Origin of the sequence: Micromonospora rosaria (assembly GCF_001567585.1) — a bacterium.
Lineage (GTDB): Bacteria > Actinomycetota > Actinomycetes > Mycobacteriales > Micromonosporaceae > Micromonospora > Micromonospora rosaria.
Genome location: NZ_LRQV01000012.1, coordinates 1 through 56526 on the forward strand (window position 1 = coordinate 1; position 56526 = coordinate 56526).

Annotated in this window: 52 protein-coding genes, 1 tRNA gene and 2 pseudogenes (1 of these 55 only partly in view); 23 read left to right on the forward strand and 32 right to left on the reverse strand. The window is 72.6% G+C overall.

The features are described from left to right. The 3 genes and pseudogenes from AWW66_RS34240 to AWW66_RS05795 all read left to right on the forward strand — a co-directional run. Positions 1-609 (forward strand): annotated as a pseudogene (locus AWW66_RS34240) (hypothetical protein); the annotation flags it as partial. A gap of 199 nt (positions 610-808) precedes the next feature. Further along, on the forward strand, positions 809-2713 hold the full coding sequence (locus AWW66_RS05790; protein WP_067360805.1) for a DEAD/DEAH box helicase: 1905 nt from the start codon (positions 809-811) through the stop codon (positions 2711-2713). 145 nt (positions 2714-2858) lie between these two features. Next, positions 2859-3479 (forward strand): putative glycolipid-binding domain-containing protein, encoded by a 621-nt coding sequence (locus AWW66_RS05795; protein ID WP_067360808.1) that lies wholly within the window; start codon positions 2859-2861, stop codon positions 3477-3479. Between the two features lie 147 nt (positions 3480-3626). On the opposite strand, the gene cds1 is transcribed toward AWW66_RS05795, so the two are convergent. Both cds1 and AWW66_RS05805 read right to left on the reverse strand, forming a co-directional pair. Continuing rightward, positions 3627-4718, reverse strand: coding sequence for an L-cysteine desulfhydrase Cds1 (cds1, locus tag AWW66_RS05800; RefSeq protein WP_067360810.1), 1092 nt, complete (start codon positions 4716-4718; stop codon positions 3627-3629). A 68-nt stretch (positions 4719-4786) separates the two neighbouring features. Next, positions 4787-5245, reverse strand: a complete 459-nt coding sequence (locus AWW66_RS05805) for an Lrp/AsnC family transcriptional regulator (RefSeq protein ID WP_067360813.1) — start codon at positions 5243-5245, stop codon at positions 4787-4789. Between the two features lie 269 nt (positions 5246-5514). Between AWW66_RS05805 and AWW66_RS05810 the strand changes: the two genes are divergently transcribed. Further along, positions 5515-5781, forward strand: a complete 267-nt coding sequence (locus tag AWW66_RS05810) for a BldC family transcriptional regulator (RefSeq protein WP_067360817.1) — start codon at positions 5515-5517, stop codon at positions 5779-5781. A gap of 171 nt (positions 5782-5952) precedes the next feature. On the opposite strand, the gene AWW66_RS05815 is transcribed toward AWW66_RS05810, so the two are convergent. Beyond that, positions 5953-6582, reverse strand: coding sequence for a UbiX family flavin prenyltransferase (locus AWW66_RS05815; protein WP_067360820.1), 630 nt, complete (start codon positions 6580-6582; stop codon positions 5953-5955). A 162-nt stretch (positions 6583-6744) separates the two neighbouring features. Between AWW66_RS05815 and AWW66_RS05820 the strand changes: the two genes are divergently transcribed. Continuing rightward, positions 6745-7743 (forward strand): terpene synthase family protein, encoded by a 999-nt coding sequence (locus AWW66_RS05820; RefSeq protein ID WP_067360823.1) that lies wholly within the window; start codon positions 6745-6747, stop codon positions 7741-7743. Positions 7744-7840: 97 nt separating this feature from the next. Here AWW66_RS05820 and mqnP read toward each other — a convergent pair whose 3' ends face one another. The 3 genes from mqnP to AWW66_RS05835 all read right to left on the reverse strand — a co-directional run bounded on the left by mqnP (position 7841) and on the right by AWW66_RS05835 (position 10699). Next, a complete protein-coding gene (mqnP, locus tag AWW66_RS05825; protein WP_067360831.1) occupies positions 7841-8743 on the reverse strand; it encodes a menaquinone biosynthesis prenyltransferase MqnP in 903 nt (300 codons plus the stop codon). Further along, positions 8743-10203: a menaquinone biosynthesis decarboxylase gene (locus AWW66_RS05830; RefSeq protein WP_067360834.1), complete on the reverse strand. Its 1461-nt coding sequence runs from the start codon at positions 10201-10203 to the stop codon at positions 8743-8745. Before AWW66_RS05830 ends, mqnP begins: the two co-directional genes overlap by 1 nt. A gap of 163 nt (positions 10204-10366) precedes the next feature. Then, positions 10367-10699 (reverse strand): hypothetical protein, encoded by a 333-nt coding sequence (locus AWW66_RS05835; protein WP_245647939.1) that lies wholly within the window; start codon positions 10697-10699, stop codon positions 10367-10369. A 389-nt stretch (positions 10700-11088) separates the two neighbouring features. Here AWW66_RS05835 and AWW66_RS05840 point away from each other — a divergent pair, with 389 nt between their 5' ends. After that, positions 11089-11310 carry a helix-turn-helix transcriptional regulator gene (locus AWW66_RS05840; RefSeq protein ID WP_067360837.1) on the forward strand — a complete coding sequence of 74 codons (222 nt, stop codon included), beginning with the start codon at positions 11089-11091 and terminating at the stop codon, positions 11308-11310. A 35-nt stretch (positions 11311-11345) separates the two neighbouring features. Next, positions 11346-11654, forward strand: a complete 309-nt coding sequence (locus AWW66_RS05845; protein ID WP_067360839.1) for a hypothetical protein — start codon at positions 11346-11348, stop codon at positions 11652-11654. A gap of 13 nt (positions 11655-11667) precedes the next feature. Here AWW66_RS05845 and ccsB read toward each other — a convergent pair whose 3' ends face one another. From ccsB to hemL, 6 genes are read right to left on the reverse strand one after another with little or no spacing between them, the layout of a single operon-like run. Then, a complete protein-coding gene (gene ccsB, locus AWW66_RS05850; RefSeq protein ID WP_067360842.1) occupies positions 11668-12708 on the reverse strand; it encodes a c-type cytochrome biogenesis protein CcsB in 1041 nt (346 codons plus the stop codon). After that, the gene (gene resB / locus AWW66_RS05855; RefSeq protein ID WP_067360844.1) at positions 12708-14387 is read right to left on the reverse strand and encodes a cytochrome c biogenesis protein ResB; all 1680 of its coding nucleotides are present in this window, start codon (positions 14385-14387) and stop codon (positions 12708-12710) included. Before resB ends, ccsB begins: the two co-directional genes overlap by 1 nt. Further along, positions 14387-15325: a cytochrome c biogenesis CcdA family protein gene (locus AWW66_RS05860; protein ID WP_067360847.1), complete on the reverse strand. Its 939-nt coding sequence runs from the start codon at positions 15323-15325 to the stop codon at positions 14387-14389. Before AWW66_RS05860 ends, resB begins: the two co-directional genes overlap by 1 nt. Beyond that, positions 15325-15903 carry a TlpA family protein disulfide reductase gene (locus AWW66_RS05865; RefSeq protein WP_067360850.1) on the reverse strand — a complete coding sequence of 193 codons (579 nt, stop codon included), beginning with the start codon at positions 15901-15903 and terminating at the stop codon, positions 15325-15327. The genes AWW66_RS05860 and AWW66_RS05865 overlap by 1 nt, the downstream gene beginning before the upstream one ends. Beyond that, positions 15903-16550 (reverse strand): histidine phosphatase family protein, encoded by a 648-nt coding sequence (locus AWW66_RS05870; protein ID WP_067360853.1) that lies wholly within the window; start codon positions 16548-16550, stop codon positions 15903-15905. The genes AWW66_RS05865 and AWW66_RS05870 overlap by 1 nt, the downstream gene beginning before the upstream one ends. A 5-nt stretch (positions 16551-16555) precedes the next feature. After that, the gene (hemL, locus tag AWW66_RS05875; protein ID WP_067360855.1) at positions 16556-17893 is read right to left on the reverse strand and encodes a glutamate-1-semialdehyde 2,1-aminomutase; all 1338 of its coding nucleotides are present in this window, start codon (positions 17891-17893) and stop codon (positions 16556-16558) included. A gap of 248 nt (positions 17894-18141) precedes the next feature. Between hemL and AWW66_RS05880 the strand changes: the two genes are divergently transcribed. Continuing rightward, on the forward strand, positions 18142-18477 hold the full coding sequence (locus tag AWW66_RS05880) for an STAS domain-containing protein (RefSeq protein WP_067360858.1): 336 nt from the start codon (positions 18142-18144) through the stop codon (positions 18475-18477). Between the two features lie 32 nt (positions 18478-18509). Here the strand turns inward: AWW66_RS05880 and AWW66_RS05885 are convergent, their stop codons facing one another. Continuing rightward, positions 18510-19064, reverse strand: coding sequence for a response regulator (locus tag AWW66_RS05885; protein WP_067360861.1), 555 nt, complete (start codon positions 19062-19064; stop codon positions 18510-18512). Then, a complete protein-coding gene (locus AWW66_RS05890) occupies positions 19061-23428 on the reverse strand; it encodes a hybrid sensor histidine kinase/response regulator (protein ID WP_067360864.1) in 4368 nt (1455 codons plus the stop codon). The genes AWW66_RS05885 and AWW66_RS05890 overlap by 4 nt, the downstream gene beginning before the upstream one ends. 259 nt (positions 23429-23687) lie before the next feature. On the opposite strand from AWW66_RS05890, the gene AWW66_RS05895 reads away from it, so the two are divergent. Then, complete coding sequence (locus AWW66_RS05895; RefSeq protein ID WP_067360867.1) at positions 23688-25775, forward strand: SpoIIE family protein phosphatase; 2088 nt, start codon at positions 23688-23690, stop codon at positions 25773-25775. 24 nt (positions 25776-25799) lie between these two features. On the opposite strand, the gene AWW66_RS05900 is transcribed toward AWW66_RS05895, so the two are convergent. Beyond that, complete coding sequence (locus tag AWW66_RS05900) at positions 25800-27134, reverse strand: FAD-binding oxidoreductase (protein ID WP_245647941.1); 1335 nt, start codon at positions 27132-27134, stop codon at positions 25800-25802. A gap of 270 nt (positions 27135-27404) precedes the next feature. Here AWW66_RS05900 and AWW66_RS05905 point away from each other — a divergent pair, with 270 nt between their 5' ends. Beyond that, a complete protein-coding gene (locus AWW66_RS05905; protein ID WP_067360873.1) occupies positions 27405-29498 on the forward strand; it encodes a S9 family peptidase in 2094 nt (697 codons plus the stop codon). Positions 29499-29651: 153 nt separating this feature from the next. On the opposite strand, the pseudogene AWW66_RS05910 reads toward AWW66_RS05905, so the two are convergent. Then, a pseudogene (locus AWW66_RS05910) lies at positions 29652-30587 on the reverse strand (threonine ammonia-lyase); the annotation flags it as partial. Positions 30588-30631: 44 nt separating this feature from the next. After that, positions 30632-31990 (reverse strand): glycosyltransferase family 2 protein, encoded by a 1359-nt coding sequence (locus tag AWW66_RS05915; RefSeq protein ID WP_067360876.1) that lies wholly within the window; start codon positions 31988-31990, stop codon positions 30632-30634. A 286-nt stretch (positions 31991-32276) separates the two neighbouring features. Between AWW66_RS05915 and AWW66_RS05920 the strand changes: the two genes are divergently transcribed. Continuing rightward, positions 32277-32828 carry an RNA polymerase sigma factor gene (locus AWW66_RS05920; protein ID WP_245647942.1) on the forward strand — a complete coding sequence of 184 codons (552 nt, stop codon included), beginning with the start codon at positions 32277-32279 and terminating at the stop codon, positions 32826-32828. Next, a complete protein-coding gene (locus tag AWW66_RS05925) occupies positions 32825-33868 on the forward strand; it encodes a CU044_5270 family protein (RefSeq protein ID WP_067360879.1) in 1044 nt (347 codons plus the stop codon). The genes AWW66_RS05920 and AWW66_RS05925 overlap by 4 nt, the downstream gene beginning before the upstream one ends. A gap of 67 nt (positions 33869-33935) precedes the next feature. On the opposite strand, the gene AWW66_RS05930 is transcribed toward AWW66_RS05925, so the two are convergent. From AWW66_RS05930 to AWW66_RS05960, 7 genes are all read right to left on the reverse strand, one after another. After that, positions 33936-34532 carry a TIGR03086 family metal-binding protein gene (locus tag AWW66_RS05930; protein ID WP_067360882.1) on the reverse strand — a complete coding sequence of 199 codons (597 nt, stop codon included), beginning with the start codon at positions 34530-34532 and terminating at the stop codon, positions 33936-33938. A gap of 107 nt (positions 34533-34639) precedes the next feature. After that, positions 34640-36181: a SpoIIE family protein phosphatase gene (locus tag AWW66_RS05935; protein WP_067360999.1), complete on the reverse strand. Its 1542-nt coding sequence runs from the start codon at positions 36179-36181 to the stop codon at positions 34640-34642. Between the two features lie 2 nt (positions 36182-36183). Next, positions 36184-37542 carry an ATP-binding protein gene (locus tag AWW66_RS05940; RefSeq protein ID WP_083978253.1) on the reverse strand — a complete coding sequence of 453 codons (1359 nt, stop codon included), beginning with the start codon at positions 37540-37542 and terminating at the stop codon, positions 36184-36186. Continuing rightward, complete coding sequence (locus AWW66_RS05945) at positions 37539-38552, reverse strand: SpoIIE family protein phosphatase (RefSeq protein ID WP_067361002.1); 1014 nt, start codon at positions 38550-38552, stop codon at positions 37539-37541. The genes AWW66_RS05940 and AWW66_RS05945 overlap by 4 nt, the downstream gene beginning before the upstream one ends. After that, positions 38549-38968, reverse strand: coding sequence for an ATP-binding protein (locus tag AWW66_RS05950; RefSeq protein ID WP_067360885.1), 420 nt, complete (start codon positions 38966-38968; stop codon positions 38549-38551). Before AWW66_RS05950 ends, AWW66_RS05945 begins: the two co-directional genes overlap by 4 nt. Next, on the reverse strand, positions 38965-39399 hold the full coding sequence (locus AWW66_RS05955; protein ID WP_067360888.1) for an STAS domain-containing protein: 435 nt from the start codon (positions 39397-39399) through the stop codon (positions 38965-38967). The genes AWW66_RS05950 and AWW66_RS05955 overlap by 4 nt, the downstream gene beginning before the upstream one ends. Further along, on the reverse strand, positions 39399-40256 hold the full coding sequence (locus AWW66_RS05960; protein ID WP_067360891.1) for an STAS domain-containing protein: 858 nt from the start codon (positions 40254-40256) through the stop codon (positions 39399-39401). The genes AWW66_RS05955 and AWW66_RS05960 overlap by 1 nt, the downstream gene beginning before the upstream one ends. A 159-nt stretch (positions 40257-40415) precedes the next feature. Between AWW66_RS05960 and AWW66_RS05965 the strand changes: the two genes are divergently transcribed. Further along, positions 40416-40775: an STAS domain-containing protein gene (locus AWW66_RS05965; protein WP_067360894.1), complete on the forward strand. Its 360-nt coding sequence runs from the start codon at positions 40416-40418 to the stop codon at positions 40773-40775. Between the two features lie 10 nt (positions 40776-40785). Here AWW66_RS05965 and AWW66_RS05970 read toward each other — a convergent pair whose 3' ends face one another. Then, positions 40786-42054 carry an MFS transporter gene (locus AWW66_RS05970; RefSeq protein WP_067360897.1) on the reverse strand — a complete coding sequence of 423 codons (1269 nt, stop codon included), beginning with the start codon at positions 42052-42054 and terminating at the stop codon, positions 40786-40788. A 50-nt stretch (positions 42055-42104) separates the two neighbouring features. Here AWW66_RS05970 and AWW66_RS05975 point away from each other — a divergent pair, with 50 nt between their 5' ends. The 4 genes from AWW66_RS05975 to AWW66_RS05990 all read left to right on the forward strand — a co-directional run bounded on the left by AWW66_RS05975 (position 42105) and on the right by AWW66_RS05990 (position 44094). Next, positions 42105-42803 (forward strand): FadR/GntR family transcriptional regulator, encoded by a 699-nt coding sequence (locus AWW66_RS05975; RefSeq protein WP_067360900.1) that lies wholly within the window; start codon positions 42105-42107, stop codon positions 42801-42803. A gap of 40 nt (positions 42804-42843) precedes the next feature. Next, positions 42844-43326 (forward strand): large conductance mechanosensitive channel protein MscL, encoded by a 483-nt coding sequence (mscL, locus tag AWW66_RS05980; protein WP_067360903.1) that lies wholly within the window; start codon positions 42844-42846, stop codon positions 43324-43326. A gap of 79 nt (positions 43327-43405) precedes the next feature. Then, positions 43406-43687 (forward strand): hypothetical protein, encoded by a 282-nt coding sequence (locus AWW66_RS05985; RefSeq protein ID WP_067360906.1) that lies wholly within the window; start codon positions 43406-43408, stop codon positions 43685-43687. A gap of 29 nt (positions 43688-43716) precedes the next feature. Further along, the gene (locus AWW66_RS05990; RefSeq protein ID WP_067360909.1) at positions 43717-44094 is read left to right on the forward strand and encodes a hypothetical protein; all 378 of its coding nucleotides are present in this window, start codon (positions 43717-43719) and stop codon (positions 44092-44094) included. On the opposite strand, the gene AWW66_RS05995 is transcribed toward AWW66_RS05990, so the two are convergent. Beyond that, positions 44057-45415, reverse strand: a complete 1359-nt coding sequence (locus tag AWW66_RS05995) for a benzoate/H(+) symporter BenE family transporter (RefSeq protein WP_083978261.1) — start codon at positions 45413-45415, stop codon at positions 44057-44059. The genes AWW66_RS05990 and AWW66_RS05995 overlap by 38 nt on opposite strands. 61 nt (positions 45416-45476) lie before the next feature. Here AWW66_RS05995 and AWW66_RS06000 point away from each other — a divergent pair, with 61 nt between their 5' ends. Together AWW66_RS06000 and AWW66_RS06005 are read left to right on the forward strand one after the other, a co-directional pair. Beyond that, complete coding sequence (locus AWW66_RS06000) at positions 45477-46070, forward strand: helix-turn-helix domain-containing protein (RefSeq protein WP_067360912.1); 594 nt, start codon at positions 45477-45479, stop codon at positions 46068-46070. A gap of 35 nt (positions 46071-46105) precedes the next feature. After that, entirely contained in the window at positions 46106-46825 is a 720-nt protein-coding gene (locus AWW66_RS06005; protein WP_067360915.1) for a PP2C family protein-serine/threonine phosphatase, read from the forward strand. Between the two features lie 49 nt (positions 46826-46874). Here the strand turns inward: AWW66_RS06005 and AWW66_RS06010 are convergent, their stop codons facing one another. Together AWW66_RS06010 and AWW66_RS32430 are read right to left on the reverse strand one after the other, a co-directional pair. Then, positions 46875-47456 carry an NADPH-dependent FMN reductase gene (locus tag AWW66_RS06010; RefSeq protein ID WP_067360919.1) on the reverse strand — a complete coding sequence of 194 codons (582 nt, stop codon included), beginning with the start codon at positions 47454-47456 and terminating at the stop codon, positions 46875-46877. Between the two features lie 144 nt (positions 47457-47600). Further along, entirely contained in the window at positions 47601-49226 is a 1626-nt protein-coding gene (locus AWW66_RS32430; RefSeq protein WP_083978254.1) for a cellulase family glycosylhydrolase, read from the reverse strand. A gap of 308 nt (positions 49227-49534) precedes the next feature. On the opposite strand from AWW66_RS32430, the gene AWW66_RS06020 reads away from it, so the two are divergent. The 4 genes from AWW66_RS06020 (at position 49535) to AWW66_RS06035 (ending at position 52314) form a co-directional block, all read left to right on the forward strand. Then, positions 49535-49607, forward strand: a tRNA-Lys gene (locus AWW66_RS06020). A gap of 57 nt (positions 49608-49664) precedes the next feature. Continuing rightward, on the forward strand, positions 49665-50936 hold the full coding sequence (locus AWW66_RS06025; protein ID WP_157527192.1) for a hypothetical protein: 1272 nt from the start codon (positions 49665-49667) through the stop codon (positions 50934-50936). A gap of 10 nt (positions 50937-50946) precedes the next feature. Beyond that, positions 50947-51807 (forward strand): hypothetical protein, encoded by an 861-nt coding sequence (locus tag AWW66_RS06030; protein WP_067360921.1) that lies wholly within the window; start codon positions 50947-50949, stop codon positions 51805-51807. 141 nt (positions 51808-51948) lie between these two features. Beyond that, positions 51949-52314 carry a hypothetical protein gene (locus AWW66_RS06035; protein ID WP_067360925.1) on the forward strand — a complete coding sequence of 122 codons (366 nt, stop codon included), beginning with the start codon at positions 51949-51951 and terminating at the stop codon, positions 52312-52314. 61 nt (positions 52315-52375) lie between these two features. On the opposite strand, the gene AWW66_RS06040 is transcribed toward AWW66_RS06035, so the two are convergent. The 4 genes in view from AWW66_RS06040 to AWW66_RS06055 are tightly spaced (at most 57 nt apart) and all read right to left on the reverse strand, a layout consistent with a single transcriptional unit that may run on beyond the window. Continuing rightward, the gene (locus AWW66_RS06040) at positions 52376-53365 is read right to left on the reverse strand and encodes a zinc-dependent alcohol dehydrogenase family protein (RefSeq protein ID WP_067360928.1); all 990 of its coding nucleotides are present in this window, start codon (positions 53363-53365) and stop codon (positions 52376-52378) included. After that, the gene (locus tag AWW66_RS06045) at positions 53362-54192 is read right to left on the reverse strand and encodes a carbohydrate ABC transporter permease (RefSeq protein WP_067360932.1); all 831 of its coding nucleotides are present in this window, start codon (positions 54190-54192) and stop codon (positions 53362-53364) included. Before AWW66_RS06045 ends, AWW66_RS06040 begins: the two co-directional genes overlap by 4 nt. Further along, entirely contained in the window at positions 54189-55121 is a 933-nt protein-coding gene (locus AWW66_RS06050) for a carbohydrate ABC transporter permease (protein ID WP_067360935.1), read from the reverse strand. Before AWW66_RS06050 ends, AWW66_RS06045 begins: the two co-directional genes overlap by 4 nt. A gap of 57 nt (positions 55122-55178) precedes the next feature. After that, positions 55179-56526 carry the 3' portion of an ABC transporter substrate-binding protein gene (locus tag AWW66_RS06055; RefSeq protein WP_067360938.1) on the reverse strand. 20 nt of this gene lie beyond the right edge of the window, so the window shows 1348 of its 1368 coding nt (coding positions 21-1368); its start codon lies beyond the right edge, outside the window — the gene reads right to left on this strand; it ends in the stop codon at positions 55179-55181.

Sequence of the window (56526 nt, forward strand, 5' to 3'; positions counted from 1 at the left end):
ACCACCCCGATCCCGGCCACCCCGATCCCGGCCACCCCGACCTCCGCCGCCCCGACCTCCGGCGCTCCCACTTCCGGCGCTCCCACTTCCGGAGCTTCGACCTTCGGTGCTTCGACCTTCGGTGTTCCGGCCTCCGGTGCTCCGACCTCCGGCGCCGGAACCTTCGGCCCCCTGGGCTTCGGCACCCCGGTCACCGGCGCGGCCAGCATCCCGCCGCCCACCCCGGTCACCGGCCCGGCGGCCTCCTTCACCGGCCCGACCGCAGCCGACGGACCGGCGGGGAACCCCGCCTGGTCGGCGTCGCCCGGTGCCGGCGGCCGGTACGACGGCGGGCCGGACCTGGCCACCGCCGCGTACGGCAGCGTCACCGACGGGCCCGGGTTCAACACGGTCGCGTTCCCGGTGGGCAACCCGGTGGAGAACTCCGGCTCGCTGACCGGGCACATCCTCTCCCAGGGCTGGTCCGACCCGCCGAACCAGCGGTCCCGCAACACCCGGGTGGTGGTCGTGCTGACCGTCTCCCTCGCCCTGCTGGTCGGGGTCAGCGTGCTGGTGTTCCTGCTCGCCAGCGACCTGATGAGCGGGCTCTTCGACGGCCTGCTGGGCTGACCGGGGGCGCGGTCGGGTGGTGAGTCCGCCCACTACCGCCCGACGGCCCCGTGGCACATCCGCGACACCGCCGTACACTTGTCGTGATCACTGACCCGGCGCGCCCGTGCGCGCCCCTGGGCGATCTTGCTGGCGAACCGGCGGCGCTGTCAGCCGCAGCGGGCCATCGCGAAGATGCGCCCCGCTCGAAAGGCATTACTTGACCACCTTTGCTGATCCCAGCACGCTCCCGTCCGCCTTCGACCGCCCGGCGACCCCGGACGACAGCACCGACTTCGCCGCCCTGGGGCTGCCGCAGCCGTTGGTCCGGGCCCTGGCCCGGCAGGACATCACCACCCCGTTCGAGATCCAGCGGGCCACCCTGCCGGACGCCCTCGCCGGCCGGGACGTCCTCGGCCGGGGGCAGACCGGCTCCGGCAAGACCCTCGCCTTCGGCCTGCCGGTGCTCGCCCGGGTCGCCGCCGGGGAGCGGGCCCGGCCACTGCATCCCCGGGCCCTCGTGCTGGTCCCCACCCGGGAACTCGCCATGCAGGTCAACGACGCCCTGGTACCGCTCGGCAAGGCGGTCGGGGTGTTCCTCAAGACCGCCGTCGGCGGGGTGCCGTACGACCGGCAGATCGACGCGCTGCGGCGCGGCGTGGAGGTCGTCGTGGCCACCCCGGGCCGGCTCGCCGACCTGATCGCCCGGCAGGTCTGCCGCCTGGACGACGTCGAGGTGACCGTCCTCGACGAGGCCGACCAGATGGCCGACATGGGCTTCCTGCCCGAGGTCACCGACCTGCTGGCGAAGACCCCGGCCACGGCCCAGCGCCTGCTCTTCTCGGCCACCCTGGACGGCGACGTCGACGCCCTGGTCCAGCGGTTCATGACCGACCCGGTGACGCACTCCACCGCCCCGCCCACCGCGACCGTGTCCACCATGGACCACCACATGCTGCTCATCCCGCCGCACGACAAGTTCGCGGTGGCCGCGTCGATCGCCGCCCGGGACGGCCGGACCATGGTCTTCGCCCGTACCCAGCTCGGCGTCGACCGGCTGGTCGAGCAGCTCGCGGCGGTCGGCGTACGGGCCGGCGGGCTGCACGGCGGCAAGACCCAGCGGATGCGTACCCGCACCCTGGCCGAGTTCCGCGAGGGCCGGATGAACGTCCTGGTCGCCACCGACGTGGCCGCCCGGGGCATCCACGTGGACGGGGTCTCGCTGGTCCTGCACGTCGACCCGCCGAAGGACCCGAAGGACTACCTGCACCGGGCCGGGCGGACCGCCCGCGCCGGCGAGTCGGGCGCGGTGGCCACCCTGGTCCTGCCGAAGCAGCGTCGGACCACCCTCGCCATGCTGGAGAAGGCCGGGGTCGCCCCGGAGCAGACCAAGGTACGGGCGGGTGACCCGGCGCTGGCCGAGCTGATCGGTGCCCGCGAGCCGAGCGGCGTACCGGTGCGCGACGAGCCCTCGCCCCGCCGGCCCGGCGGCCGGCGCTTCGGCGACCCGGCCGGCGGCCGACGTCACGGCGAGTCGGGCGGTCGTCGCTACGGCGGCCCGGAGGACCGGCCCGGCCGGCAGTACGACGGCCCCGGCCAACGCGGCCACGGCCACCAGGGCCCCGGCCAGGACGGCCGGCACGAGTACCGCTCGGGGGACCGGCCGGGACGGCGGTTCGACGACCGGGGTGCCGGCGACCGGCCGTGGCGCGACCGTACCCCGGTGGACCGCCCCCGCGACGAGCGCCGCCACGGCGACGCACCCCAGGGCGAGCGCCGCTACGGCGACGCGTCCCACGGGGAACGGCGCTACGGCGACGCACCCCAGCGTGAGCGCCGCTACGGCGACGCGCCCCAGGGTGAGCGCCGCTACGGGGCCCACGGGGAGCGCCACGTCGGCGACCGGCCGCAGGGCGAACGGCGTTACGGCGACCGGCCCCGGGAGGAGCGCCGCTTCACCGACCGTCCGCAGGGCGAGCGGCGCTACGGCGACCGGGCCGAGCGGGCGGGCGACCCCCGGGGCGAGCGGCGGAGCGGCTTCCGGCCGGAGGGCCGTGGCCGGGACGACCGGCCCCGTGACGACCGGCGCGGCTTCGGCGGGCGACCGCCGGCCCGTACCCACTGACACCGGCCAGCGCACGACCGGCCGACTCCCGGGCCGCCCCAGGGTGGGCGCCCGGGGGCGGCCCGACGCCGTCGCGGAGACGCCTCCGCGACGGCGTTCGCGCATCACCTGCCGGCGGCGGCCGGGTGGCGTAACGTCCGGAACCATGGCGACGTCGCTCTTCTGGCGCCGGACGGACACCGCCGGCGCCGAGCACGCCCTCGTCGGCGACGACCAGGGCCTGGCCGCGCGTGGCACCCAACTGGCCGTGGACCCGATCCCCTACACCTGCCGGTACACGCTCACCACCGGCGCCGACTGGGGCACCGAACGGGTCGAGGTGGAGACGCAGGGCGCGGACTGGCTGCGCAGCCTGCGGCTGGACCGGTCCGCCGACGGGTGGCGGGTGACCACCCACGAGGAGGGCGACCTCGACCGGATCCTCGCCGCCGCCGGTCACCCGACCGCCGGCCTGCCCGGCACCGACGACCCGGATCGGCTGGCCGACGCGGTCGACGTCGACCTGGGTGGGTCGGCGCTCTTCAACATCCTGCCGGTACGCCGGCTCGGGCTGACCGACGCCCCGGCCGGCACCGAGCACCGGATCACGGTCGCCTGGGTACTCGTGCCGGGCCTGCTGGTGATCCCCGCCGAGCAGGTCTACACCGCCGTCGGTCCGGGGCGGGTCCGGTTCGCCAGCGAGTCCTTCACCGCCGACCTGGACGTCGACCCGGCCGGCTACGTCCTGCGCTACCCCGGCCTGGCCGAACGCGCCACCACCGACTGAGCCCGACTCCCGCCCCCGGCCGCCCCCGGCCGCCCTCGGTCGTGCCGCCGCCCCGCCCCGCCCCGCCGCGCCGCCCCGCGCCGCTGCCGGGGGTGTGTGAGAAGGGTTCCCTTCTCGACCGTATGCGTTAAGAAGGGGCCCTTCCTTTCACGCCGGCCAGGTGCCGGTGTGCAGGAAGCGGTCGACGGTGGCCAGGTGCGGGGCAAGGTCGAGGCCCTGGGCGGCCACCCAGTCGTCGGCGTAGTAGCTGTCCGCGTACCGGTCGCCGGCGTCGCAGATCAGGGTCACCACCGAGCCGGTACGCCCGGCGGCCAGCATCTCGGCGATCAGCCCGAAGGCGCCCCAGAGGTTGGTACCGGTCGAGCCGCCCACCCGCCGGCCGAGGACGGTCGAACCGGCGCGCATCGCCGCCAGCGAGGCCGCGTCGGGGACCTGGACCATCCGGTCCACCACGGCGGGGAGGAAGGACGCCTCCACGGTGGGCCGGCCGATGCCCTCGATACGGGAGCCCCGGCCGGTGCGCAGCGACCAGTCCCCGGCCTGCCAGGCCGGGTAGAACGCGGAGTTCTCCGGGTCGACCACGCAGAGTTTGGTCGGCAGCCGGCGGAACCGGGCGTACCGGCCGATGGTGGCGCTGGTCCCCCCGGTGCCGGCCCCGACCACGATCCAGTCCGGTACGGGGTGCCGCTCCAGCGCCAACTGGGCGTAGATCGACTCGGCGATGTTGTTGTTGCCCCGCCAGTCGGTGGCCCGCTCGGCGTAGGTGAACTGGTCCATGAAGTGCCCGCCGGAGTCCTCGGCCAGCCAGCGGGCCTCCAGCACCACCCGCGCCGGGTCCCGTACCAGGTGGCACCGGCCGCCCTGGAACTCGATCTGGGCGATCTTCTCCGGCGAGGTGGAGGCCGGCATCACCGCGATGAACGGCAGCCCCAGCATCCGCGCGAAGTACGCCTCCGAGACGGCGGTCGAGCCGGAGGAGGCTTCGACGATGGTGGTGCCGGAGCCGATCCAGCCGTTGCAGAGCCCGTACAGGAACAGGGAGCGGGCGAGCCGGTGCTTGAGCGAGCCGGTCGGGTGCACCGACTCGTCCTTGAGGTACAGGTCGATCCCCCAGGCCCGGGGGAGCGGGAAGGGCAGCAGGTGGGTGTCGGCGGACCGGTTGGCGTCGGCCTCGACCGCGGCGATGGCCTCGGTGACCCACGCTCGGCTGGCCTCGTCGCCCCGGTCCAGATGTGTCACCCGGGAAACGTAACAAGTATTCGAGTCATGCTCACCTTCGCCCACGGGCACGGCCCGGGGGCGTCGGGTCAGGCGGGTGGTGCGGGCACCGGCTGGGGACGGTTCTCCCACTTGGTGGAGAGGGCGACGGCCGTCCGGGTGGAGGCCACCCCGGGCGTCCGGTTCAGCCGGACGATAAGCTGCTCCAGCTCGGCGATGGTGCCCACCCGCGCCTTGAGCAGGAAGGACTCCACGCCGGCCATGAAGTAGCAGGACTCGATCTCGGGCATCGCCCGGAACGCCTCCAGCACGTCGTCGGTGTCGCCGCCGGAGTCCTCGACGATCCCGATCAGGGCGGTCACACCCAGCCCGATCGCCTCCGGCGACACCTCGGCCCGGTACCCCCGGACCACGCCGCTGGCCTCCAGCTTGCCGACGCGCTCGTGCACCGCCGGGGCGGAGAGCCCGACCTGACGGGCCAGCTCGGCGTAGGAGAGCCGGGCGTTGCCGCGCAGCAGTTCGAGAAGGCTCTGGTCGATCGCGTCCACGGCCTACAGACCCTAACGGTACGGGCGGGGCGGGCGGCACGCGCCTGCCGGCGTGGCTGACCGGGAGTCGCCGCCCGCCGACCTTCGGTGAGCAGGCGATACGGCCGGCACCATTGACGAACTTCCCACTCCGTGCATTTTTCACGTTTGGCGGACAGGCCTGGTCGCCGGTGCTGTAATTGCCATACGTCCCTCATGACGGCTCTGGGCTCGCACCAGCCGGGGGCAGTGTGTTCAGCCGAGGGCTTCGTCGACGCGAGGAGGGGGCTGTGGACACTGGAGATCGCCTGCTGACACCGGGTGAGGTCGCCGCGCTGTTTCGGGTGGACCCGAAGACTGTGACGAGATGGGCGGCGGCCGGCCGGATAGGCAGCATCCGGACTCCAGGTGGGCATCGTCGGTTTCGGGAATCCGAGGTACGAGCCCTGCTGGAAGGCGAGGGCATGCTGGACGAGGCGGAGGACGTCGGCAAGCCACGCAACGTGGGCCCGGCGACCTCGACCGGGCCGGGGCCGGCCAACGCCGGCATGTACTGACACCGGCGCGGAGCCGGGTCCGCGGCCGGGCCGGTGGTGGGGCCGGGCCCGGCCCCGCTTCCGGCGGGGGCGAGTCTCCGGGCCGGGTCGTCCGTCGGGACGGGCCCTGGTTGGCCAGGTCCGCCCTCTCGGCGGCCACCGTCGGGGCACCCACCGTCGGGGGCGGCGCGCTCAGGCGCGGGCCGCGCCCAGCTCGCCGGACCAGCGCCGGAAGAGGGTGTGCGGCACCCCGAGCGCGTCCAGCACCTTGCCCGCCACGAAGTCGACCAGTTGCGCGGCCGACGCCGCCGCCCCGGCTCCGTAGAAGCCGGGGCTGGCCGGGAGCACCACCGCACCGGCGTCGTGCAACGCGATCAGGTGCTCCAGGTGGCTGCGGGTCACCGGGGTCTCCCGGGGCACCACCACCACCGGGCGGCGCTCCTTGAGGTTGACCTCGGCGGACCGCTGCAACAGGTCCTTGGAGAGGCCGATGGCGATGCCGGCGCAGGCGGCGGTGCTGGCCGGGACGACCGCCATGCCGCGTACCCGGTAGGAGCCGCTGCTCGGCCCGGCCGCCAGGTCACCGGCGGGCCAGTGCCGGACGTCGGCGTCGGCCAGGTCCCGGCCGAGCCAGGTGGCGAGGTCGGTGGCCCAGTGCCCGTCCCGGAACGGCCGACCGGTCTCGTCGAGAATGGTCAGTCGGGCCGCCCGGGAGACGATCAGGTCCACCGGCGCACCGGCGTCGAGCAGTCCGCGTACGACGGCCGCCGCGTACGGGGTGCCGGACGCACCGGAGACCCCGACCACCCATGGTTCGCGCATACCGTCAAGCGTGCCTGGTGCCGTCGGCCGCCCGGCGGCCACCCCCCGTCGACCCGTACCCGTATCCGCTGGTCATCGTGGGGCTCATGTGCCCGGATGTCCGGCTGCGCCGGGCGCCTGTCATGCTGCGAGGGCGATCGGGGCCGCACGGGGAGGACACCGATGGTCGACGAGATCCTCCGGAAGCTGGCGTCCGACTGTCCCCTGCCGTCCCGCTGCGCGACGCAGGTGGACGACGTGCAGCGGTGGTCGACCGACCGGCTCGGCGAGCTGGGGTTGCCGCTGGACGCCGCCGCCCTGCGCCGGCTGGACCGGGCCCGGTTCGCCGGGTACGCCTGCCGGCTCTACCCGGACGCCAGCGTCGCCGACCTCCGGGTGATCACCGTCCTCTTCACCTGGTTCTTCCTGGTGGACGACGCCTGCGACGGGCCGGCCGCGCTGCCGCCGGAGCGGATCCGCGCCCTGCGCGACGGGACGCTGTACCTGCTGCGCCACGGTCCCCGGCTGCCGCACCCGGGCGTCACCGGCCCGCTGCGCCGGCTCCTGGTGCAGGCGTGGCGGGAGCCCCGCCGCCGGATGCCGTACCACTGGCGGGTGCGGTTCGCCGACGCGGTCGGGCACCACCTCGACGGCGTCTGGCGGGAGGCGGTGAACCGGACCGAGGGGCACACCCCCGGGGTCGACGAGTACGTGCGCCTGCGCCGGGCCACCTCGGCGGCGTACGTGTCGTACCCGCTGGTCGAGTTCGTCGCCGGCCGGCCGTTGCCGGAGCCGGTGTACCACCACCCGGCCCTGCGCCGGGTCGGCGACCTCGGCAACGACCTGCTCTCCTGGTACAACGACCTGGCCTCGCTGGAGCGGGACCGGCTGACCTCCGGCGGGCAGAACCTGGTCCTGGCGGTCGCCGCCGAGCGGCGGGTGCCGGTCCGCGCCGCCGTGGAACTGGTCGCCGAGCGGTGGCGGGCGGCCATGGCCCGGTTCCTCACCCTGCGCGCCGAGGTGCCGTCGTTCGGGCCGGCGCTGGACGCGGCGGTCAGCGCCCACCTCGACGGGGTCGCGCACGCCGTCCGGGGCACCATCGACTGGACCCTCGAAAGCGCCCGCTACGGCAAGGAAGGGCCCCCTGTTAACGCTTCCGGTAGAGCAGGGGCCCCTTGTTAACCCCGGAACCGGGCACACCGGCACGGCCCGGGGGCGACCGGGCACGCCGGCACCGGGGACACCGGCACCGGCCGGGGAGGACCGGGCCGGCGGGCCGTCAGGGGCGCAGGCCGAGCCGGACCACCAGGTCCAGCAGGGCGAAGACGAACAGCGCGATGCCGACGAAGCCGTTGGCGGTGAAGAACGCCCGGTTGACCCGGCTCAGGTCGGTCGGGGTGACCACCACGTGCTGGTACCCGAAGGCGACCGCGGTGAGCAGCAGGCCGACCCACCAGAGCCAGCCGAAGCCGACCAGCATCCCGAACCAGACGAAGAGGCCGAACGTCACCACGTGCGCCACGGTGGAGGCGTGCAGCGCGAACCGCTTGCCGTACCGGGCCGGCACGCTGTGCACGCCGATCTCCCGGTCCACCTCGGTGTCCTGGCAGGCGTAGATCAGGTCGAACCCGCCGATCCACAGGCCGACGGCCGCGCCGAGCAGCCAGGCCGGCCAGGAGCCGGCGAAGGTGCCGGTGACCGCGAGCCACGCGCCGACCGGCCCGACCGCCTGGGCGACCGCCAGGATCGCGTGCGGCCAGTTGGTGAACCGCTTGCCGTAGGGGTAGACGACCAGCGGGACCACCGCGAGCGGCGCGAGCACCAGGCAGAGCGGGTTGAGCAGGGCGGCGGCGGCGAGGAAGACCACCAGCGCGACCGCCGCGCCGGTCCAGGCCGTGCGCACGCTCACCGCCCCGGTGACCAGTTCCCGGTTCGCGGTACGCGGGTTCCGGGCGTCGATCTGCCGGTCGAGGATCCGGTTGGCGGCCATCGCGAAGGTCCGCGCGCCGACCATCGCCACGGTGATCAGCAGCAGGTCCAGCCAGCGGACCCGCCCCCCGTCGACCTGCATCGCGGTCAACGCCGACAGGTACGCGAAGGGCAGCGCGAAGACGGAGTGCTCGATCGCCACCAGGTTCAGGAACGCCCGTACCCGCCCGGGGGCCTCGACGGTGGCGGCCATCAGAGGCCGTACTCCTGCCAGCGCTTGTCGACCAGGCTGACCACCTCGGGCGCCATGGTCATCTCCTCCGGCCAGCCCCGGTGGTACCCCTCCTCGGGCAGCTTGCGGGTCGCGTCGACGCCCGCCTTGCCGCCCCAGAACTGCTGGTACGAGGCGTGGTCGAGGTGGTCCACCGGCCCCTCGGTGAGCAGCAGGTCCCGGGCGTAGTCGACGTTGCCGAAGGCGCGGAAGGCGACCTCGTTGTAGTCGTGCACGTCGCAGTCCTCGTCGACGATCACGATCAGCTTGGTCAGCGACATCATGTGCGCGCCCCAGATCGCGTTCATCACCTTCTGCGCGTGCTTGGGGTACCGCTTGCGGATGGAGACGATCGCGCAGTTGTGGAAGACCCCGGCGGCCGGCAGGTCGTAGTCGACGATGTCCGGGATCAGGAAGCGCAGCAACGGGGCGAAGATCCGCTCGGTGGCCTTGCCGAGGCCGTGGTCCTCCTGGGGCGGCTGCGAGGTGACGATCGAGTGGTACACCGGGTCACGCTGCATGGTCATGCACTCGATGTGCATCACCGGGAACGGCTCGACCGGGGTGTAGAAGCCGGTGTGGTCGCCGAACGGGCCCTCCGGCAGCCGCTCGCCCGGCTCGATGTAGCCCTCCAGCACGATCTGGGCGTGCGCCGGCACCTGGAGCGGCACGGTCAGGCAGTCGACCATCTCGACCCGCTCCCCGCGCAGGAACCCGGCGAAGAGGTACTCGTCGATGTCGGCCGGCAGCGGCGCGCTGGCCGCGTAGGCGACGGCGGGGTCGGCGCCGATGGCGATCGCGATCGGCAGCCGCTGCCCGAGCCGCTCGGCGACCGCGTGGTGCGCGGTGGAGTTCTTGTGGATCTGCCAGTGCAGGCCGATGGTGTTCGCCGAGTGCTGCTGGAGCCGGTAGAGCCCGAGGTTGCGCTTGCCGCTCTCCGGGTGCTTCGTGTGGGTCAGGCCGAAGTTGTGGAAGATCCCGCCGTCGCCCGGCCACACCTTCAGCCCCGGGAGCCGGTTCAGGTCGACGTCGTCGCCCCGGTACACCACCTGCTGGCAGGGGGCGGTCTTGACCTTCTTCGGCGGCATGGACTTGAGCTGCATGACCTTGCCGAGGCCGCCCATCATGCCCGAGAAGCCCTGCGGCAGCTCCGGCTTGAGCATCTCGCCGATCCGCGCGCCGATCTCGTCGAGGTTCTCCACCCCGAGCGCCATCGCCATCCGCTTCTCGGTGCCGAACAGGTTGATCGCCACCGGCATCTCGCCCCGGGTCGGCCGCTCGAAGAGCAGCGCCGGCCCGTCCGCCCGTACGGTCCGGGTGACGATCTCGCTGATCTCCAGCGTCGGGTCCACCGGGACGCTCACCCGGCGCAGCTCCCCCGCCTTCTCCAACGCCGCGAGGAAGTCCTTCAGATCGGTGTACGGGAACCCACGAGCCGCCATGCCCGCCAGTCTCCCCCACCACCCTGGACGTGCAAGGAAGGGCCCCCTGTTAACGCATACGGTAGAGAAGGGTCCCCTTCTCACATGACATGCACCGGGCTGCCCAGCGGGGCCGGGCGGGTGGTCGACCGCCCAAAGGCGCGGGGAGCTCTCGGACGCCCGCCTACCGTTCACGCGACGGGGCGGAGGAGCGCTTCGGGCGCTGGTCCGGGTGGCGGCCCTGGCGGTCGCGGGCGGGTGGTGACGGTGGCGACATCAGGCGGAGACCGGCCCACTGGACGAAGATGCTGCGCCGGGCGGTCGCGTTCCCCCGCTCGTCAAGCTCGTACCCGTCCAGCCAGACCCAGCCGTCGTAGGTGATCCAGTCGGCCTTGACCCGGATCAGCCGGAACATGATCGGCCGCCGGCCGAACTGAACGCTCGCGGCCCGGGTCACGTGCACGTCTCCCGCCCGGACCGTCGCCGCGGCCCCGAGGCGCACCGATCCGGCGGTCACGAGCCGTACCGCCGCCAGGCCCGAATTCGCCGCCGGGCCAGCTCGACCCGGGGGCAGCCGCCCAGCCGGCACGCCCCGCAACGCCGGTGCCGGTGGTACGCCAGCACGACCCACGAGCATCGGATCAGTACGGGTGCCTTGTCGCTCGTCACGGGCCTGCCTCCGGGGGCTGGGCGGGATCGTCGCGGCACCCCGGCCCGCCGAGCTCCGCTCCACCAGACCGGGGGCACCGCGCCACCGATCCAACACCCTCGGTTACCCCCCGTGTCAATGTTGACGCGTGCCTGTTAGCACGTCCTGTACGACGTATCCGAGTTAGCGCGTTGCCATTAGCGTGCTTTTGTTCACGTGTCAATCGAGACGCGAACGCGCTGTTCTACCTTCTGGTTATGACCGATGAGGTGCCGGGCCCACTCGTCGCCGCAGGCGAAATCTTGAAGATGTTGGGCGTCAGTCGGTCACGGTTCCGAGCCATCGCGATGCATCCGAATTTTCCCCGCCCCTTCCAAACACTGTCGGTCGGCTCGGTGTGGCTGCGGTCGGACGTGGAGGCGTACATCGCCGCGTACCGTCAGCCCCGACCGTCGACGGACGAGGACGAGCCGGGCTGATTGCGGCCCGCCCGGCGAGCCAATACGGTGCAGTCGTGTCGGACGCGTACGTCTGCGGGGAGCCGGACGGCCTCTCGCCGCTGCTGGTCAAGGTCCGCGACGCGGTGGCCCGGGAGTTGCACGCCCAACTCGCGCTCCGGGCCGAGCGGATCGAGCTGGCCGACGTGCCAGAAGTCGCCTACCAGGTGACCCGCCAGGTCGAGCAGGTCCTCACCACTCCCCGGCACCGAGCGGGCCAGTTGCCGGAGCGGTGCGCGGGAACCGACGCCGCCACCGGCGTGTCGCGTCGGAAAACCGCCACTGTTGCGGGGAGGACGGACACCCCAGGTCCGCACGCGCCGTAGGCGGCCCGGTGGCTCAGAGGCCGCCGTACGAGTGCAGGCCCTCGAAGAAGATGTTCACGCCGAACAGGTTCATCAGCACGGTGAGGAAGCCGAGCACGGCCAGCCAGGCGGCCACGTTGCGCTTGACGCTCGGCGTGGCGCGGGCGTGCAGGTACCCGGCGTAGACCACCCAGGAGATGAAGGACCAGACCTCCTTGGGGTCCCAGCCCCACGGCCGGCCCCACGCCGCCTCGGCCCAGATCGCCCCGGCGATCACCGCGAAGGTGAAGACCGGGAAGGCGAAGGCGTGCAGGCCGAAGGTGAGCCGTTCCAGGCTGGCCGCCGCCGGCAGCCGCTTCGCCAGGGTGTACGGGAAGCTGCGCCGGCCCTGCTCGTACCCGTTGCGCATGAGGAACGCCACCGCCGGGACCGCCCCGAGCAGGAACAGGCCGGAGGCGAAGACCACCGTGGAGACGTGCACGATGAACCAGTACGAGTTCAGCGCCGGGACCAGCGGCACGATCGGCACGTAGAGCACCAGCTCGGCGGTGGCCAGCAGCAGCACCATGACCAGGGTGAGGAAGAGCCCGAGACCACGCAGCGCGGGGAGCTTCCAGAGCACCGCCAGCCAGGCGGCGGCCCCGATGAACGAGACCGTCAGCACGAACTCGTACATGTTGCCCCAGGGCATCCGGTTCGCGGCGATGCCGTGGGTGATCAGCGCGGCCAGGTGCAGCACGGTGGCGAGCCCGGTGAGGACGACCGCGATCCGGCCGGCCAGCCGCGCCCGCTGCCCCGGCGGCCTCTTCCGGCCGGCCCCAGCAGGCGCGTCGCCGGTCGTCGTGTCCGCGTCGCCGGTCACCGGCTCCTTCCCGACGCCGACGCCGAGGTCAGCGCCGGTCGGGGTGGTCGCACCACCCGCCGCGACGCCCGCGCCGACCAGTTCCCGGGCGGGGGCCGCACGACGGGCGATGGCACGCCCGTTGCCGAGCGCGTACTCGACCGCGTGGGAGATCATCGCGGCCAGGTACAGCAGGATCGCGATCGACACCAGTTGGTCGGAGAGCGCGGCCATCACTCGGTCCCTTCTCGCGTCCGGGCCCGGTCCTGGTCGGCCCGGCCCGTGCCGGCCCCGGTGTCGCCGTCCACGCCGGTCGGCGTACCCGCCCGACCGCCGTCACCGATCGCGGCGACGAGAGCCGCGAACTCGTCGGCGAACCCGGGGTGGTCGGTGCGCGGAAGGCCACCGGCCTCGACCAAACTACTACTGCCCGTCGGAGATCCACTCGCGGGGGCCGCGCCGACCCGGAAGAACACCCGACGACGCCGGCCGAACAGTGAGCCCAGCAGCCCGACCAGCAGGAAGCCGCAGCTCACCAGCATCATCGTCGAGCCGGGGTCGTGCCGGACGGAGAGCGTGATGTAGCGCCGGGTGCCGAGGAACTCCACCGACGTGCCGTCGTCCAGGGTCCACTTCTCGCCGGGGCGCAGCAGCTTCGCCTCGCCGAGCTGGGTGAGCTTGCCGGTGGTCACCTGCCGCTGGTCGAGCCGGTAGATCGAGCCGGGGATGCCGGCGTCCAACCCCAGGTTGCCCCGGTACCCGATGAGGAACACGGCCGGGTTCCGCTCGGTCGGGTACTCGGAGCGGACGTACGGCGGCTCCTGCGGCGCGGTGGGCAGGTAGATCCCCTCGAAGGCCATCTGGAGTTCCGGGTTGCGCTCCCCGGTGGCCGGGTCGACGTTGACGTCCGGGAAGGCGGCCAGCCCCTCGCTGGTCAGCCCCATGTCCCCGGTGGTCAGGAAGGGCACGATGCTGGTCTGGGCCCGCCCGTTGCGGTCGGTGTACCTGATCTCCGGCGCGTACCCGTGGCCGAGCAGGTAGACGTTGGCCCCGTCCAGCCGCAGCGGCGAGTTCACCGAGAAGTCGGCGCTGCGCAGCTCCCGGCCCGGTTCCTCCACGCCCACCCGGGCGTTGAAGAACTCCGGCTGGCCGTCGGCGAGGAAGCGGGCCTCGAACTCCTCCAGGGTCAGGCAGAACCCGGGCAGGTCGGCGTCGGCGACCCGGGGGCCGATGTCCGTCTCGGCGTACTGCTGCCGGGTGTTGCAGAACGCCTTGTCCTCGCCGGCCACCAGCAGCCGGTTGCCGCTCCAGCCGTACCACGACCCGAGCGCGAAGGCGATCAGCACCGCCACCAGGGACAGGTGGAAGATCAGGTTGCCGGTCTCCTTCAGGTACCCCTTCTCGGCGGAGACCTCGTCGCCGCGCACCGCGACCCGCCAGCGGCGCTTGCGCAGGGTGGCGGCGATCGCCTCGGCGCCGCCGGCCGGGGCGGCGAGGAACGCGTGCTGGGGGAGCCGGTCCAGCCGCTTCGGCGCGGCCGGCGGGGTCATCCGCAGGGCGCGGACGTGGTCGCGCAGCCGGGGCAGGATGCAGCCGACCAGCGAGGTGAAGAGCAGCAGGTAGATTGCGGAGAACCAGACCGAGCCGAAGGCGTCGAACGCGCCGATCCGGTCCAGCACCGGGGCGAGATCCGGGTACGCGGCGTAGTAGTCGCGCACGTCCTCCGGGTTCACCCCGCGCTGCGGCAGCACCGAGCCGGGAATGGCCGCCACCGCGAGCAGGAAGAGCAACAACAACGCGGTACGCATGCTGGTGAGCTGCCGCCACGAGTTGCGCAGCAGCGCCAGCACCGGGTTGGGCCGACGCCGGGGTGCCGGTGCCGGGGTGCCCGTGCGGTCCTGCACGGCGGTCATCAGATGCTCACCTCGCCCACCCCGAAGGTGGTCTGCAACCAGATCACGAAGTCCTGCCAGCCGCCGGTGACCAGGGCCAGGCCGATCAGGATCAGCAGGGCGCCCCCGGCGCGGGTGACCCACCGGCTGTTGCGCCGGATCGCCGTGAAGACCCCGAGCAGCCGCTCGAAGCCCAGCCCGAAGACGACGAAGGGTAGCCCCAGCCCCAGGCAGTACGCCACCGCGAGGACCACCGCGCGGTCGGTCTGCCCACCGACCATGCCCATCCCGATCACCGCGCTCAGCGTCGGGCCGACGCAGGGCACCCAGCTCAGCGCGAAGACCGCGCCGAAGACCGGGGCGCCGAGCAGCCCGGCGGAGGGGAGCCGGCTGATCCGGAACTGTCCTTGCAGGCTGGGCAGCACGCCGAGGTAGCCGAGGCCGAGCAGCACGATCAGCGAGCCGACGCTGATCTCCACGATCCGGTCGTACTCGAAGAGCAGCCGGCCGAACTGGGAGACCACGACGGCGGTGGAGACGAAGACCACGGTGAACCCGGCGATGAAGAGCAGCGTCCCGGCGAGGACCCGGCCCTTGACCGCCACCCACCGTCCCCGCGTCGGGGTCTCCACCGCCGGATCGGCGTCGTCCCCGGCCCGGTCGTCCCCGCCCCGTTCGCGCACGGCGACGCCGCCGCCCGCCGCTGCGGCGGGTGCACCGGGTGCCGAGGTGTTAGCAGGGGGCCCTTTTACTACCGGAGGCGTTAACAGGGGGCCCTTCCTTGCACCCCGGCGGCCCTCCAGGTCGGCGCCGGCCAGGCCGGTGACGTACGAGAGGTAGCCGGGCACGAGGGGCAGCACGCACGGGGAGAGGAAGCTGACCAGCCCGGCCAGCGCCGCCGCGCCGACGGCGAGCAGCAGCGGGCCGCTCTGGGCGAGTTCCCGGAACGTCTCGCCCATCAGCCCGGACCGGCCAGCGCCGCCTGCTCGGCGGCGACCTTCTGGACGGCGGGCAGGATCCGCTCCTCGGTGACCGCCATCCGGATCACCGTGGCGATCCGACCCTGCCGGTCCAGGATGAAGGTGGCCGGGATGCTGTTCGGCGCGATGTCGAAGCGGAGCGCCAGCCGGCTGGCCGGGTCGAAGAGGCTCGGGTACGTGACCTTGAAGCTCTCCTCGAACGCGATGGCCTTGTCCCGGTCGTCCTGCACGTTGATGCCGAGGAAGGTGACCCCGGAGTCCTTGGTGGCCTGGTACGTGTTCTCCAGGTCGTCGGCCTCGGCCCGGCACGGGTTGCACCAGGAGCCCCAGAAGTTGACCACCACCACCTGGCCCCGGGTGCTGGCCAGGTCGTACGAGGTGCCCTCGAGCAGCTCACCGGTCACCTCGGGGACCGTGGACCGGTCCTCGGGGGCACACTCGATGATGCCGTCGGTGTTGGTGCACCGCTGCTCACCCTGCTCGGCGGAGCAGCCGACCAGGCCCGCCGTGACGGTCGCGGCGGCGAGCAGCGCGGTGATCCACCTGCGGGCGCGCATCAGGCCCCCTTGGCCGTCCGCGCGGTCGGCGACATCGCGATCAGGTGGGCGGCCGGCTCGGTGTACCCGATGCCGACCACCTTGGCGCCGTCGAAGTGGAACGAGGTGAGGCTGGCCAGCCCGCACTGCCGCCGGCGCGGGTCGTGCCAGAGCCGCTTGCGCTCGACGTACCGGCGCAGGGTCCAGATCGGCAGTTGGTGCGAGACGAGCACCGCCTCCCGCCCCTCGGCGGCGACCCGGGCGGCGTGCAGGGCGGCGAACATGCGTTCCGCGATGACCACGTACGCCTCGCCCCAGGAGGGGGTGACCGGGTCGCGCAGCACCCACCAGTTGCGCGGGTCGCGGAACGAGCCGTCGCCCGGGGAGACCTTCTTGCCCTCGAACCAGTTCGCGCTCTCGATCAGCCGCTCGTCGACCCCGACCGGCAGCCCGAACTGCGCGGCGATCGGCTCGGCGGTCTGCTGGGCCCGTTCCAGCGGGCTGGCCACCACGTGCACCACGTCACGTTCGGCCAGGCCCTGAGCGGCGGCCTTGGCCATCTGCACGCCCAGTTCGGAGAGGCGGAAACCGGGTAGCCGGCCGTAGAGGATCTGGCCGGGGTTGTACACCTCACCGTGCCGGAGCACGTGGACGACCGTACTGCTCACGCTGTCTACCCCCCGGTGCCTGCCGCTGCCGCTGCCGTCGCTGCCGCCGGGAGGGCCCCGGCGATCTGTTCCAGGGCGGCGTCGTCGAGCGCCGCCGACACGAACCACGCCTCGAACGCGCTCGGCGGAAGGTACACCCCGGCGGCGAGCATGGCGTGGAAGAACGCCTTGAACGCCGGCACCTGCTGGGTGCGGGCGGTGTCGTAGTCCACGACGTCGGCGTCGGTGAAGAAGATCGAGAACATGTTGCCGGCGGTGGAGAGCCGGTGCGGCACCCCGGCGGCGGCGAGCGCGTCGGTGGCCAGCCCGCTCACCACGGCGGCGGTGTCGTCCAGCTTCCGGTAGAGCGCCGCGTCGGCGAGCCGGAGGGTGGCCAGGCCGGCGGCGCAGGCCAGCGGGTTACCGGAGAGGGTGCCGGCCTGGTAGACCGGACCGGCCGGGGCGAGCTTCGCCATGATCTCCGCCCGCCCGCCGAACGCCGCGGCGGGCAGCCCACCCCCCATGACCTTCCCGTACGTCCACAGGTCGGCGTCGCACGGGTCGACGCCGTGCCAGCCGGCGCGGGAGACCCGGAACCCGGTCATCACCTCGTCGACGATGAGCAGCGCGCCGTGCTCGTGGGCGATCCGGGCGAGCGCCTGGTTGAACCCGTCCCGGGGGGCGACGACGCCCATGTTCCCGGCGGCGGCCTCGGTGATGATCGCGGCGATCCGGGGCCCCTCGGCGGCGAACACCTCCGCCACGGCGGCGACGTCGTTGTACGGCAGCACGATGGTGTCCCCGGCCGCCGCCCCGGTGACGCCGGGCGAGTCGGGCAGGCCGAAGGTCGCCACACCGGAGCCGGCGGCGGCGAGCAGCCCGTCGGAGTGCCCGTGGTAGCAGCCGGCGAACTTGACGATCTTGGATCGCCCGGTGAAGCCCCGGGCCAGTCGGATCGCCGACATGGTCGCCTCGGTGCCCGAGTTGACCAGCCGGACCTGCTCCAGCGGGGTCCGCTCGACGATCTCGGCGGCCAGCTCCACCTCACCGGGGGTGGGGGCGCCGAAGCTGGTGCCCCGCGCGGCGGCGGCCTGCACGGCGGCCACCACCTCGGGGTGGGCGTGCCCGAGGATCAACGGCCCCCAGGAGCAGACCAGGTCGACGTAGCGCCGGTCGTCGGCGTCGTAGAGCCAGGGCCCCTCCCCCCGGACCATGAAGCGCGGGGTGCCGCCGACCGCGCGGAAGGCGCGCACGGGCGAGTTCACCCCGCCCGGCACCAGGGCGCGGGCGCGGTCGAACAGGGCCTCGGAGGCCGGCGCGTCGGCCGGGTAACGGCCGGATCCGGCGGGCAGGAATTCGGTCACGATGCCGCCATTGTGTCAGCGTCGAAAGGTGAATCGGCAGCCACCCCGCAACGGGGTTACCGGGCTCACCCCGCCGACCGTTCCGGCCCACCCGTGCGGCGGGCCTCGGGGAGCGGGTCCGGGACGGGAGGGTCAACCAGTCGGGGCGACTCGCCGCTGGCCCCGGGCCACCTGCGAACCCGGACCGGCGGGACGCGCGTGATCCGCCTCAGCGGGCCGGGGCGGACGGATCGCGCTAGGCTGACCGGGTGGATCGTGCCGAACTGTCCATCACGCTACACCGGACGGGAGACGAAGTCGTCCTTCGCCTCGCCGGTGAGATCGACATGCTCACGGCAGCCCAGTTGTCGACCGTCGTCAACGAGGCCCTCACCGAGCCGCCACCACGGCTGGTACTCGACCTCGGCGGGGTGACCTTCTGCGACTCGCAGGGCCTGGGCACCCTCGTCGTCCTCAGCCGCAAGGCCAGTCACGCCCAGAGCCTGCTGGTCCTCACCAACGTGGGCGACTTCCTGCTCCGCGTCCTGGACATCACCGGCCTCCGCTCCGCCCTGATGATCCGCAACAACCAGTCCACCCCCTGAATCCCGCCCGGGGCAGCCGGGCGGGAGACGGGTCAGGGAGTCGGGCCCCAGCGGGCCTGTTCCAGCAGTTCCACGGCGCGGGTACGGCTGTCGGGGGTGGCGGCGCGGAGCAGGGCGGTGGCCTCGTCGACGGCCTCGGTGAGCGTGCGCCACTGGGCCTCGCGCTCCCGGACCAGGTCCGACTGGGCGGCGAGCTGCCGGCTCTTGACCCACAGCTCCACGAAGACGGAGACCTTGGCCCGCAGCACCCAGGGGTCGAAGGGCTTGGTCAGGTAGTCCACCGCCCCGGCCGCGTAGCCGCGCAGGGCGAGCTGCGCGTCCCGGTCCGCAGCGGTGAGGAAGATGATCGGTACGTGCCGGGTGCGCTCGCGCCGCTTGATGTGGCCGGCGGTCTCGAAGCCGTCCATGTCCGGCATCTGGGCGTCCAGCAGGATCACCGCGAAGTCGTCGACCAGGAGCTGCTTCAGCGCCGCCTCCCCGCTCTCCACGGCCACCGACTGGACCGGCAGGCCCTGGAGGATCGCCTCCAGGGCCATCAGGTTCTCCCGGCGGTCGTCGACCAGCAGCGCCTTCGCCATCTGGGTCACGAACTCTCCTTGCCTCGACTGCTACCGATCCAGGTCGACATCAGCTCGATCAACTCGTCCAGGTCGACCGGCTTGGTGATGTAGTCGCTGCCGCCCGCCGCGAGCGCGGACTCGCGGTCGCCCGGCATCGCCTTGGCGGTCAGGAAGACCACCGGCAGGTCGGCGAAGCGGTGGTTGCGCCGGATCTGCCTGGTCGTCTCGTACCCGTCCTGGTCCGGCATCATGGCGTCCATCAGCACGATGTCCACCTCCGGATGTTCTGCCAGGACCCGTACGCCGTCGGCGCCGTTGTCCGAGTACAACACGGTCATCCCGTGCAGTTCCAACGCACTGGTCAGCGCGAAGACGTTCCGGACGTCGTCGTCGACGATCAGCACGGTGGCGCCCTCCAACTGTCGGGTCGCCGGGGTCTCCGGCGCCGGCGGCAACTCCAGCGGCGGCATCAGCAGCGAGGACGGCAGTCCGGCCCGGGCCGGCGACGGCGGCAGCGGCGCCACCACCGCGTCCGGCGCCAGCACGTCCGGCACGAAGAGGGTGAACGTCGAGCCCTGGCCGGGCGCGGAGGCCACGGTGATCGTGCCGCCGAGCAGGCGGGCCAGGTCCCGGCTGATCGACAGCCCGAGACCGGTGCCGCCGTAGCGGCGGCTGGTGGTCCCGTCGGCCTGCTGGAACGCCTCGAAGATCAGCGACAGCTTGTCGTCGGAGATGCCGATCCCGGTGTCGATCACGGTGAACGCGATCACCTGCCGGGCGTTGGTCAGCGCCGGCACGTCGAACACCACGTTCTCCGCCGCCAGGCCGATCCGCAGCGTCACGGCCCCGTTGTCGGTGAACTTGACCGCGTTGGAGAGCAGGTTGCGCAGGATCTGCTGGAGTCGCTGCGCGTCGGTGACCAGCGCGGGCGGCAGTTCCTGGGCGATGCGTACCTGGAAGTCCAGGCCCTTCTCCTCGGCCTGCGGCGCGAACGCCTGCTCGACGTAGGTGCGGATCTCGCCGAACCGGATCTCGGTCGGCTCGACGTCCATCCGGCCCGCCTCGATCTTGGACAGGTCGAGGATGTCGTCGATCAGGCGCAGCAGGTCCGACCCGGAACCGTGGATGGTCCGGGCGAACTCGATCTGCTTCGGGGTGAGGTTCTGCTCCGAGTTCTCCATCAGCAGCCGGGCCAGCAGCAGCAGCGAGTTCAGCGGCGTGCGCAGCTCGTGGCTCATGTTGGCCAGGAACTCCGACTTGTACGCCGAGGCCCGGGTGAGCTGCTGCGCCTTGTCCTCCAGGCCGAGCCGGGCCAACTCGATCTCTCGGTTCTGGGTCTCGATGTTGGCCTTCTGCTCGCTGAGCAGCTTCGCCTTGTCCTCCAGTTCGGCGTTGGTGCGCTGCAACTCCGCCGACTGCTCCTGGAGTTCGTGCGCGAGCCGCTGCGACTGGGCGAGCAGTTCCTCGGTACGCCGGTTGGCCTGGATGGTGTTGACCGCGATGCCGATGGTGGAGACCAGCCGCTCCAGGAACGACAGGTGCAGCTCGGAGAAGGGGGTCACGCTGGCGAACTCGATCACGCCGAGCAGTTCGCCCTCGAAGAGGACGGGAAGGACGACCAGGTCGGCCGGGGGCGTCTCGGCCAGGCCGGAGCGAAGCATCAGCCGCCCGTCCGGTACGGCGCCGACCCGGATGGTCCGGCGGGACAGCGCGGTCTGCCCGACCAGCCCCTCCCCCGGCCCGAAGGTGACGTCGTGGCCCCGGGAGACGTACCCGTACGAGGCGGTCAGCCGCAGCCGGACCACCCCCTCGGAGTTGTCGACCAGGAAGAACGCGCCGAGCTGCGCGTCGACCAGCGGGGTGACCTCCATCATGATCATCCGGCAGACCTCGCCGAGGTCCCGCTGCCCCTGGAGCAGACCGCCGATCCGGGCCAGGTTGGAGTCGAGCCAGCCCTGCTCGGCGTTCTTGTGGGTCGTCTCCCGCAGGGTGACGATCATCTGGTTGATGTTGTCCTTCAGCTCGGCGACCTCGCCCTGCGCCTTCACCGCGATCCGCTGGGTCAGGTCGCCCCGGGTCACCGACGTCGACACCCGCGCGATCGCCCGGAGCTGGGTGGTCAGCGTGGAGGCGAGCTGGTTGACGTTCTCGGTCAGGTCCCGCCAGGTGCCGGAGACCCCCTTGACCTGCGCCTGACCGCCGAGCTTGCCCTCGATGCCGACCTCGCGGGCCACCCGGGTCACCTCGTCGGCGAACGACGAGAGCTGGTCGACCATCGTGTTGACGGTGTTCTTCAGCTCCAGGATCTCGCCCTGCGCGTCGACGGTGATCTTCTGGCTCAGGTCGCCCTTGGCGACCGCCGTGGTGACCGAGGCGATGTTGCGGACCTGGCTGGTCAGGTTCGACGCCATCGAGTTCACGTTGTCGGTCAGATCCCGCCAGGTCCCCGAGACGCCCTTGACCTGGGCCTGACCACCGAGCTTGCCCTCGGTGCCCACCTCGCGGGCCACCCGCGTCACCTCGTCGGCGAACGACGACAACTGGTCGACCATCGTGTTGACCGTCGACTTCAGCTCCAGGATCTCGCCCCGGGCGTCCACCGTGATCTTCTGCGACAGGTCACCCTTCGCCACGGCCGTGGAGACCTGGGCGATGTTGCGGACCTGGGCGGTGAGGTTGGAGGCCATCGAGTTCACGTTGTCGGTCAGGTCCCGCCAGGTGCCGGCGACGCCGCGGACCTGGGCCTGACCGCCGAGCTTGCCCTCGGTGCCCACCTCCCGGGCCACCCGCGTCACCTCGTCGGCGAACGACGACAACTGGTCGACCATCGTGTTGACCGTCGACTTCAGCTCCAGGATCTCGCCCCGGGCGTCCACCGTGATCTTCTGCGACAGGTCACCCTTCGCCACCGCCGTGGTGACCGAGGCGATGTTCCGTACCTGACTGGTCAGGTTCGACGCCATCGAGTTCACGTTGTCCGTCAGGTCCCGCCAGGTACCCGAGACGCCCTTGACCTGGGCCTGACCACCCAACTTGCCCTCGGTGCCCACCTCCCGGGCCACCCGCGTCACCTCGTCGGCGAACGACGAGAGCTGGTCCACCATCGTGTTGACGGTGTTCTTCAGCTCCAGGATCTCGCCCCGGGCGTCGACGGTGATCTTCTGGCTCAGGTCACCCTTGGCGACCGCCGTGGAGACCTGCGAGATGTTCCGTACCTGGCTGGTCAGGTTGCCGGCGAGCTGGTTGACGTTCTCGGTCAGGTCCCGCCAGGTGCCGGAGACCCCGCGCACCTGGGCCTGGCCGCCCAGCTTGCCCTCGGTGCCCACCTCCCGGGCCACCCGCGTCACCTCGTCGGCGAACGACGACAGCTGGTCCACCATCGTGTTGACGGTGTCCTTCAGCTCCAGGATCTCGCCCTGCGCGGCCACCGTGATCTTCTGCGACAGGTCACCCCGGGCGACCGCCGTGGAGACCTGGGCGATGTTGCGCACCTGGGCGGTCAGGTTGGACGCCATCGAGTTGACGCTGTCGGTCAGGTCCTTCCAGGTGCCGGCGACGTTCGGCACCTCCGCCTGACCGCCGAGCTTGCCCTCGGTGCCCACCTCGCGGGCCACCCGGGTCACCTGCTCGGCGAAGAGCCGCAGGGTGTCGGTGAGCGAGTTGAAGGTGTGCGCCAACTCGGCGACCTCGCCCTTCGCCGACACGGTGATCTTCTGCGACAGGTCGCCCTTGGCCACCGCCGTGGCCACCTGGGAGATCGACCGCACCTGGTGGGTCAGGTTCGACGCCATGGTGTTGACCGAGTCGGTGAGGTCCTTCCAGGTGCCGGCCGCGCCCCGGACGTCGGCCTGCCCGCCCAGCTCACCCTCGGTACCCACCTCCCGGGCCACCCGGGTCACCTCGGAGGAGAACGAGGAGAGCTGGTCGACCATGGTGTTGACGGTCCGCCCGATGCGCAGGTACTCGCCGCGCAGCGGCCGACCGTCGATCTCCAGCGCCATGTGCTGGGACAGGTCACCGTCGGCGACCGCCACGATCACCCGGGCGATCTCCGTGGTGGGCCGGCCCAGGTCGTCGATGAGCGAGTTGACCGCCCGCTGCCCCTCGGCCCAGGCGCCCTCCAGCCCCTCCTCGTCGAGCCGCTCGGTGAGCCGACCGTCCCGGCCGACGATCCGGCTGATCCGGCGCAGGTCCAGGTTCTGCCGCTCCTGGAGCGCCACCACCTCGTTGAACGCCTCGGCGACCTCACCGGCCGCGCCCGACCGGCGGGGCAGCCGGACCTTGAGGTCACCGTGCCGGACCCGCCGCAGCGCCGTCACCAGCTCCTCGAGCACCGCGTCACGATCCTGCGCGGCCGGGTCCGTGGTGACGGACTGTTTCGCCGTGGTCATCATTCCTCGCAAAGCTCGGGGCTGCGGGCGCAGGCCGGCGGGCCGGCCATCCCATCATTGTGCCCGCGACCGCGCCGGTGCCATTCGACGTGCCAGCTCGCCACGCTGGGTACGCGCCATCCGACATGCCGGCCGCACCCGGGCCGGGAGGGGGAGCCCACCGCTGGAGGGGGTGAGCCGCGCCGCAGCAGGTCGGGCTCCCGACCGACGCGGTCGGATCGGCTTGGCACCCGGCTTTCGGCCGGGCAGGATACGAAGGGTGTCAGCGGAGGCGGGGGCCGCGATCGACGGTGGCCCGGACGAGCACGTCCGGCGGGTCCGGCTGCCCGCCGACCGGCGTACCCCGGCCGCCGCCCGCGCCGTGGTCCGCTCGGTGCTCGCCGAGGCCGACCTCGACGAACTGGTCAACGAGGCACTGCTGCTGACCACCGAGCTGTCCACCAACGCGGTGGAGCACGCGGGCACCGAACTGGACATCGAGGTCGTCGCGGACGAGGTCGGGCTCACCGTCACCGTGTCGGACTTCGCCTCCGGGCCGGTGGACGAGCTGATCGTCGGGGTCCGCAACGACGCCACCGAGATCACCGAGGTCGCGGAGCGCGGCCGGGGGCTGCTGCTGGTGGACCACTTCGCCAGCCGCTGGGGCACCACGTACCTGCCCACCGGCAAGGGCGTCTGGTTCCGGCTGGAACGCCCGGCCGGCGGGCCGGTGGGGCCGGAGACCCCGGATCGGCGGGAGCCCTCGGCCGCCCGCGCCGCCACGGCCGGCAACCGGGCCGGCCCGGACGGCTCGACGCCGAGCGCCGCGGCCATGAGCGAACTGATGCAGACCGTCCCCGACCCGTACGCCGACGACCCGCTGCCCGAGTTCGCCACCGACCTGCTGACCCGGGTCGGCGAGATGATCGGCGCGGCCGGTGGCGTGTTCCGGCTGGACCGGGGGGACGGGCACGGCGCACAGGTGCTCGCCCGGTACGGCCGGCACCCCCGGGCCGGGCACGAGCTGCTCCGGGTACCGCTGGCCGTGCACCGGCCGTACGTCGGGGAGCTGGAACTGGACGCCGCGCCCTCCGGGTACGCCCGGCCGCTGGCCGTCCTCGCCGCCGAGCGCCTCTCGCTGCACCTGGAGAACGACCGGCTGCGCCGGGCGGACGTCCGCCGGCAGGCCTGGCTGACCTTCCTGGCCGAGGCGAGCGAACTGCTCGCGCAGTCCCTCGACGTCGAGCTGACCATGGCGCTCATCCCGCAACTGGTGGTCCCCCGGCTCGGCCAGTGGTGCGCGGTGCACACCACCGACGAGTGGGGGCGGCTCAAGCTCGCGGCGGCCAGCCACGCCGACGAGTCGGTCCTGCCCCACCTGCACCAGGTGCTGCGCGAGACCGGGCCGGACTCGATCCAGGCGCGGCTGCGGGAGGCCTCCCGCAACGGCTCGCAGATCCCGCTCGGCGCCCCGACCGAGGGTTTCGCGGTCCCGCTGATCGCCCGGGGCCAGCGCCTGGGCACCCTGGCGGTGGGGCGGCACCAGCGGCACCGGCACGACCCGGACGAGGTCGCCGTCCTGGAGGACGTCGCCCGGCGGGCGGCCCTGGCGATCGAGAACGCGCGGATCCACGCCGAGCGGCGTCGGGTGGCGCAGGCCCTCCAGCAGTCCCTGCTGCCGCCGGTCCTGCCCGTGGTCGAGGGCATCGGCTTCGCCGCCGAGTACGTCCCCACCGGCGACGACGCCGACGTCGGGGGCGACTTCTACGACGTCCTGCCGCTGCCGGACGGGCGGTGGCTGGTGGTGATCGGCGACGTGTCGGGCAAGGGGGTGCAGGCGGCGACGGTGACCGGGCTGGTCCGGGACGTCATCCGGGTGCTGGTCGGCGACGGCAAGCCCCTCTCCGAGGCGCTGTCCCGGCTCAACGAGACGCTCGTCGAGCGGGGCGGCGGCCGGTACTGCACGCTCGCCATGGCGGCGGTCGGGCCGGGCGAGGACGACCAGTTGGAGGTCTCCCTGCACCTCGCCGGGCACGACCGTCCGGTGCTGCTGCGCGCCGCCGGTGGCGCGAGCTTCGTCGGCACCACGGGCACCGCGCTGGGCCTGCTCGACTCGATCGCCTCCCCGGCGGCCGAACTCCTGCTCGACCCCGGCGACTCCCTGATCTTCTACACCGACGGGGTGACCGAACGCCGCCGGGGCCGGGAACTTTTCGGCACCGAGCGCCTCCGGGACGCCGCCGCCCCGCTGGGCGGGTACTCGGCCGATGTGGTCGCCGCCCGACTGCGCTCCACCGCGATCAACTTCTCGGTGGAGACGCCCCGGGACGACATCGCCATCCTGGTCCTGCGCAACGACGCGCTCTGAGCCCCGCGACCGCCAACCGGCGGGTCAGAGGCCGCCGGGGAGGCGACCGGGGGCGAGCCGGCGGTGCGGGTCCACGCGCTCCTTGGCCTCGGGCAGCCCGGCCGGGACCGGTACCCCGGCCCGGAAGTCGACGGCGGCGCGGACCTGCGGCGGGGCGGCCACCACGACGCACCGGCCCCCACGTGGTTGCAGCGTCTGGCGCAGGCTGTCGACGATCCGGGTCACCCGTTCACCGGCGGCGAGCGGGCCGGCGAGCGCGGCGTACAGCACCCCGGCGGCGAGGGAGCCCCGGGCCGGGACCGGCACGCCGGACGCCTCCGGGTACACCGCGCGGGCGACGTCCTGGAGCACGTAGAGGGGCGAGTGCAGGTGGTCCGGGGGCGCCTCGATCCGCAGGGCCACGTCGCCGGGGCCGAACGGGTACCGCCCCCACCAGGGTGGCGGCTGGAACGCTCCGCTCGCGGTCGGGCCGAGCAGGGCCGTGAGCTGCCGGGCCCGCTCGGCGACGTCGGCGGGGTCACCCTCCAGCAGCACCACCAGGCTGCCGGTCCAGACGCCCCGACCGGCGACCGAGGGGTGGGCGGGATGGACGAACGGGGAGAGCGCGGGGGCGGCGGGCAGGTCCGCCTCGATCGCCGCCGGGTCGACGTCGGCGGTCGTCACCACCTGCACCAGGTCGCGGGCCTCCGCCGGGTGCCGCACCGGGCAGGTCACCCAGTACCGGCAGGCGGGGACGGCCTGCACCCGCAGGGTCGCGGCGACCAGCAGGCCGAGCCCGCCCTGTGATCCGCAGAGCAGCCGGACCGGGTCAACCCCGGCGGCTGCCGCCCCGTCGACCGGCACCGTGGCCAACTCGCCGTCGGCGTCCAGGTAGCGCAGCCGGACCAGGTGACTCGCCGGCCCGCCGTGCCGGTGCCGCAGCGGGCCGGGCTCGTTCGCCGCGATCACGCCGCCGAGGGTCGCGCCGGGCGAGGGCGGGTCCAGCGGCAACCACTGCCCGCCGCGCCCGAGCCGGGCCTGGACCGCCCGCATCGGGGTACCCGCGCCGACCTCGACCTCGGGCGCGTCGTCCGGGCGGTGGCCGAAACCGGCGAGCCGGCCGGTGTCCAGCACGATGTCGACCCGGTCCGGGGCGGCCCCCCAGTCGATCTTCGTCCCCGCCCCGCGCGGCACCACGGCCAGTTCGTGGTCGGCGGCGAGGCGGAGCACGTGGCCCGCCGCCTGCGCGTCGCCGGGGACCGCCACCCACCGGGCCGGCCGGCCCGCCACCTCGTCGGCCGGACCGGCCAGCCGGGCGAAGGAGGAACCGCAGATCTCCGCCAGCCGGCGGGTGATGTCGGAGGCTCCGGGTCGACCCATCGAGGAACTCCTTGCTCCCACCATGCCGACAATCGTACAGGTGTACGATAGATAGATGGCTGGGAGTATCGATCAACTGACGGAGAGTACCCCTCATCGGTCCCACCGCACCATGCCCACTCGGGCAGGAGTCCACACTGGAGGCCGGTGGCGACCGCCGTCGTCGTACCCTCTGTCCCCGCGCCGGGAGCCGGACGCCGGGCCGGATCCGGGCCCCGACGCCGCTCGCCGTGCCCGGCCACGACGCCGCTCGGCCGGTAACGTGGCGCCGTGACCACCGAGACCTCCGCGCCCGTCGCCAAGCGGGTCCCCACGGAACGCACCCACCACGGCGACACCGTCGTCGACGAGTACGCCTGGCTCACCGACAAGGAAGACCCGGACACCATCGCCTACCTGAAGGCCGAGAACGCCTTCACCGAGGCGCGCACGACCCACCTCGACGGGCTGCGGACGGAGCTGTTCGAGGAGACCCGGCGACGCACCCAGGAGACCGACCTGTCGGTGCCGGCCCGCAAGGGCGACCACTGGTACTACACCCGCACGGTCGAGGGCCAGCAGTACGGCGTGCAGTGCCGCCGGGCGGTCCGCGACGGCGAGACCGACCCGCCGATCAGCGTGGAGGGTGCCCCGCTCGACGGCGAGGAGGTGCTGCTCGACGGGAACGTGCTCGCCGAGGGGCACGACTTCTTCTCGCTCGGCGCGTTCGACGTCAGCCCGGACGGCCGCTGGCTGGCGTACTCCACCGACTTCTCCGGCGACGAGCGGTTCACCCTGCGGGTGAAGGACCTGGCCACCGGCGAGGTGCTCGCCGACGAGATCCCCGGGACGTTCTACGGCACCGCCTGGTCGGCCGACGCCTCGGTGCTCTTCTACGTCACCGTGGACGAGGCGTGGCGGCCCAACCGGGTCTGGCGGCACGTGATCGGCACCCCGGCCGGCGACGACGTGGTGGTCCACGAGGAGCCCGACGAGCGGTTCTGGGTGGGGGTCGAGCTGACCCGGTCGGAGCGGTTCGTCCTGATCGACATCCACAGCAAGATCACCAGCGAGGTACGGGTGATCCCGGCGAGCAACCCGACCGGCGAGCCGGCGGTCGTCGCCCCGCGCCGGCAGGGCGTCGAGTACTCCGTCGAGCACCACGGGCACCGCTTCCTGATCCTGCACAACGACGGAGCGGAGGACTTCGCCCTGGCGTACACCTCGGCGGACGCCCCTGGGGAGTGGGCTCCGCTGATCGAGCACTCCCCCGGCACCCGGCTGGAGGCGGTCGACGCCTTCGAGAACCACCTGGTCGTCTCGCTGCGCAGCAACGGGCTGACCGGGCTGCGGGTGCTGCCCTCGGGCACCTCCGACTCGTACGACATCGACTTCCCGGAGCCGATCTACAGTGTCGGCCTGGACGCCAACCCGGAGTACCGCACCGGCGTCGTCCGGCTGCGCTACTCCTCCCTGGTCACCCCCGACTCGGTCTACGACTACGACCTGGTCACCCGGGCACTGACGCTGCGTCGGCGCAAGCCGGTCCGGCCCGGCCCGGACGGGCGCGAGTTCGACCCGGCCGACTACGAGCAGCACCGCGACTGGGCGGTCGCCGACGACGGCACCCGCATCCCGATCTCCCTGGTCAGCCGGGTGGGTACCCCGCGCGACGGCTCCGCGCCCTGCGTCATCTACGGGTACGGCTCGTACGAGGCGAGTATGGACCCGTGGTTCTCGATCACCCGGCTCTCCCTGCTGGACCGGGGCGTGATCTTCGCGGTGGCGCACATCCGGGGCGGCGGTGAGCTGGGCCGGCGCTGGTACGAAGAGGGCAAGCTGCTGGCCAAGAAGAACACCTTCACCGACTTCGTCGCCTGCGCCCGGCACCTGGTCAAGGCCAACTGGACCAGCACCGACCGGCTGGTGGCCCGGGGCGGCTCGGCCGGCGGCCTGCTGATGGGCGCGGTGGTGAACCTGGCCCCCGACGCGTTCGCCGGGATCGTCGCCCAGGTGCCGTTCGTGGACGCGCTGAACACCATCCTCGACCCGTCGCTGCCGCTGACCGTCACCGAGTGGGAGGAGTGGGGCAACCCGCTGGCCGACCCCGAGGTCTACGCGTACATGAAGTCGTACACCCCGTACGAGAACGTGGCCCCGGTCGCGTACCCGGCGATCCTCGCGGTGACCAGCCTGAACGACACCCGGGTCTTCTACCACGAGCCGGCGAAGTGGATCGCCCGGCTGCGCGCGGTCGCCCCGCAGGGCGACTACCTGCTCAAGACCGAGATGGGGGCCGGGCACGGCGGGCCCAGCGGCCGGTACGACGCCTGGAAGGAGGAGGCGTTCGTCAACGCCTGGACCCTGGACCGCTTCCAGCGGTAACGGTGGTAAGGAAGGGCCCCCTGTTAACGCATTCGGTAGAGGAAGGGCCCCTTCCTAACCGGTCGGACGTCCCTCCGCCGGGTCGGCCGGGGGATCGGCCGCAGCGAGCGGGCCGGTGAGCAGCGCCGGGCCGGCCGGGGTGTCGTCGGCGGTGAGCAGGCCGGTGAGCAGCGCCGGGTCGACGTTGCCGCCGGTCACCACGGCCACGGTACGGCCGGGCGGCAGCTCGTCGGGGTGGAAGAGCCGGGCGGCCAGCGCCACCGCGCCGCTCGGCTCGGCCACCAGCCGTACCTCCCCGGCCAGGCGTCCGGTGGCGGCGAGGATCTCCGCCTCGCTCACCGTGACCACCGTGTCGAGGCGTTCCCGCAGGTGGGCGAAGGTGAGCGCGGAGAGGTTGGTCCGCAGGCCGTCGGCGACCGTGCGGTAGGTCAGCGCCGGCTCCCAGCTCGTCAGGGCGCCGGTGGACAGCGACTCGTGGGCGTCGGCGGCGAGCGCCGGCTCGACCCCGACGACGGTGGCCGCCGGTCGGAGCGCACGGATCGCGGTGGCCACCCCGGAGGCGAGGCCGCCGCCGCCCACCGGCACCAGCACCACGTCGACGTCGGGCAGGTCCTGCGCGATCTCCAGGCCGACGGTGCCCTGGCCGGCGATGACCCGCCGGTCGTCGAAGGGCGGCACCAGCGCCGCGCCGGTGTCGGCGACGACCCGCTCGGCCTCGGCCAGCCGCCGGGCCGGGGGTACCAGCAGGACGGTGGCACCGAGGGCGCGGATCCGGTCGACCTTCACCGCCGGCGCCCCCTCCGGCACCACCACCGTGCACGGGATGCCGGCGGCCCGCGCGGCGTACGCCAGCGCCTGCCCGTGGTTGCCGGACGAGTGGGTGACCACGCCCCGCCGCCGTACCTCCGGGTCGAGCCGGGCGACCGCGTGCGTCGCGCCGCGCAGCTTGAACGAGCCGACCGGCTGGAGGCTCTCCGGCTTCACCCACAGCCGGTCGTCCCACGGCGTGGGAAGCAGCGGGGTACGCAGGACGGTCCGGGCGAGATCGGCGGCGGCGGCCCGGACCTCCGCCAGCGAGACGAGCTCCATCGGACCATCCTCCCGCCCGCCCCCGGGTTAGGAAGGGGCCCTTCCTATACCGAATGCGTTAACAGGGGGCCCTTCCTTACCGTCAGGGCGGCGGCCAGCGAGCGCACCACCACCAGGCACATCAGGTACCGGTACACGAGTTGCTGCGCCGGCAGGTGCCACAGTGGCCGCAGCCGTTCCCCGTCCAGCCACAGCGCGTACCCGGCGGTGAGGGTCTGTGCCAGCAGCAGCCCCACCCAGGCCAGCAGGTACCCGACCCCGGGCCGGTGGAGCAGCGCGGACAGGGCGAGCACGTCGACCACCGGCGCGGCCAGCGGCAGCAGGAACCGGCAGAGCAGCAGGGACGGCAGCGCCCGCCGGCCCAGCCGCCCGCCGGGGCCCGACTCGCGCACCGCGTACCGGTGCTTCCAGATCGCCCGCAGGATGCCGTGGGAGTGCCGGTACCGCTGCCGCCAGAGCCCGCCCGGGGTGGCGGGCACCGGGGTCCAGGCGATCGCGTCCGGCTCGTACTCCACCCGCCAACCGGCCCGGAGCACCGTCATGGTCAGGTCGGTCGCCTCGGCCGGGGTGTCCACCGGTACCCCACCGACGGCGACGAGCACCTGCCGGCGGTACGCGCCGAGCGCACCGGGGACGGTGGGCAGGCAGCCGAGCACGTCGTACATCCGCCGGTCGAGGTTGCGGCCCAGCGCGTACTCCAGGTGTTGCCACCGGCCGAGCAGCCGCCGCCGGTCGGCGACCCTGGTGTTGCCGCAGACCGCGCCGACGGTGGGGTCGGCGAAGCGTTGCACCAGCCGCAGGACGGTGTCCGCCTCGACCACCGTGTCCCCCTCGACCAGGACCAGCAGCTCCGTCCGGGCCGCCCGCACGCCGGTGTCCAGCGCGGCCGGCCGGCCCGCGTGGGCCTGCCGGACCACCCGCACCCCACGCAGTCGCATCCGTGCCACCAGCTCGGCGGTACCGTCGGTGGAGCCGTCGTCGACGACGATCACCTCCACCGCCGGGTACGCGCTGGCGACCAGGGACCGCACCGTCGCCCCGATGGTGGCCACCTCGTTGTACGCCGGCACGATCACCGACACCGGCGCGTCGATCACCGGGCGCGGCCCGCGCGGCTGCCAGCGCCGACGAGCGTGGACGTGGGCGCCGATCGACTGCGCCACCAGCCGGCCGATCCCGAGCAGCAGGACCAGGCCGAGCAGCAGCTCCAGCACCGCCGTCGCACCGCCGGCACCGACCCGGGCCCACCGGACCGCGGTACCGTCGAACGCCGCCACCGCGTCGACGTGCTGCTCGGTGAGCCACGCCAGCAGCACGACCAGCCCGGACAGCGGCACGACCAGCCCGGCCGACAACAGGGTCCCGCGGGCCGGCGGGTCGGGCGGAGCGACCGGTCGGCTCACCCGGGACGGCCGGTCGAGCCGGGACGGCCGGGCCGGCGGGAATCAGCAGGGCGATCGGCGAAGGTCGCTGCTGTGCCGCGCGGCTGGTCCCGCATCCGCTGCTCTCCCGCCGTCCGCTCCGCGCCCGCCCCGGGGCCCTACGCAACGATCAGCGTGACTGCGCCGCACGGTGTTACATCAACGCCGGCCGGCCGGTGCCGGAAACCCCTGACACTTTCCGGTGATTCCTCCGTTCCTGGTGGTGATGTCGCGGTCGATGCCGGACACAAGGCCAGCAGGAGGTGTCATGGACGTCCGCGAGGGTCGGTTCACCGGGTTGTACGAGCGTCATCACGGTGACGTGTGGCGGTATGTGGCTCGGCGGGTCGTCGGGGCTGACGTCGGCGACGTCGTCGCCGAGGTCTTCCTCGTCGCCTGGCGCCGTCTGGACGATGTGCCGGCCAACTCCACCCTGCCCTGGCTGTACGGGGTTGCTCGGCTGGTGCTGGCCAACGAGGCCAGGGGCCGGCGGCGGTGGCGGGAGCTGACGCTGCGCGTCGCGGCACAGCCGGATCCGGTGGTGGTGGCGGATCACGCGGACGAGGTGGCCAGCCAGCGTGACGTCGTGGTCGCGTTCGACCGGATCCCGGACACCGATCGGGAGGTCCTCCGGCTGGTCGCCTGGGAGTGTCTGAGCGCGGCCGAGGCGGCGGTCGTTCTGGGGTGCTCCCGGGCGACGTTCGCGATGCGGCTGATGCGGGCCAGGCGCCGACTCCGGTCGCAGTTGGAGGTGGTCGGTCGAGGCGGAACCGGCACCAGGAACGGCTCCGTCGATGTCGAGTTGGGGAGGGTGCGATGAACGCCGCGGATGAGGTGCGTCGCCTGCTGGGTGGGCTGGATCCCGTACGCGGCAGCCGCCCCGAGGACGAGCAACGGCGTACCCGTGACCTGGCGCGCATTCTCGCCTCCGACCCCGCCGACCTTGCTGGAAGCACCGGCCGACGGGCGGTGCCGCGACGCCGCCTCGTGCTCGCGGCCGGCGGGGCGGTCCTGGCGGTGGCCGTTGGTGGGGTGGCGGTCCAGACCGTTCGGCAACCGCAGCCGGCGTACGCGGCCACTCCCGCGATCCTCACCTACGGCCCGCCGGCGAGCGCGGAACCGGCGTCGACCCGGCTGCGGCGGCTGGCGGCGGTGGCGGCGGGACAACCGGCGCCCCAGCGGCCGGCCGGCACCGTGGAGCACCTGGAGTCGGCGAACTGGTTCCTGGACTCCTCGACGACCGGTGGGCGGACCACCTCGGCGGTCGTACCCCAGCAGTGGCGGTCCTGGCGGACCGACGACGACGCCGGCCGAACGATCAGAAGGACCTTGCCTCCCACGTTCCGCTCCGCGGCCGACCGCCAGGAGTGGGTCAGGCGCGGCGGCCGGATCGAGTCGTCGGAGCAGACGGAGGACTTCGCGGCGGGCGAGTTCTCCTCCGTCTGGCGCGGGCCGGTGCCGACCGATGCCGCCACGCTCCGGGAGTGGCTCACCGCGGGCCAGTCCGCGCATCCGGCCCCCGTGCAGTACCTGGAGGATCTCGCGCAGCTCGCCGGCCTGCGGCTGCTGGGCCCGGCACAGCGCGCGGCGGCACTCACGCTCCTCGCCGAGCTACCCGGCGTCACGGTGACCGGCACCGTCACCGACCGCGCCGGACGCGCCGGTGAGGCGTTCTCGATCACCTCAGACGCCCACGGCCTGCCCGCCCAGTACACCGTGATCGTCGATCCCCGGTCCGGCGCGCTGCTCGGCTACGAGGAGGTGCTCACCGAGCGGGCGGGCATGCTGAACGTGACGATCCCCGCAGTCATCACCTACCGCTCCTACCTGGTCGCCGACTACGCGCCCATGCCTCGATGACGAGGCGGGTGGGCGGCCCCTCCGGGACGCCCACCCGCCGTCCGGGCGCGCTGACCCGGTCAGGCGGTCAGCCGACGCCCTCGGCCGGGCTGTCGGCGGCCGGGGTCGCACCGGCCGGGCGGCCGGCGAGGCCGAGCAGGCGGTCGAGCTCCGACGCGTCCGGGGCGGTCTCGACCGCGTCACCGAAGACGCCGTACTGCCGGCCCTGCGGAGCCAACCGCTCGGTCAGGGCGAGCGCGGGCGGCAGCGTCTCGAGGGCCGGCTGGTACACCTGGCCGGTCGCGGTCGCCAGGTCCCACCCGTGCACGACCAGGTCCAGGAGCACCATGCCGCCGACCGTCTCCTGCGGCATGCCCATCGTCGGCGAGGTTCCCTCCAGCGCGGCCGGATCGGACCACGCCTGCGCCACCCTGCTCACCTCGACCTCGAACCGCTCCCGCCAGTCGCCGGTCAGGAACTCGGGCTTCTCCGCCCACTCGACCGGCTGCCGCAGCGCCAGCGCCTGGAAGTTGACCACCACCTCGAAGAGATGGTTGAGCAGGTCACGGACCCGGAACTCGGCGCAGGGGGTCGGCAGGTCGAGCTGGTCGTCGGCGATGCCCCGGACGACCGCGACCGTCGGCGGCGCGGCCATGGACAGCAGCTCACTCGTCTTCGTCGTCATGCCGGCGAGCCTATGGCGCGGAGCGGGCCGCGGAGACGCCACGGTGTCCGCTGCGCTGTTAAGAAGGGGCCCTTCCTCTACCGGAAGCGTTAAGAGGGGGCCCTTCCTTACGCCGAGCGGCGGACGGCGACCACGGCGACGTCGTCGTGGATCTCCGGCGGGGCCAACTCGTCCAGCAGCCGCTGGCAGAACGCGTCCAGGTCGCTGTCGACGCCGGTCGCGGCGGCGGCCAGCGCGGCCAGACCCTCGTCGATGGTGACGTCCCGCCGCTCGATCAGCCCGTCGGTGTAGAGCACCAGCGTCGCCCCGGGCGGCAGCTCGAACTCCAGGTCGTCCGGGCGCTGTGCCCGGACGCCGAGCAGCGGGGCGGGCCGCTCGACGAACTCGACCTTGCCGTCCAGGCTGATCAACGCCGGCAGGTGCCCGGCGCTGGCCAGCCGGATCCGGCCGGTCTGCGGGTGCAGCAGCAGGACGCAGAGGGTCGCCAACTCGGCCGGGAGCAGCGTCCGCATCATCTCGTTGACCCGGTGCAGGATCTGGCTCGGCTGGTGCCCCTCCACGGCGTACGCCCGGACGGCGTGCCGCAGCTCGGCCATCACGGTGGCCGCGTGCAGCGAGTGGCCGGCCACGTCGCCGATCGCCATCAGCAGGTGCCCGTCGAGCATGACCAGCTCGTAGAAGTCCCCGCCGACCTCGGTCTGCGCGCTCGCCGGCTCGTACCGTACGGCGAGGTCGAGCCCGGCGATCTCCGGGATCCGGCGGGGCAGCAGGCTGCGTTGCAGGGTGACCGCGATCCGGTGCTCCTCGTCGAAGGAGCGCTGCGCCTCGACCGCCGCCGCCACCGCCTGGGAGAGCTGCACCAGCACCGGGGTCCGCCGGGTCTGGGTGGCGGTGGGCACCACCACGTACAGCGGGGGGCGGTCCTCCCGCAGCTTCGCCGCGGCGACCGTCACGGTGTCCCCCGCCGGCCAGTCGACCAGCCCCCAGTGCGCCGAGTCGTCCACCCGGACGGTGGAGCCGGTGGGAATGCCGGTGTCGTCGACCGCCCACGGCACCACGGTCGCCCCGGCTCCCGGCCCGGCCGAGACCCCGGCGACGCAGTCGCCGTCGAAGGTCTCCGCCACCACGATGGCGGGACACTTGAAGATCTGGGCCGCGCCCGCCGCCGCCTCCTCCAGCAGCCGGGTGAAGTTCGGCGCGGCGTGCACCGCGACGGTGGTGTCGGCCAGCCCGGTGAGCCGCTCGGCGAGCAGTTCGGCGCGCTGCCGGGCCTGGTAGTAGCGGAGCACCGCGTGGGCGGTGGCGACCAGTTCCTCCGGCTCGATCGGCTCGGCCAGGTACGCGTCGGCGCCCCGGGTCAGCCCCTGCGCCCGGTCCACCACGTCGACCGCGTGCGCCGACACGTGGATCACCGGCAGCGCCGGGTGGTCCGCCTTGATCCGTTCGCAGACCTCGAACCCGCTCAGGTCGGGCAACCGGACGTCGAGCACGACCAGGTCGACCGGCTCCACCGCGACCCGGCTCAGCGCCTCGGCCCCGGTCTCCGCCTCGACGACCGCGAAGCCGGCCCGGGTCAGCCAGCTCACCAGCAGGTACCGCTTGGTGCGACTGTCGTCGACCACCAGCACGGTCGCCGGGGGGCCGTCCACGGTCACGCTCCGCCCGTGGGCAGCACGACGGTGAACCGGCTGCCCCGGCCGGGCTCGCTGCACAGCTCCAGCGTGCCGCCGAGCAAGGTGACCAACCGCCGGGCGTACGGCAGGCCGAGGCCGGTGCCGCCCACCCGGGTCCGCCCGGGTACCTGGTAGAACTCCTCGAAGATCCGCTCGTGCAGCTCCGGCGCGATGCCCATGCCGGTGTCGGTGACCGACAGCTCCCAGCGGTCCTCCCGCCGCTTTGCCCGCATCCGCACCTCACCCCGCTCGGTGAACTTGAGCGCGTTGTGCAACAGGTTACGCAGCACCTGGGCCAGCAGCACCTCGTCCGAGCGGATGACCGCCGGATGCGGCGGCTCCTCGACGACCAGTGCCACCTCCGAGGGGGTGGCCAGCGCCCGCAGGGTGCCCCGGAGCTGCCCGAAGACCGCCCGCAGGTCCACCTCCGCCCAGGCCGGCTCGATCCGCCCGGATTCCGCCTTGGCCAGGTCCAGCAGCTCGTTGACCAGGGTGAGCAGGTCGGCCGCCGAGGAGCGGATCCACTCCACCTGGCGGGTCTGCTCGGCGGTGAGCGGGTCGGAGCCCTCGTCGGCCAGGAGCCGGCCCAGCCCGATGATCGCGGTGACCGGGGCCCGCAGCTCGTGGCTGACGTTGGCCAGGAAGCGGCTCTTGGACTCGCTGGCCGCCCGCAACTGGGCGGACTTCTCGTCCAGCTCGGCGTAGAGCGCCACCACGCCCCGGTTGGTCTCCTCCAGCTCCTCGGTGAGCTGGTTGTAGAGGGCCATCACCCCCTGGTTGGTCTCCTGGAGCTCCTCGTTGAGCACGGCCAGCTCGTCCCGCTGGCTGCGGACCTCGTCCAGGGCGGCGATCAACTGCTGGTTCTGGGTGGCCAGCTCGTCCAGGGCATCGCCCGGTACGGCACGCTCCAGCTCGGCGCGCAGCTCGGTCAGGCGCTGCGCGTTGGGCTGGGCGGCGTTGGAGGGTGCGCGTCGGGACATCCTCACGACCGTAACCCCGTCGAGGGTCGTCACGCCCAACGCGTCCACCAGTCGTGCCACCGCGCCGGACTGTGGCTGGTACGTTCCCGCTGGCAGCGGACCCACCGGGGCGAGGTCGATCTGCAGCCCGAACCGGCCGTCCGGGTACGTGACGACGGCGAAGGTGACGTCGGCTCCGTCGCAGGCGGCGAGGAGGTCCCGGGCGACCTCGCTGAGCGCGGTGGCGATCCGGACCTGGTCCTGGTGCTCCAGGCCGACGGCGACGGCCACCTCCCGGCCCCGCTGCCGGACCAGGAAGATGTCCTGCTCCACCCGCAGCGCCAGGTGCAGCACCGTGGTGTCACCGCGGCCGGTCACGACCAGCCCCGGGCGACCAGGACGCACGCGTCGTCCCGCCGGACCCCGGCGTCCCGCAGCAGGGTGGCGGCCACCACGGTCGGGGCCCGCCCGGCCAGGCCGGGGTAGTCCTCCAGCGACCAGCGGTCGACCACGCCGTCGCTGTGCATGACCAGCAGGGCGCCCGGGTCGAACGGGTAGTCGTACTCCCGCACGACGGGGCGCTGGTGTCCGGCGATCCCGGGCAGCGAGACGAGGCCCCGACGCCGTCCGCCCTCGACCACCACCATGGCGGAGATGTTGCCCAGTCCGGCGTACCGGAGCAAGCCGGCCACCGAATCCAGCTCGGCGACGGCCAACGCGGCGCCCCGGGTGTGCGACATCGCCCGGTGCAGGTGCTGCACCACCGCAGCGGGGGGCGCGGCGGGCGCGGCGCGGAAGGCGGCCAGCGCGGCGTCGCTGGCCGCCGAGGCGAGCGGCCCGTGTCCGAGCCCGTCGCAGACCAGGACCTGGTGCCGCCCCTCGACCACCCGGACGGCGTACCCGTCGCCGCTGACCGACTCACCGGTGAGCGGCCGGGTGATGCCGTCCGCCCAACTCGGCGGCGGGGTCGCCGACGGCCAGACCTGGACGACGAAGACGGTGCCCCGACCGGGCCGGGAGTACCCGTCCGACCAGCTCGCCTGCCGGACGATGGCGCCGAGACCGATGCCCAGCGTGCCGGTGGTGGAGTGGCCGTCCCGGGAGGAGACGGTCACGTCGGCCATGCCCGGCCCCGAGTCGACCGCGATCAGCTCCACCCCGGCCTGCCCGTCCTGGCGGACCGGACGCAGCAGCAGGGCGCCCTCGTCGGCGTGCTTGACCAGGTTGCTGGTCAGCTCGGCGGCGACGATGGCCAGGTCGGCGGTGCGGGCGGCCCCCAGGTCGAGCTGCGCGCCCAGCCGCTCGGCCGCCCGGCGGACCGCGCTGGCGGCGCTGCTGCTCTCCACCCGGAACCAGGTGCCCCGGTCGGGAACCCCGTCGGCGATCACCGGGACCACTTGGTGACGGTGATCCGGGTGCCCTGCCCCGCCGCGGTGTCGATCTCGAACTCGTCGACCAGCCGGCGGGCCCCGCTCAGCCCGAGGCCGAGCCCCCCGCCGGTGGTGTACCCGTCGGTCAGCGCGAGGTCCAGGTCGGCGATGCCGGGCCCGGAGTCGGCGAAAACGATCCGCACGCCCCGCCGCCGGCCGTTGTCGGCGGTCATCACGTCGACGGTCCCGCCACCGCCGTAGACCAGGGTGTTACGGGCCAGTTCGCTGGCCGCGGTGACCAGCTTGGTCTGGTCGACCAGGGAGAGCTTGACGGCCACCGCGACGGCCCGGACGAGCTGACGGACCCGGACCACGTCCTCGTCGGCGCGGACCTCCTGGGTCTGCGGCTGCCCCAGGTCGACGCCGACGGTCATCTGGACGCCGTCGTCTCGGTGGCGGGACCGCCGTCCGGCCCGGCGTCGTCCTCGTCCTCGTCGAGGTCCTGGTCGTCGTCGCGGGCGGCGGCGATGAGCTCCATGCCCCGTTCGACGTTGAGCGCCGTCCGGATGCCGTTGAGCGACAGGCCCAGCTCGACCAGGGTGATCGCGACGGCGGGACGCATCCCGACCACCACCGTCTCGGCGTCGAGCACCTTGGAGATCGAGGCGATGGTGGAGAGCATCCGGCCGACGAACGAGTCGACGATGTCGAGCGCGGTGATGTCGATCAGGACGCCGTGCGCGCCGGTGGCGACGATCCGCTCGGCCAGGTCCTCCTGGAGCTGCACGGCGGTCTGGTCGGACATGTCCACCTGGATGGAGACCAGCAGGATACTGCCGATCTTGAGGATCGGTACCCGTTCCATCACTGCCCCCGACGTGCCCGGCGGCCCATCTCGACGCCGGTGCTGCGCAGCACGTGACGCAGCGCGTCGGCCAGGCTCGCCTTGGTGGCGATGTCGCCGAACTCGATGCCGAGGGCGACGATGGTCTGGGCGATCTGCGGGCGGATGCCGGAGATGATGCAGTCCGCGCCCATCAGCCGGGCGGCCACCACGGTCTTCAGGATGTGCTGGGCGACCTGGGTGTCCACCGCCGGAACCCCGGTGATGTCGATGATCGCGTACGGCGAGCCGGTGTCCACCAGTGTCTGGAGCAGGCGCTCCATCACCACCTGGGCGCGGGCCGAGTCCAGGGTGCCGACCAGCGGCACCGCGACGACGCCCTCCCAGAGCTTGACCACCGGGGTGGAGAGTTCGAGCAACTGCTCGGCCTGGTCGGCGATCAGGCTCTCCCGGGTCCGGACGTAGCTCTCGAAGGTGAACAGCCCCATCTGGTCGATCAGCGCGGAGTAGGCCACGTAGTCGCGCAGCGCCTCCGTGCCGCCCGCGACCTCCAGCGTCTCCAGCAGGACGTCCTTGAGCGCGAAGACGCTGATCGCCGTCTCGGTGGCCGAGAGGCCCTGCCGGGCCCGGCCCCGGGACAGCTCGGCGAGTTCGGCGCGGAGTTCGCCGCCGCCCTCGTCGGCCAGGTCGACGAGGCCCTGGTCCCCGAAAGCGATCATGATGCGGTGCAGGTCCTGCACCTGGCGGAGCAGCTCGGCGTGGCTGAGCCGGCCCCGCATCTGGGCGGCCACGATCTCGGTCCACCGCAGCGTGATCCGCTCGCCGTGCTCCCTGAGCAGACCGGCCAACCGGCCGCTCTGTTCGGCGGTCAACGCCATGGTTTCCCCTCCTTGACCTGGACCGCCGGACTCTATCACCGGCACCTTGGCAACTAGTTGTCCCGTGGCAAAGAAATGACCTCGGGCACCCTGGCGGCTCCCGCTCTGCACACCCCCCGCCGGTGGGATACCGTTCCCCCGATAACAGGAGGTCTCCGAATGTCCCTGACGGTGCACACGGAACAGCGCGACGACGTCGTCGTCGTGTCGGTCGCGGGCGAACTGGACATGGCGACGGCACCGCAGCTCCAAGACCAGATCACCGACCTGCTCGACAAGGGCCGCAACCGCCTCGTGTTCGATCTGGCCGAGGTGTCGTTCTGCGACTCGACCGGTCTGTCCGTCTTCGTCCGCGCCAAGAACAGCTGCGACGAGGCCGGCGGCGAGGTCCGGTTGGCCGCCCCGCAGCGTGGCGTGCTGCGCATCCTCGAGGTCAGTGGGCTGGTCGAGGTGCTGCACACCTATCCGACGGTGGAGCAGGCGGTGGCCGGCGACCCCACGCCGACCTCGTCCTCCTGACCCCCGTCGCTCACCGCTCGTCCTCGACGAACCGGGGGCGAGCGATCACCATGCCCGCCGCCGTCTGCACCGCCAGCGCGGCCAGCAGGAACCCGATCGGCACGGTCCAGCCGCCGGTGGCCCCGTAGAGGACGCCGACCAGCAACGGGCCGAGCGCCGCGATGAGGTACCCGACGCTCTGGGTGAACGCCGACAGCGCGACCGTCCCCTCCGCCGTCCGGGCCCGCAGCCCGATGACCGCGAGCACCAGCGGGAACGAACTCTGCCCGACGGCCAGCAGCGCCGCCCACAGCAACGCCCCGTCGTGCGGGGCCACGGCGAGCCCGAGGTAGGCCAGCAGCATCGCCGTGGAGAGCGCCAGGATCACCGGACGCAGCGAGCGCAGCCGGCCGGCCAGGGTCGGCATCAGCATCGCGATCGGCACCCCCAGCGCGGTCACCGCCGCCAGCAGCAGGCCAGCGTCCCCGGCCCGGAAGCCGGCGTCGCGGAAGAGCTGGGCCAGCCACCCCATGACCGCGTACGCGCCGAGCGCCTGGGTGCCGAAGTAGAGTCCCATGGCCCAGCCGAGCCGGGTGCGACCGGGCCGGATCCGGCGCGGGTCGGGCGCGTCCGTCGCCGGGGTCGGGCGCGGTCCGGCCGCCCGGGCCCGCCGGGCCAGCGGCACCCACGGGAGTACGGCCGCCAGCGCCAGCCCGGCCCAGACGGCCAGCCCGGCCCGCCAGGAGCCGAAGGTGTGCGCGACCGGCACCGCCGCCGCGGCAGCCGCCGTCGCGCCGACGGTCATCGTCATCGAGTACGCGCCGGTGACCAGGCCGATCCGGTGTGGGAAGTGCTGTTTCACCAGCATCGGCAGCAGGATGTTGCCCACCGCGATCCCGGCCAGCGCCAGGGCGCTGTGCAGCAGGAAGACGACGCCCGAGCCGGTGGTGACCCGCAGCAGTTGCCCGAGCGCGAGCGCCAGCATCGCCGCGACCAGCACCCGGGGTGCCGCGTACCGGCGGACCAGCCGGGGGGTCAGCGCCCCGAAGAGCGCGAACGCGAGGGCGGGCAGGGTGGTGACGAGGCCGGCCACCACCCCGGAGAGCGCCAGGCCGGTACGGACCTCGTCGAGCAGGGCGCCCAGGCCGGTGATCGCGGCACGCAGGTTCAGCGCGACGAGCAGGATGCCGGCCAGCACCAGGAACCCGCCCGTGACCGGGGACCGGGGCGTCGGGTCGGGGCCCCGGGCGGGGGCGGCGGTACCGTGCGGGTCCGCGATCATGGTCGTCGACGGGGTCATGACCTCGAACCTACAATCATGGGATGAATTCTGGACGGGAGTTGTAACGGGTGACACCGTCGGTTGATTCCGCCCCGGTACCCCCGCGCGGGCGTCGGGTGCAGCAGACCATCGCCTCGCTACGGGACCGGATCCTGCGCGGCGAGTGGCCGGTGGGCGGCCGGATCCCGACCGAGCCGCAACTGGTCACCGCGCTCGGGGTGGGCCGCAACACCGTCCGGGAGGCGGTCCGCGCCCTGGTGCACGCCGGGGTGCTGGAGTGCCGCCAGGGCTCCGGCACGTACGTGGTGTCGACCGACGAGCTGGCCCCGGTGGTGGCCCGTCGGATCACCGACGACCAGCGGGCCGAGCTACGGATGGCCGAGGTGGTGGAGGTACGCCGGGCCTTCGAGGTGGAGGCCGCCCGGCTCGCCGCGCGCCGGCGTACCCCCGAGGACCTGGCGGCGCTCGACGGCGCGCTCGCCGCCCGGGAGGCCGCGTGGCACGGCGGCCGGGTCGCCGAGTTCGTGGAGGCCGACGCGGCGCTGCACACCGCGGTGGTGGCCGCCGCGCACAACGGCATGCTCGCCGAGCTGTACGCCTCGGTCGGCACCGCCCTGCGCAGCACCATCGCCCGCACGATGGGGGACGAACTGGCCCCCGAGCGGTACGTGGACCACGGCCGACTGGTCGACGCGATCCGGGCCGGCGACCCGGCGCGGGCGGCCCGGGAGGCCGGTGCTTTCCTGGAGCCTCCCCCGGGGGGATAGGTTGCCCCCGATGGAAGACCGGACACCACGGGAGTAACCGATGCTCAAGGGCTTCAAAGACTTCATCATGCGCGGCAACGTCGTCGACCTGGCGGTCGGTGTCGTCATCGGCGCCGCGTTCACCGGCGTGGTCACCCAACTGACCAAGTCGTTCCTGGAACCGTTGATCCGGGTGTTCGTGCTGCTGATCACCGGCAGCGAGAAGGGCATCGCCGGCACCGCCCCGGAGTTCCGGGGCATCGCCTTCGACTGGGTCGCCTTCGTCAACGCGCTGATCACGTTCCTGCTCACCGCAGCGGCGCTGTACTTCCTCGTCGTCTTCCCGATGAACAAGCTGGCCGAGCGGCGGCAGCGGGGCGAGGAGCCGCCGCCCGCCGCGCCGAGCGAGGAGGTCAAGCTGCTCACCGAGATCCGGGACGCCCTGGTCGCCGCCGGCCACGGCACGCCGGGACAGCAGCGCGGCGCGCTGGACGACGTGCTCGGCCGGCGTACCGACCCGCCCGTGCCGCCCGTCGGGCGCTGAGGCGACCCCGCACATCGGCCCCTGTGGGAATCCCGCAGGGGCCACCTCCTTTCGTACGCATGTTCGATAGAGTCCGGCCATGGAGCAGCGGAAACACTGGTGGAACGGCAAGTGGGGCCGACTCGCCCGGCGGGACGTCTTCCTCCGGGTGGACGCCGACCGCTGGCACGTGGAGCAACGGGCCGGCGGCGCCGAGGGCGTCTCCCGGTTCTACGAGTACGGCAGCGCCGACGAGGCCGAGGAGACGGTCCGCGCCCTGCTCGACGGCCCGGACACCTGGCGGGAGCTGTCCCCGCGCCCACCCGGCGGCTGGGCCCCGCCGGCGGCTGACGACTGGCCACGGCCGGCAACGGGCGTTTAGCGGCGTACCGGACAGGGAACCGCGCCACCATGAGCCAGCAGGACACCGAGCAGCAGGCGACCATCTCCCGGGTCACCACCGGCATGCGGGTGGTCGACTCCACCGGTGCCGACGTCGGCACCGTCGACCTGGTCCAGCGGGGTGACCCGAACGCGGTGACCGTCCAGGGCACCCCGAACGCCGACCCCGGCAGCAGCCTGGACGAGCTGATCGAGTCGACAGCGGTCGAGGAGCCGGAGGTCCCCGCCGACCTCGCCGCCCGGCTGCTGCACAGCGGCTACCTCAAGGTCTCCACCGACCTGGTCCCCACCGGCGCGGTGTACGTGCTGGCCGACCGGATCGCCGCCGTGGCCGACGGCGAACTCCGACTCACCGTCCCCGCCGCAGACCTCCCCTCCGAGGAGTAGCGCCGCCGACGCCGCCCCCGTCGTCGCGTGGCGCGCCGGGAGACACCAGCTGCTCGACAGGCTCCGCCTGGCCGGATGCCGACCCCGCCGCCTGATCTGATGCCGGCTCCGCTGCCTGGTCGGATGCCGGCCCCGCCGCCCGGCCGGATACCGGCCCCGGTCCGCCGGAGCGGCGGCGGAAGAGGAGCAGCATGAGCCAGCCGGCGAGCAGGCCCCAGAACGCGCCGCCCACGCCCAGCAGGGTCACCCCGGAGGCGGTCACCACGAAGGTGACCACGGCGGCCTCCCGGGAGTCGGCCTCGGCGACCGCCGAGGAGACCGCGGTGGCCAGGGCGCCGAGCAGGGCCAGGCCGGCGACCGCCTCGATCAGCACCGGGGGCGAGAGCGCGACCAGGGCGGTGGCGACCCCGGCGCCCAGGCCGAGCAGGGCCAGGCCGGTACCGGCGGTGACCGAGGCGATCCACCGGCGGTCCGGGTCCGGGTGGGCGTCCGGGCCGGCGGCGAGGGCGGCGCTGATCGCGGCGAGGTTGACCGCGTGCCCACCGGCGGGGGCGGCGGCCAGGCTGGCCAACCCGGTCGCCCGCAGGCCGGCGCCGAAGGGTGGGCGGTAGCCGTAGCCGACCAGGACCGCCATCCCCGGTACGTTCTGCGCGGCCATGGTGACCAGGAAGAGCGGCAGCGCCAGGCCGACCACCGCCGAGACCGTCCAGGCCGGCGCGGTCAGCTCGAACACCGGCCGGAAGCCGGGTCCACCGGCGGCCCCCACACCCGAGGTGGTGAGGGCGATCGCCACCACCGCCACGGCCAGCGCGGCGGGCACCGCCCAGCGGCGGGCGTACCGGTGCAGCAGCAGCCAGGTGAGGACGACGGGGGCGGCGAGCGCGGGTACCTCGACCAGGGCCCGCACCGGCGCGGTACACAACGGGAGCAGCACCCCGGCGAGCATCGCGCCGGCGATCGGCGTGGGGATCGCCGCGACGGCCCGGCTCAGCGCGGGGAAGAGCCCGGCGGCCACGATCAGCGCGCCGGAGACGAGGAACGCGCCGACCGCCGCCGGCCAGCCGCCGGGGATCGGGCCGGTCGCCACCAGCAGCGCCGCCCCCGGGGTGGACCAGGCGACGCTCATCGGGATCCGGTACCGCAGCCCGAGCCAGGCGGCGGCCAGCCCGGAGGTGACGCAGAGCGCGAGCAGGCCCGAGGCGGCCTGCGCGTCGGTCGCGCCGGCCGCGCGCAGGCCGGCGAGCACGACGGTGAACGAGCTGGCGAAGCCGACCAGGGCCGTCACCACCCCGGCCACCAGCGGTTGAGTCCGTCCCGCCATGACCACCCTCCCCATCCGCTGTTCCGTAAACGGAACGGCGACCGTGTAGCACCATAGCGGCATGGACCAGCCGCCACCACAGCGCCGTCGGACCCCCGATCCCGGAGCCGGGGAGGTCGGCGAGCGGGTCCGCGCGCTACGGAGGCAGCGTGGGTTCTCCCTGTCGCACCTGGCCCGGCTGGCCGGGGTGGGCAAGGCCACCCTCTCCGGGCTGGAGAACGGCACCCGCAACCCGACCCTGGAGACGCTCTACGCGATCACCGCGCAACTCGGCGTACCGCTGACCGCCGTGCTCTCCGGGCCGGCGCACGAGCCGGTGGTCCGGGGGGCGGCGGTCACCGCCACCCTGCTGGAGGTGTTCACCGAGGCCGAGGCGACGTTCGAGCTGTACCGGATGCGGGTCGCCCCCGGGCCGGGACAGCTCTCCCCGGCGCACCAGCCCGGGGTCACCGAGCACGTCACCGTCTTCAGTGGGGTGTTGCGGGCCGGGCCGGCGGACGCCCCGTCGACCGCCACCACCGGCGGGCACCTACGCTGGGTCTCCGACGTGCCGCACAGTTACGCCGCGCTCGGCGACGAGGAGGTCCAGGCCACCCTCCTGCTGCGCTATCCGGGACGTACCCGGCTTTTTCCGAACCTCGACGGTAGTGCGTAGAGACGGCGGCGGGGTGTTCTTGGCAAGCTTGACCCATGACGCTGATCCTCCGCTCGGCCATCATCAATGACGTCGGCCTGGTCCGGACGAACAACGAGGACTCGGCCCTCGCCGGGGACCGCCTGGTGGCGGTGGCCGACGGCATGGGCGGACTGCCCGCCGGCGAGCTGGCCAGCGAGATCGTCATCCGGATCCTGGACGAGCTGACCCCGCCGTTCGGGACCGCCGAGGCAGCCGACGCGCTCGCCGCCGTGGTGAGCACCGCCAACCAGCGCATCCGGGCCGCCATCACCGCCGACCCGGCGCGCGAGGGCATGGGTACGACGCTGACCGCCGGGCTGCTCGCCGGGGACACCCTGGTCCTGGCGCAGGTCGGCGACTCCCGGTGCTACCTGTTGCGGGACACCGAGCTGACCCAGCTGACCCGGGACGACACCTTCGTCCAGGCGCTGGTCGACCAGGGCGCGCTCACCCCGGCGCAGGCCCGGCAGCACCCGCAGCGCTCCCTGGTGACCCGGGCGGTGCAGGGCGTCGACGCCCCACCGGCGATCGGCACGGTCACCGTCTACCCCGGGGACCGGCTGCTGCTGTGCAGCGACGGGCTCTCCGACTACGTCGACGACCAGGCGATCGGGGCCGCCCTCGGGACGTACTACGACCGCCAGCACTGCGGCGAGCAACTGGTGAAGCTGGCCCACCAGGCCGGTGCCCCGGACAACGTCACCGTCGTGGTCACCGACGTCGCCACCGACTGACCGCCCCGCCGCCCTGCGTCCCGGCCGGGACGCAGGGCGGCGCGCCCGGTCACACCTTGTACGGCCGCGCGGCCCGGCCCTCCGTCAACGTCCGGGCCCACCAGACGAGCCGGTCCAGCAGCACGTGGGCGGCGGCGGTGCACTCGTCCCGCTCGACCGGGAGCCCGTGCTCGTCGAACAACCGCGACGCGCCGTGGAAGCTGACGGTGTCCCGGATGGTCGTGGCGTGCACCTCCGCGAAGACGGCGCGCAGGTGCTCGACCGCGCGCAGCCCACCGGAGACCCCGCCGTACGAGACGAAGGCGACGGGCTTCGTCTGCCACTCCTCGTAGAACCAGTCGATGGCGTTCTTCAGCGGGGCCGGGTAGCTGTGGTTGTACTCGGGAGTCACCACGACGAACGCCTCGGCGTCCGCCAACCGGGCCCGCGTCCTGGCGAGGTCGGTGGCCGTCCGGGTGGCCGAGGCGTCCAGCGTGGCCGGCAGGTCGACGTCGGCCAGGTCGACGACCGTCACGGCGACGTCGTCCCGCGTGGCGGCCTCCCGGGCGAACCACGTCGACACGGTCGGGGCGAAGCGGCCGACCCTGGTGCTGCCGACGATGACGGCGACCTTGACTGGCTGATCAGACATGAGCGATCCCTGAGGTCGAGGACATTGGTGCGTGTCTGTGTGACCGTATGTACTCAACCCGGGTTGAGGGCAAGCCGGCTCCGCCATGTCGAACGAGACGGCGGGGCGGCCTCACCGGGCCGCCCCGCCGTACGCAGGTCACCGTCAGTTGGTGGGAAAGTTGTCCGGGGTACGGATCCGGTCCCGGATCCACACGCCGGCCGGCTTGAGCACGCCGGTCCCGGTGTACGAGGTGCCGTTGCAGGTGCCGGTGGTGAAGACCGCGCCACTGCGGAAGTCGTCGGAGAAGTTCCAGTTGACCCAACTGATCTTCTTCGTCGCCATCAGGTCGAGGTACTGCTGGGCCCGGGTGAAGTCGTTCGCGCCGTCACCGGAGGCGGTCTGGGTGCCGAACTCGGTGACGAAGATCGGCAGCCGGTCGGCGGCCCGGGACAGCGCGTTCAGGTACGACGTGCCGTGCGAGGCGGCGTAGAAGTGGAACGTGTACATGATGTTCGTCGCGTCGACCGGGTTGTTGATGATCTCGGTCTCCGACGAGCCCTCGGAGAGGCCGAGCGACGACCAGGCGCGGGTGCCCACCAGGACCACCCCGTCCGGGTCCTGCGCCCGGATCACCGGGATGATCTGCTCGGCGTAGCTCTTGATCGACGACCAGCTCACGCCGTTCGGCTCGTTGGCGATCTCGTACAGGATGTTGGTCTTGTCCTTGTGCCGCTGGGCGATCTCGGTGAAGAAGGTCCGGGCCCGCGCCAGGTTGTGGTTCGGGTCGCCCGGGGTGAGCATGTGCCAGTCGACAATGGCGTACATGCCCCGGGCGGTGGCCCGCTCGATGTAGTCGTGCACCCGGTCGGTGAACAGGCGCGGGTTGGTCTCGTAGCCGTCCTCCTGGATGTACATCGAGATGCGCAGCACGTCGGCGTTCCAGTCGGTGGCGAGCGCGTCCAGGGAGGCGTTGTTGACACACTGGGCGTACCACTGGATGCCGTGGGTGCTCATGCCGCGCAACTGGATCGGCTGGCCGTACCGGTTGCAGAGCTGGACGCCGCAGACCCGGAGCTGGCCGTTGACCGCGGCGGGGGTGCCGCCGACCCCGCTGCCCGGCGCGGTGGTGACGGTCAGCGCGCCGGTCTGGGCGGAGGTGTTGCCGGCCGCGTCGCGGGCCCGCACGGAGAAGCTGTACCCGGTCGAGGGGCTCAGGCCGCCGACGGTGGCGGTGGTGCCGGTGACGGTGGCGGCGAGCGCGCCGCCCCGGTACACGTCGTAGCCGGTAACGCCGACGTTGTCGGTCGAGGCGTTCCAGGCCAACGACACGCTCGACGAGGTCGTGCCGGTGGCGCGCAGGTTGCCCGGCACGCTGGGCGCCTGGGTGTCGCCGCCCCCGGCGCAGGGCCCACCGTTGACGGTGCAGTTCGCGGGCGTACCGCTGCCGGTCACGACGAACCCGAAGGTGGTGGACGCGCCGGCGGCCAGCGTGCCGTTCCAGGAGCGGTTGGTGAAGGTGTGCCGGTTGCCGGTGCTGGCGTGCAGGGCGTCCCAGGAGCTACCCAGGGTCGACCCGGCCGGCAGGTCGAACTCGACCCGCCAACTGGTGATGGTCGCACCGGTGTCGTTACGGACGGTGAAGCGTGCCTCGTAGCCACCGCCCCAGTCCTGGACCTTGGCGAAGCTGGCGGTCGCGGCGCTCGCGCTGCCGGGCGTGACCAGCAGGCCACCGGCGATGGCGAGCGCGGCGGCGCAGATCCCGGCCACCGTCGTGCGCAGTCTGGACATTCCACTCCCTCTGTCGTCGCGGGGTAGGTGCAGACACGCGTCGAAACAGAAAGGTAAAGAACATTTACAGTACGGTCAACCCATCGGCCGCACGCCACCGCATCGACAGGCCTCTTCGCCAGGGGGCACCGGAGCTGGGATCGGAGCACCAGCGGCAGCATCGATGGACGGAATCGGTACGCTCGGCCGCCGGCGTCGGCCCGGTCGCGGCCCACCCCCGCGCCGGTCTCCCGGGCCGCCGCAGGGCTGGCGTCAACCGGACAGCGGCGCGCCGCGCCGCCACGGTTCGGGTAGCCTAATGGATCAACGGGCCGTTAGCTCAATCGGCAGAGCTGGGGACTTTTAATCCCTAGGTTCTGGGTTCGAGTCCCAGGCGGCCCACTCTCTCTCCTCCAGGCCGACGCCTGTCGCGGCAGTTGCCACGCGATCACGGCCGGGTTGGCAGCGCAGGCCATCAACAAGTCTCCAGAAACCCTCACCTGGCAGGCAACCTTTCCCCAGGGCACGAGTTTTCTGCTAGAGGAAACAAGAGAAAGCCGCATCATGTTTCCCAATCAGGCAGAGTTTCCTCTAGCAGGAAACTCTGCGACGTGGGAAAATCGCGACGTGGTGAGGTACAGCGAGGGGGCGCTGCTGGCCCAGGCGCGCACGCAGCTGGCGGCGCTGCTACCCGAGGACTTCGAACTCGGCGAGGCGGTGCTCGACGACCAGGGGCCGTTCGACGGTCCAGACGCGGTCTGGCAGCTACGCGAGCAGCACGCGGGATACGGGTTGATCCTGGTGGAGGCAAAGCAGTCGCTGACCCCCCGCGACGTGTCCCGGCTGCGGGAGCGCTTGTCCGGCCCGGTCATGCGTCTCATGCGCGGTCCAACCGTGCTGGTGGTAGCTCCGTGGCTGAGCCCACGGACACGAGCCCTGCTGGAGGAGGCGGGACACTCCTACCTGGACCTCACGGGCAATGTCCGATTCCGGATCGACCGACCAGCGGTTTATCTCAGGCTCCAAGGAGCCGACCGTGACCCAAACCCGAAACCGCAATCTCAGGCTCGGTTGCAGGGCCCGAAGGCAAGACGGCTGGTGCGACTGCTGGTCGAGGCGACCCCCCCGTATCGCTCGAAGTCGCTGGCCGAGGCGGCCGGACTCACGCCCGGTTACGTATCGAAGGTGCTGTCCTCACTCGATGAACAGGCTCTGGTCGAGCGAAACCAACGAGGGTTGGTTGAGCACGTCGACTGGCCGGCGCTGCTGTTGTCCAGCGCAGGCAGCTACGACATGTTGCGCAACAATCAGGCCAGCACGTTCATCGCGCAGGAGGGTGCCCGGGCACTGTACGCCCGGATACTCGCCGATATCCGTCGGCCGGACGTGGTGTTGACGGGATCATTCGCGGCTTCCAGCATTGCGCAGGTGGCAGCGCCAGCCCAACTGGTGCTCTACGTGGCCGATCCGGAATTGATGCGCCGCTTCGGCCGGCTTCTGCCAACCGACCGAGGTGCCGACGTCGTCCTACTCAAGCCGGAGGATACGGCGCAGGTCGAAGGCACCCGCACCACCGACGACGGATTACGACAGGTAGGACTGGGACAACTGGTGCTCGACTGCTTGGGCGGCAATGGCCGGCTGCCCGAAGAAGGGCAGGCTGTGTTGGACTGGATGCGCGCTCATGAGGACGAGTGGCGGCGACCGGATTTGCCACGGCTCGATCGGTAAGGTGAATTCCATGCCCATGGCCAGGCCGGTTACCGATCCGCTGTACATCGCGGCACGACGGGTCCTACTGGACGCCTTGGCGGCACTGGCCGAGCACCGCCAGGCAGTGATTCTGGCTGGCGCACAGGCGATCTACGTGCGCACCGGTGACGCTGACCTGGACGCCAGTGTCGCGCCCTACACCACCGACGCCGACCTCACTCTGGATCCGCGAGTGTTGGGCCCGGACCCACGGATCGAGGAGGCCATGACGGCGGCAGGCTTCCAACTGATTTCTGAACCAGGAATCTGGACAGCCGCCACCAAGGTGGACGGGAACCACGTGGTGGTGCCGGTGGACCTGCTCGTACCGGCCACGATGGTGGCCGGCAACCGGGCAGCGAAGTTGCCCGACCACGGGAACCGTGCCGCCCGGCGCACTCCAGGCCTGGAGGCCGCTGTGGCCGACCACAGCGATGTCCTGATCTCCAGCCTGGAGCCGCAGATCGACGCCCGACAGTTGCTGGTGCCGGTGGCGGGCACAGCGGCGTTACTCGTGGCCAAGGCACACAAGCTGCACGACCGGATCCAGTCGCGCAGGCCGGATCGACCGGATCGACTCAAGCCGAAGGATGCCGGTGACGTACTCCGGCTCATGCAGGCGGAACCGCCCGAGCAGGTGGGTCGACGACTGCGTGAACTCGCCGAGGACGACATTGCTGGTGCGAACGTGCGCGACGGGGTGCAGCGGCTTCAGGATCTGTTCGGCCGGCGGCGCTCACCTGGTGTCGAACTGGCGGTGGATGCTCTGCGGGCAGCCCTTCCAGAGGAGACCGTCCGGGCTTTGGCGACCGCGTACACGGCCGCGCTCATGAGTGGCTACACCGGCTGACGGATAGTCGAAGCCCAGGGCAGCGGAGAGGTGACACCTCCGGCGCAGGCGACTCGGGTATAGCCGAGCGGGGCGTCCCGAGCGACGATCCCGGCCGGTACGGGGCAGCGCGGCGGGGGCCCGAACCGTAGCGTCCTCGTCATGTCCGGAAGCGACGTCGGCACGCCCTTCCGCCCCGGTCGCCTGGACCGGCGTCGGGATCTCGCCGGTTGGCTGGTGACACCCCTGGCCACGCTCATGGCGGCGCCCGTGCTGGTCTGCGTCGCCACGATGGTGTCGACGATGACGGGCAGCTTCGACCGGCCACCACGGCTCTGCGACACCGGGCTGGAGAACCGTTGCGAGGAGATCACCCTCGCGATGCTGGCGGGGCACGTGGTGGCCTTCACCGCAGGGTGGCTCCTGCTCTGGGCGGTGCCGTGGTGGCGCGGCCTGCGCACGGTACGGATCGTGCTGGCCGTGGTCGCCTGTGCCGTCCTGGCCGCCGCACCGCTGCGAATGGGCTGAGGTGCGCCGCTGCGGAAGGTGCGGTGTGCCGTCCGCCGGACCACGCGGACGGCACACCTGCTCAGGAGGCGATCTGGATCTTGCGGCCGACGCCTGCCCGGAACTGGGCCATCGCCTCGGCGTACCGGTCCAGGGGGAAGCGGTGGCTGATGAAGACCGCCGGGTCCAGGACGCCGGCCGCGAAGAGTTCGCCGGCCCGCTCGAAGCTGTGCAGCACCGCCATCGAGCCGGTCACCGTGATCTCCTGGTTGTAGACCCGGTACGGCTCGACGGTGGCCCGGGTCCTGTACTCGGCGACGCCGAACTGGAGGAACGTCCCGGCCGGGGCGACCCGGCGCAGACCGTCGTCGATGGCCGCCTGCACCCCGGTACAGTCGATCACCACGTCCCAGCCGCGTGGCCGGGTCAGCTCGTCGGCGCTGGCGGCGTGGGCCGAGCAGCCCAGTTTCACGGCGGTGGCCAGCCGGTCCGGGTTGGGGTCCAGCACGCTGACGCTCGCCGCGCCGCAGCGCTTGGCCAACTCCAGCATCATCAGCCCCATGGTGCCGGCACCGTAGATCAGGTAGTGGTCGGCGAGCCGCCGGGGCAGCACGTCGAAGCCGCGTACGGCACAGGAGAGCGGCTCGATCAGCGCGGCGTCGGCCGGGGCGACCCCCTCGGGGAGGGTGACGCAGTTGCGGACCGGGGCGACCGCGTACTCGGCGGCCCCGCCGGGGACGGTGACACCGATGGCGTTCCACCGTTCGCAGAGGTTGCCCCGGCCGCGCCGGCACTGGTAGCACTCCTGGCAGTGCAGGGACGGGTCGACGGCGACCGGGTCGCCGATCCGGACCTCGGTGACGTCCTGTCCGACGGCGACGACCGTGCCGGCGAACTCGTGCCCCGGCACGATCGGGTACGCGGGCGCGAACTCGCCGTCCATGATGTGCAGGTCGGTGCCGCAGATCCCGCACCCGGCCACCTCGACGACCACGTCGCGCGGTCCGGGGGTGGGGTCCGGTACGGACTCGACGCTGATTTGTCCCGGCGTGACGATGACTGCTGCCTTCACTTGACCGCCCCCATGGAGAGTCCTCGGACGAGTTGTTTCTGGGCGATCCAGCCGGCCAGCACGACCGGCAGCGACACGATGGTGGCCGCCGCGCAGAGCCGGGCGAGGAAGAGCCCTTCGGAGGTGACGAAGCCGACCAGGAAGATCGGCGCGGTGCCGGCCCGGGTGGCGGTCAGGTTGACCGCGAAGAAGAACTCGTTCCAGCTGAAGATGAAGCAGATCAGCGCGGTGGCGGCCAGGCCGGGCGCGACGATCGGGAGCAGGATCCGCCGGATCGTGACCAGCAGGCTGGCGCCGTCCATCGCCGCCGCCTCGATCAGCGCCGTCGGCACCTCCAGCAGGAACGAGCGCATCATCCAGACCGCGAGCGGCAGGTTCATGGCCGTGTAGAGCACGACCATGGTCCAGATGTTGTCCAGCATGCCGACCTGCTTGACCAGCAGGTAGATCGGCAGCAGCGCGGCGACCACCGGCAGCATCTTCGTGCTGATGAAGAAGAACAGCACGTCGCGCCAGCGTTCGACCGGCCGGATCGACAGCGCGTACGCCGCCGGGGTGGCCAGCACCAGCACCAGCAGGGTGGAGACCACGCTGGCCGTCATCGAGTTGAGCAGGTACGGCAGCAGGTCCCGGTCGAAGACCTGCCGGTAGCCGTCGAGGGCCGGGCTGAAGAACCAGGACGGCGGGTTGCTGGCGGCGTCCACCTCCCGCTTGAACCCGGTCAGCACCATCCAGAGCACCGGCAGGAAGAACAGCAGCCCGGCGAGCCAGGCCAGCACGGTCCAGAGCCCCCCGGCCGTGTCGGCGGGACGAGAGCGGGTGGTCATCGCGGGTCCTCCATCCGGAACAGGCTGGAGAGCACCCGCAGCGCGAGGGTGGCGACGACGATGGTGCCGATCACCGCCACGACGCCGGCTGCGGCGGCCTCGCCGTACTCGAACTTGCGGAAGGTGGTCAGGTAGATCTCGTACGGCAGGTTGGTGGTGGCCGAGCCGGGGCCGCCCTGGGTGATGGTGAAGACGGCGTCGAAGGTCTGCACCAGGTAGATCGAGCCGAGCAGGGCGCCCAGTTCCAGGTACGGCCGCAGGTAGGGCAGGGTGACCCGGGTGAAGATCTGCCACGGGCCGGCCCCGTCGACCCGGGCCGCCTCCAGGGTCTCCAGGGACTGGCCCTGCAACCCGGCCAGGATGATCAGCATCATGAACGGGGTCCACTGCCAGACCAGCGCGGTGACCACGGAGGTCATCGGGTACGCCGAGACCCAGTCGGTGCTGCCGCCGAAGATCCCGTTCAGCAGGCCGTACGACGGGTTGTAGATGGCGTGCTTCCAGAGCAGCGCCGCCGCCATCGGCATCACCAGGAACGGCGTGATGAGCAGGGTACGGACGATGCCGCGCCCGGGGAAGCGCCGGTCCAGCAGGACGGCCAGGCCGAGACCGAGCAGCACGGAGAGGATCACCGACGAGGCGGTGAGCACCACCGTGTTGACCAGTGCGGCACGCAACCGGTCGTCGGTGAGCACCTGCCCGTAGTTGGCGAGGCCGGTGAACTCGCGGCTGCCGGGCCGCAGCGCGTTCCAGCTCTGGGTGGACAGGTAGAGGGTGAACAGGAACGGGAGCTGCGTCACCACGATGGCGAAGACGAGCGCGGGCAGCAGCGGGGCACGTCGGGACCAGCGTTGGGCCCGGTCGGGCCGGGTGGGACGGACGGTGGGGCGCGGTGCCGCGCCCGTACCGGTGGTGATGGTCGTGGTCATCGGTCCACCTCGGGGCAGGGCCGGGACCGGCCGGCGGTGGCCGGTCCCGGCGCGCGGCTAGCGGTGTTTGCTGGCGACGTCCTCGGCCAGCCGCTGCCCGTTGGCGAGCGCCCGGTCGACGGTGACCTGGCCGGCGATGGCGGCGGACACCTCCTGGGACACCTTCGTGCCGAGGTCGGCGAACTCCGGGATGCCGACGAACTGCACGCCGAGCGCGGGCCTCGGCTGCACCCCGGGGTTGACCGGGTCGGCCTCCTGGATGGACTTCAGGGTCAGGTCGGCGAAGGGCTGGGCGGACTGCCGGTACTCGGGAAGCTGGTAGGTGGACTGGCGCTTGCCGGCCGGTACCCGGGACCAGCCGAGCGAGGAGCCGATCAGCTTCTCGTACTCCTTGCCGGTCGCCCACGAGATGAACGTCCAGGCGGCGTCGGCGTTCTTGGTGGTCTTCGGCATGGCCAGCGCCCAGGTCCAGAGCCAGCCCGAGGAGTCCGTCCGGTGGACCGGCGCGTACGCGTAGCCGACCTTGCCGGCGACGGTGCTGGAGTCGGGGTCCTCCAGGGTGCCGGCGGCGGAGGTGGCGTCGTACCACATGGCGGCCTTGCCCTGGCCGAAGGTGTTCAGGCACTCGGTGAACCCGGCCTGCGGCGCGCCCGGCTGCCCGTGCTTGCGGACCAGGTCGACGTAGAACGTCGTGGCCTCGGTGAACTCGGGCGCGTTCACCTTCGGCGTCCAGTCCTGCTCGAACCAGGTGCCGCCGAAGGTGTTGACCACCGTGGTCAGCGGCGCGAACAGCTCGCCCCAGCCGGGCAGGCCGCGCAGGCAGATGCCGGCGACGCCGGCCTGCTTGTCGTCGAGTTGGGCGGCGAACTGGGCCACCTGCGGCCAGGTCGGCCGCTCCGGCATGGTCAGGCCCTTGGCGGCGAAGAGTTCCTTGTTGTACATGAGGAACGACGACTCGCCGTAGAACGGCGCGGCGTAGAGCTTGTCGTCGGAGCCGGAGAGCGAGGCGACCACCGGCGCGATCAGGTCACCCTTGTCGTACCCGGTGTCCGCGTCGGCGTACGTGCTGAGTTCGTGCAGCCAGCCGTTCTCGGCCCAGATCGGGGCCTCGTACGCGCCGATCGTCGCCACGTCGTACTGCCCGCCCTGGGTGGCGACGTCCTGGGTCACCTTGTCGCGCAGTTCGTTCTCCGGCAGGATCGTGAACCGCACGGTGATGCCGGTGTCCTTGGTGAAGGTGTCGGCGGTGACCTTGGCCAGGTCCTCCATCTGCGGGTTGCCGACCATCAGGACGGTGATGGTCTTTCCCTCGCCGTCGCCGGACGAGCCGCCACCGGCTCCGGAGCAGGCGGTCGTGGCGAGACCGACCGCGAGGGCGGCGGCGAGCGGGCCGCGCCATTGGCGA

Coding starts and splice junctions, on each gene's coding strand:
- AWW66_RS06030 (WP_067360921.1), top strand. CDS start 50,947: ATGCCCATGGCCAGGCCGGTTACCGATCCGCTGTACATCGCGGCACGA.
- AWW66_RS06000 (WP_067360912.1), top strand. CDS start 45,477: ATGGACCAGCCGCCACCACAGCGCCGTCGGACCCCCGATCCCGGAGCC.
- AWW66_RS05865 (WP_067360850.1), bottom strand. CDS start 15,903: ATGCGCGCCCGCAGGTGGATCACCGCGCTGCTCGCCGCCGCGACCGTC.
- resB (WP_067360844.1), bottom strand. CDS start 14,387: ATGACCGCCGTGCAGGACCGCACGGGCACCCCGGCACCGGCACCCCGG.
- AWW66_RS05830 (WP_067360834.1), bottom strand. CDS start 10,203: ATGGCGGCTCGTGGGTTCCCGTACACCGATCTGAAGGACTTCCTCGCG.
- AWW66_RS06005 (WP_067360915.1), top strand. CDS start 46,106: ATGACGCTGATCCTCCGCTCGGCCATCATCAATGACGTCGGCCTGGTC.
- AWW66_RS06045 (WP_067360932.1), bottom strand. CDS start 54,192: ATGACCACCCGCTCTCGTCCCGCCGACACGGCCGGGGGGCTCTGGACC.
- ccsB (WP_067360842.1), bottom strand. CDS start 12,708: ATGGCCGCGCTCTCCGACCAACTGGTGTCGATCGCGATCCTGCTGTAC.
- AWW66_RS05990 (WP_067360909.1), top strand. CDS start 43,717: ATGAGCCAGCAGGACACCGAGCAGCAGGCGACCATCTCCCGGGTCACC.
- AWW66_RS05970 (WP_067360897.1), bottom strand. CDS start 42,054: ATGACCCCGTCGACGACCATGATCGCGGACCCGCACGGTACCGCCGCC.
- AWW66_RS05890 (WP_067360864.1), bottom strand. CDS start 23,428: ATGACCACGGCGAAACAGTCCGTCACCACGGACCCGGCCGCGCAGGAT.
- AWW66_RS05955 (WP_067360888.1), bottom strand. CDS start 39,399: ATGGAACGGGTACCGATCCTCAAGATCGGCAGTATCCTGCTGGTCTCC.
- AWW66_RS05925 (WP_067360879.1), top strand. CDS start 32,825: ATGAACGCCGCGGATGAGGTGCGTCGCCTGCTGGGTGGGCTGGATCCC.
- AWW66_RS05815 (WP_067360820.1), bottom strand. CDS start 6,582: ATGCGCGAACCATGGGTGGTCGGGGTCTCCGGTGCGTCCGGCACCCCG.
- AWW66_RS32430 (WP_083978254.1), bottom strand. CDS start 49,226: ATGTCCAGACTGCGCACGACGGTGGCCGGGATCTGCGCCGCCGCGCTC.
- mscL (WP_067360903.1), top strand. CDS start 42,844: ATGCTCAAGGGCTTCAAAGACTTCATCATGCGCGGCAACGTCGTCGAC.
- AWW66_RS05965 (WP_067360894.1), top strand. CDS start 40,416: ATGTCCCTGACGGTGCACACGGAACAGCGCGACGACGTCGTCGTCGTG.
- AWW66_RS06010 (WP_067360919.1), bottom strand. CDS start 47,456: ATGTCTGATCAGCCAGTCAAGGTCGCCGTCATCGTCGGCAGCACCAGG.
- AWW66_RS05930 (WP_067360882.1), bottom strand. CDS start 34,532: ATGACGACGAAGACGAGTGAGCTGCTGTCCATGGCCGCGCCGCCGACG.
- AWW66_RS06035 (WP_067360925.1), top strand. CDS start 51,949: ATGTCCGGAAGCGACGTCGGCACGCCCTTCCGCCCCGGTCGCCTGGAC.
- AWW66_RS05960 (WP_067360891.1), bottom strand. CDS start 40,256: ATGGCGTTGACCGCCGAACAGAGCGGCCGGTTGGCCGGTCTGCTCAGG.
- AWW66_RS05920 (WP_245647942.1), top strand. CDS start 32,277: ATGGACGTCCGCGAGGGTCGGTTCACCGGGTTGTACGAGCGTCATCAC.
- mqnP (WP_067360831.1), bottom strand. CDS start 8,743: ATGGCCGCCACCGTCGAGGCCCCCGGGCGGGTACGGGCGTTCCTGAAC.
- AWW66_RS05985 (WP_067360906.1), top strand. CDS start 43,406: ATGGAGCAGCGGAAACACTGGTGGAACGGCAAGTGGGGCCGACTCGCC.
- AWW66_RS05820 (WP_067360823.1), top strand. CDS start 6,745: ATGGTCGACGAGATCCTCCGGAAGCTGGCGTCCGACTGTCCCCTGCCG.
- AWW66_RS05840 (WP_067360837.1), top strand. CDS start 11,089: ATGACCGATGAGGTGCCGGGCCCACTCGTCGCCGCAGGCGAAATCTTG.
- AWW66_RS05900 (WP_245647941.1), bottom strand. CDS start 27,134: ATGGGTCGACCCGGAGCCTCCGACATCACCCGCCGGCTGGCGGAGATC.
- AWW66_RS05995 (WP_083978261.1), bottom strand. CDS start 45,415: ATGGCGGGACGGACTCAACCGCTGGTGGCCGGGGTGGTGACGGCCCTG.
- AWW66_RS05860 (WP_067360847.1), bottom strand. CDS start 15,325: ATGGGCGAGACGTTCCGGGAACTCGCCCAGAGCGGCCCGCTGCTGCTC.
- AWW66_RS05950 (WP_067360885.1), bottom strand. CDS start 38,968: ATGACCGTCGGCGTCGACCTGGGGCAGCCGCAGACCCAGGAGGTCCGC.
- AWW66_RS05795 (WP_067360808.1), top strand. CDS start 2,859: ATGGCGACGTCGCTCTTCTGGCGCCGGACGGACACCGCCGGCGCCGAG.
- AWW66_RS06050 (WP_067360935.1), bottom strand. CDS start 55,121: ATGACCACGACCATCACCACCGGTACGGGCGCGGCACCGCGCCCCACC.